Source organism: Phenylobacterium sp., assembly GCF_041919955.1.
In the GTDB taxonomy this organism is placed as follows: domain Bacteria; phylum Pseudomonadota; class Alphaproteobacteria; order Caulobacterales; family Caulobacteraceae; genus Phenylobacterium.
Map to the genome: position 1 here is coordinate 1 of NZ_JAYRSU010000014.1, position 56,177 is coordinate 56,177.

The 56,177-nt window shown below is 67.1% G+C and carries 52 protein-coding genes (1 of these 52 running past the window's edge); 37 read left to right on the forward strand and 15 right to left on the reverse strand.

The window, feature by feature from the left end:
• The first annotated feature begins 222 nt into the window (after positions 1–222).
• The 10 genes from ACE3T2_RS12775 (at position 223) to ACE3T2_RS12820 (ending at position 13,707) form a co-directional block, all read left to right on the forward strand.
• Positions 223–816: a DUF6088 family protein gene (locus ACE3T2_RS12775; RefSeq protein ID WP_064332271.1), complete on the forward strand. Its 594-nt coding sequence runs from the start codon at positions 223–225 to the stop codon at positions 814–816.
• A complete protein-coding gene (locus tag ACE3T2_RS12780; RefSeq protein WP_374657902.1) occupies positions 809–1,825 on the forward strand; it encodes a nucleotidyl transferase AbiEii/AbiGii toxin family protein in 1,017 nt (338 codons plus the stop codon). The genes ACE3T2_RS12775 and ACE3T2_RS12780 overlap by 8 nt, the downstream gene beginning before the upstream one ends.
• Positions 1,826–1,885: 60 nt before the next feature.
• Positions 1,886–4,738 carry a UvrD-helicase domain-containing protein gene (locus ACE3T2_RS12785; protein ID WP_245337338.1) on the forward strand — a complete coding sequence of 951 codons (2,853 nt, stop codon included), beginning with the start codon at positions 1,886–1,888 and terminating at the stop codon, positions 4,736–4,738.
• A gap of 457 nt (positions 4,739–5,195) precedes the next feature.
• Positions 5,196–6,737 carry a M20/M25/M40 family metallo-hydrolase gene (locus ACE3T2_RS12790; RefSeq protein ID WP_374657905.1) on the forward strand — a complete coding sequence of 514 codons (1,542 nt, stop codon included), beginning with the start codon at positions 5,196–5,198 and terminating at the stop codon, positions 6,735–6,737.
• A 155-nt stretch (positions 6,738–6,892) separates the two neighbouring features.
• Positions 6,893–9,184, forward strand: coding sequence for a TonB-dependent receptor (locus ACE3T2_RS12795; RefSeq protein WP_374657907.1), 2,292 nt, complete (start codon positions 6,893–6,895; stop codon positions 9,182–9,184).
• Between the two features lie 117 nt (positions 9,185–9,301).
• Complete coding sequence (locus tag ACE3T2_RS12800; protein ID WP_374657909.1) at positions 9,302–9,886, forward strand: 2'-5' RNA ligase family protein; 585 nt, start codon at positions 9,302–9,304, stop codon at positions 9,884–9,886.
• A gap of 184 nt (positions 9,887–10,070) precedes the next feature.
• Positions 10,071–11,669 (forward strand): hypothetical protein, encoded by a 1,599-nt coding sequence (locus ACE3T2_RS12805; RefSeq protein WP_374657911.1) that lies wholly within the window; start codon positions 10,071–10,073, stop codon positions 11,667–11,669.
• A complete protein-coding gene (locus ACE3T2_RS12810; protein WP_374657913.1) occupies positions 11,666–12,268 on the forward strand; it encodes a hypothetical protein in 603 nt (200 codons plus the stop codon). The genes ACE3T2_RS12805 and ACE3T2_RS12810 overlap by 4 nt, the downstream gene beginning before the upstream one ends.
• Complete coding sequence (locus ACE3T2_RS12815) at positions 12,268–13,341, forward strand: glycosyltransferase family 2 protein (protein WP_374657915.1); 1,074 nt, start codon at positions 12,268–12,270, stop codon at positions 13,339–13,341. The genes ACE3T2_RS12810 and ACE3T2_RS12815 overlap by 1 nt, the downstream gene beginning before the upstream one ends.
• 3 nt (positions 13,342–13,344) lie before the next feature.
• Complete coding sequence (locus tag ACE3T2_RS12820; protein ID WP_374657917.1) at positions 13,345–13,707, forward strand: hypothetical protein; 363 nt, start codon at positions 13,345–13,347, stop codon at positions 13,705–13,707.
• Here ACE3T2_RS12820 and ACE3T2_RS12825 read toward each other — a convergent pair.
• Positions 13,704–14,177: an Lrp/AsnC family transcriptional regulator gene (locus tag ACE3T2_RS12825; protein WP_374657919.1), complete on the reverse strand. Its 474-nt coding sequence runs from the start codon at positions 14,175–14,177 to the stop codon at positions 13,704–13,706. The genes ACE3T2_RS12820 and ACE3T2_RS12825 overlap by 4 nt on opposite strands.
• Before the next feature lie 126 nt (positions 14,178–14,303).
• On the opposite strand from ACE3T2_RS12825, the gene alr (ACE3T2_RS12830) reads away from it, so the two are divergent.
• From alr (ACE3T2_RS12830) to panB, 8 genes are all read left to right on the forward strand, one after another.
• Entirely contained in the window at positions 14,304–15,443 is a 1,140-nt protein-coding gene (gene alr / locus ACE3T2_RS12830; RefSeq protein WP_374657921.1) for an alanine racemase, read from the forward strand.
• Entirely contained in the window at positions 15,440–16,696 is a 1,257-nt protein-coding gene (locus ACE3T2_RS12835) for a D-amino acid dehydrogenase (RefSeq protein ID WP_374657923.1), read from the forward strand. The genes alr (ACE3T2_RS12830) and ACE3T2_RS12835 overlap by 4 nt, the downstream gene beginning before the upstream one ends.
• A gap of 28 nt (positions 16,697–16,724) precedes the next feature.
• On the forward strand, positions 16,725–17,072 hold the full coding sequence (locus tag ACE3T2_RS12840) for a RidA family protein (protein ID WP_374657925.1): 348 nt from the start codon (positions 16,725–16,727) through the stop codon (positions 17,070–17,072).
• Positions 17,073–17,143: 71 nt separating this feature from the next.
• Positions 17,144–17,491 (forward strand): ArsC family reductase, encoded by a 348-nt coding sequence (locus ACE3T2_RS12845; protein WP_374657927.1) that lies wholly within the window; start codon positions 17,144–17,146, stop codon positions 17,489–17,491.
• Positions 17,492–17,638: 147 nt separating this feature from the next.
• Complete coding sequence (locus tag ACE3T2_RS12850; RefSeq protein ID WP_374657929.1) at positions 17,639–18,010, forward strand: DUF6249 domain-containing protein; 372 nt, start codon at positions 17,639–17,641, stop codon at positions 18,008–18,010.
• A gap of 24 nt (positions 18,011–18,034) precedes the next feature.
• A complete protein-coding gene (locus tag ACE3T2_RS12855; protein WP_374657931.1) occupies positions 18,035–18,619 on the forward strand; it encodes an RNA polymerase sigma factor in 585 nt (194 codons plus the stop codon).
• Positions 18,612–18,992 (forward strand): hypothetical protein, encoded by a 381-nt coding sequence (locus ACE3T2_RS12860; protein WP_374657933.1) that lies wholly within the window; start codon positions 18,612–18,614, stop codon positions 18,990–18,992. Before ACE3T2_RS12855 ends, ACE3T2_RS12860 begins: the two co-directional genes overlap by 8 nt.
• 3 nt (positions 18,993–18,995) lie before the next feature.
• Positions 18,996–19,823, forward strand: a complete 828-nt coding sequence (gene panB, locus ACE3T2_RS12865) for a 3-methyl-2-oxobutanoate hydroxymethyltransferase (protein WP_374657935.1) — start codon at positions 18,996–18,998, stop codon at positions 19,821–19,823.
• On the opposite strand, the gene ACE3T2_RS12870 is transcribed toward panB, so the two are convergent.
• Positions 19,820–20,080, reverse strand: coding sequence for a helix-turn-helix domain-containing protein (locus tag ACE3T2_RS12870; protein WP_374657937.1), 261 nt, complete (start codon positions 20,078–20,080; stop codon positions 19,820–19,822). The two genes, panB and ACE3T2_RS12870, sit on opposite strands and share 4 nt — an antisense overlap.
• Before the next feature lie 303 nt (positions 20,081–20,383).
• Between ACE3T2_RS12870 and ACE3T2_RS12875 the strand changes: the two genes are divergently transcribed.
• From ACE3T2_RS12875 to der, 7 genes are all read left to right on the forward strand, one after another.
• Positions 20,384–21,643 (forward strand): dicarboxylate/amino acid:cation symporter, encoded by a 1,260-nt coding sequence (locus tag ACE3T2_RS12875; RefSeq protein ID WP_374657939.1) that lies wholly within the window; start codon positions 20,384–20,386, stop codon positions 21,641–21,643.
• A complete protein-coding gene (locus ACE3T2_RS12880) occupies positions 21,640–22,326 on the forward strand; it encodes a TetR/AcrR family transcriptional regulator (RefSeq protein WP_374657941.1) in 687 nt (228 codons plus the stop codon). Before ACE3T2_RS12875 ends, ACE3T2_RS12880 begins: the two co-directional genes overlap by 4 nt.
• A 169-nt stretch (positions 22,327–22,495) precedes the next feature.
• Positions 22,496–24,724, forward strand: a complete 2,229-nt coding sequence (locus tag ACE3T2_RS12885; protein ID WP_374657943.1) for a TonB-dependent receptor — start codon at positions 22,496–22,498, stop codon at positions 24,722–24,724.
• Between the two features lie 69 nt (positions 24,725–24,793).
• Positions 24,794–26,053: a spinster family MFS transporter gene (locus ACE3T2_RS12890; protein ID WP_374657945.1), complete on the forward strand. Its 1,260-nt coding sequence runs from the start codon at positions 24,794–24,796 to the stop codon at positions 26,051–26,053.
• A gap of 86 nt (positions 26,054–26,139) precedes the next feature.
• Positions 26,140–26,901 (forward strand): tetratricopeptide repeat protein, encoded by a 762-nt coding sequence (locus tag ACE3T2_RS12895; protein WP_374657947.1) that lies wholly within the window; start codon positions 26,140–26,142, stop codon positions 26,899–26,901.
• Entirely contained in the window at positions 26,898–28,289 is a 1,392-nt protein-coding gene (locus ACE3T2_RS12900) for a PQQ-binding-like beta-propeller repeat protein (RefSeq protein ID WP_374657950.1), read from the forward strand. The genes ACE3T2_RS12895 and ACE3T2_RS12900 overlap by 4 nt, the downstream gene beginning before the upstream one ends.
• A gap of 12 nt (positions 28,290–28,301) precedes the next feature.
• The gene (gene der, locus ACE3T2_RS12905; RefSeq protein WP_374657952.1) at positions 28,302–29,939 is read left to right on the forward strand and encodes a ribosome biogenesis GTPase Der; all 1,638 of its coding nucleotides are present in this window, start codon (positions 28,302–28,304) and stop codon (positions 29,937–29,939) included.
• Here der and ACE3T2_RS12910 read toward each other — a convergent pair.
• Genes ACE3T2_RS12910 through radA form a run of 5 tightly spaced genes read right to left on the reverse strand, consistent with a single transcriptional unit; the run spans position 29,887 to position 35,100 of the window.
• Positions 29,887–30,636 (reverse strand): SDR family NAD(P)-dependent oxidoreductase, encoded by a 750-nt coding sequence (locus ACE3T2_RS12910; protein WP_374657954.1) that lies wholly within the window; start codon positions 30,634–30,636, stop codon positions 29,887–29,889. The genes der and ACE3T2_RS12910 overlap by 53 nt on opposite strands.
• On the reverse strand, positions 30,629–31,624 hold the full coding sequence (locus ACE3T2_RS12915) for a bile acid:sodium symporter family protein (protein ID WP_374657956.1): 996 nt from the start codon (positions 31,622–31,624) through the stop codon (positions 30,629–30,631). Before ACE3T2_RS12915 ends, ACE3T2_RS12910 begins: the two co-directional genes overlap by 8 nt.
• Positions 31,621–33,114, reverse strand: a complete 1,494-nt coding sequence (purF, locus tag ACE3T2_RS12920; protein ID WP_374657958.1) for an amidophosphoribosyltransferase — start codon at positions 33,112–33,114, stop codon at positions 31,621–31,623. The genes ACE3T2_RS12915 and purF overlap by 4 nt, the downstream gene beginning before the upstream one ends.
• The gene (locus tag ACE3T2_RS12925; protein ID WP_374657960.1) at positions 33,111–33,731 is read right to left on the reverse strand and encodes a CvpA family protein; all 621 of its coding nucleotides are present in this window, start codon (positions 33,729–33,731) and stop codon (positions 33,111–33,113) included. The genes purF and ACE3T2_RS12925 overlap by 4 nt, the downstream gene beginning before the upstream one ends.
• Before the next feature lie 4 nt (positions 33,732–33,735).
• Positions 33,736–35,100 (reverse strand): DNA repair protein RadA, encoded by a 1,365-nt coding sequence (gene radA, locus ACE3T2_RS12930; protein ID WP_374657962.1) that lies wholly within the window; start codon positions 35,098–35,100, stop codon positions 33,736–33,738.
• A 148-nt stretch (positions 35,101–35,248) separates the two neighbouring features.
• On the opposite strand from radA, the gene ACE3T2_RS12935 reads away from it, so the two are divergent.
• On the forward strand, positions 35,249–36,415 hold the full coding sequence (locus ACE3T2_RS12935; protein ID WP_374657964.1) for a Yip1 family protein: 1,167 nt from the start codon (positions 35,249–35,251) through the stop codon (positions 36,413–36,415).
• Here ACE3T2_RS12935 and alr (ACE3T2_RS12940) read toward each other — a convergent pair.
• The 3 genes from alr (ACE3T2_RS12940) to ACE3T2_RS12950 all read right to left on the reverse strand — a co-directional run bounded on the left by alr (ACE3T2_RS12940) (position 36,412) and on the right by ACE3T2_RS12950 (position 41,584).
• Positions 36,412–37,509: an alanine racemase gene (gene alr / locus ACE3T2_RS12940; protein WP_374657966.1), complete on the reverse strand. Its 1,098-nt coding sequence runs from the start codon at positions 37,507–37,509 to the stop codon at positions 36,412–36,414. The genes ACE3T2_RS12935 and alr (ACE3T2_RS12940) overlap by 4 nt on opposite strands.
• 31 nt (positions 37,510–37,540) lie before the next feature.
• Positions 37,541–39,028: a replicative DNA helicase gene (locus tag ACE3T2_RS12945; RefSeq protein ID WP_374657968.1), complete on the reverse strand. Its 1,488-nt coding sequence runs from the start codon at positions 39,026–39,028 to the stop codon at positions 37,541–37,543.
• A gap of 153 nt (positions 39,029–39,181) precedes the next feature.
• Entirely contained in the window at positions 39,182–41,584 is a 2,403-nt protein-coding gene (locus ACE3T2_RS12950) for a TonB-dependent receptor plug domain-containing protein (RefSeq protein ID WP_374657970.1), read from the reverse strand.
• A gap of 166 nt (positions 41,585–41,750) precedes the next feature.
• Between ACE3T2_RS12950 and ACE3T2_RS12955 the strand changes: the two genes are divergently transcribed.
• Genes ACE3T2_RS12955 through ACE3T2_RS12980 form a run of 6 tightly spaced genes read left to right on the forward strand, consistent with a single transcriptional unit; the run spans position 41,751 to position 47,765 of the window.
• Positions 41,751–42,455 (forward strand): DUF4129 domain-containing protein, encoded by a 705-nt coding sequence (locus ACE3T2_RS12955; RefSeq protein WP_374657972.1) that lies wholly within the window; start codon positions 41,751–41,753, stop codon positions 42,453–42,455.
• Positions 42,443–43,672, forward strand: a complete 1,230-nt coding sequence (locus ACE3T2_RS12960; protein WP_374657974.1) for a hypothetical protein — start codon at positions 42,443–42,445, stop codon at positions 43,670–43,672. Before ACE3T2_RS12955 ends, ACE3T2_RS12960 begins: the two co-directional genes overlap by 13 nt.
• Positions 43,659–44,615: an AAA family ATPase gene (locus ACE3T2_RS12965; protein ID WP_374657976.1), complete on the forward strand. Its 957-nt coding sequence runs from the start codon at positions 43,659–43,661 to the stop codon at positions 44,613–44,615. Before ACE3T2_RS12960 ends, ACE3T2_RS12965 begins: the two co-directional genes overlap by 14 nt.
• The gene (locus ACE3T2_RS12970; protein ID WP_374657978.1) at positions 44,612–45,922 is read left to right on the forward strand and encodes a DUF58 domain-containing protein; all 1,311 of its coding nucleotides are present in this window, start codon (positions 44,612–44,614) and stop codon (positions 45,920–45,922) included. Before ACE3T2_RS12965 ends, ACE3T2_RS12970 begins: the two co-directional genes overlap by 4 nt.
• The gene (locus tag ACE3T2_RS12975; protein ID WP_374657980.1) at positions 45,919–46,923 is read left to right on the forward strand and encodes a stage II sporulation protein M; all 1,005 of its coding nucleotides are present in this window, start codon (positions 45,919–45,921) and stop codon (positions 46,921–46,923) included. The genes ACE3T2_RS12970 and ACE3T2_RS12975 overlap by 4 nt, the downstream gene beginning before the upstream one ends.
• Positions 46,920–47,765: an RDD family protein gene (locus tag ACE3T2_RS12980; RefSeq protein ID WP_374657982.1), complete on the forward strand. Its 846-nt coding sequence runs from the start codon at positions 46,920–46,922 to the stop codon at positions 47,763–47,765. Before ACE3T2_RS12975 ends, ACE3T2_RS12980 begins: the two co-directional genes overlap by 4 nt.
• A gap of 5 nt (positions 47,766–47,770) precedes the next feature.
• Here the strand turns inward: ACE3T2_RS12980 and ACE3T2_RS12985 are convergent, their stop codons facing one another.
• The 5 genes from ACE3T2_RS12985 to ACE3T2_RS13005 all read right to left on the reverse strand — a co-directional run bounded on the left by ACE3T2_RS12985 (position 47,771) and on the right by ACE3T2_RS13005 (position 50,685).
• Positions 47,771–48,553, reverse strand: coding sequence for a YciC family protein (locus ACE3T2_RS12985; RefSeq protein ID WP_374657984.1), 783 nt, complete (start codon positions 48,551–48,553; stop codon positions 47,771–47,773).
• 147 nt (positions 48,554–48,700) lie between these two features.
• Entirely contained in the window at positions 48,701–49,285 is a 585-nt protein-coding gene (rplI, locus tag ACE3T2_RS12990) for a 50S ribosomal protein L9 (RefSeq protein ID WP_374657986.1), read from the reverse strand.
• Positions 49,286–49,298: 13 nt separating this feature from the next.
• Positions 49,299–49,571 (reverse strand): 30S ribosomal protein S18, encoded by a 273-nt coding sequence (gene rpsR, locus ACE3T2_RS12995; RefSeq protein WP_374657988.1) that lies wholly within the window; start codon positions 49,569–49,571, stop codon positions 49,299–49,301.
• 17 nt (positions 49,572–49,588) lie between these two features.
• Positions 49,589–49,951 carry a 30S ribosomal protein S6 gene (rpsF, locus tag ACE3T2_RS13000; protein WP_374657990.1) on the reverse strand — a complete coding sequence of 121 codons (363 nt, stop codon included), beginning with the start codon at positions 49,949–49,951 and terminating at the stop codon, positions 49,589–49,591.
• 185 nt (positions 49,952–50,136) lie between these two features.
• Positions 50,137–50,685, reverse strand: a complete 549-nt coding sequence (locus tag ACE3T2_RS13005; RefSeq protein ID WP_374657992.1) for a peroxiredoxin — start codon at positions 50,683–50,685, stop codon at positions 50,137–50,139.
• Positions 50,686–50,898: 213 nt separating this feature from the next.
• Between ACE3T2_RS13005 and cpaB the strand changes: the two genes are divergently transcribed.
• The 5 genes in view from cpaB to ACE3T2_RS13030 are tightly spaced (at most 19 nt apart) and all read left to right on the forward strand, a layout consistent with a single transcriptional unit that may run on beyond the window.
• Positions 50,899–51,753, forward strand: a complete 855-nt coding sequence (cpaB, locus tag ACE3T2_RS13010) for a Flp pilus assembly protein CpaB (protein WP_374657994.1) — start codon at positions 50,899–50,901, stop codon at positions 51,751–51,753.
• A 7-nt stretch (positions 51,754–51,760) separates the two neighbouring features.
• Entirely contained in the window at positions 51,761–53,089 is a 1,329-nt protein-coding gene (locus ACE3T2_RS13015) for a type II and III secretion system protein family protein (protein WP_374657996.1), read from the forward strand.
• A gap of 19 nt (positions 53,090–53,108) precedes the next feature.
• Positions 53,109–54,293, forward strand: a complete 1,185-nt coding sequence (locus tag ACE3T2_RS13020) for a CpaE family protein (protein ID WP_374657998.1) — start codon at positions 53,109–53,111, stop codon at positions 54,291–54,293.
• Positions 54,293–55,669 carry a CpaF family protein gene (locus ACE3T2_RS13025; RefSeq protein WP_374658000.1) on the forward strand — a complete coding sequence of 459 codons (1,377 nt, stop codon included), beginning with the start codon at positions 54,293–54,295 and terminating at the stop codon, positions 55,667–55,669. Before ACE3T2_RS13020 ends, ACE3T2_RS13025 begins: the two co-directional genes overlap by 1 nt.
• A protein-coding gene (locus tag ACE3T2_RS13030) for a type II secretion system F family protein (protein ID WP_374658002.1) crosses the window boundary here: on the forward strand, positions 55,666–56,177 show its 5' portion. The gene runs 454 nt beyond the window's last position; the window shows 512 of its 966 coding nt (coding positions 1–512); it begins with the start codon at positions 55,666–55,668; the stop codon falls past the right edge of the window. The genes ACE3T2_RS13025 and ACE3T2_RS13030 overlap by 4 nt, the downstream gene beginning before the upstream one ends.

The following is a 56,177-nucleotide window of genomic DNA, read 5'->3' on the forward strand; positions in this document are numbered from 1 at the left end:
TCCGACCCTGCGTATGGACTCCAACGAAAAGCGCCTGGCCCTCCGGCCGGGCGCTTACGGCTGCCTCATCGCTTGACAAATGGACATGAGAGAAGGGGTCGGGCGAGACCCTTTGGCTCGACCGCAGGGGAAGGCTTTCCCCCTTGTCCCAGCTTTCCGTCCCGGATGTGTTTCCTTGAAAACTGTCAGAAAACTGCGTATATTCCTGACAGGAGAAAGACGATGACACGGCTGACCGAACAGATTCTGTCGCATATGACGGGTTTGCCCGAGGGCGCTTCTGTGTCCGCTAAGGGGCTGCTCCATCTCGGTAATCGCGCCGCGGTGGACCAGGCCTTGTCGCGTCTGGCCGAGCGCGAACAACTCATCCGGGCTGGGCGCGGTGTCTATCTCCGCCCCGTCGCCAGTCGGTTCGGGACGCGCGCGCCGTCGGTTGAACAGGCTGTGGAGGCCCTTGCCAGCCAGCGTGGCGAGACCATCGTCTCGAACGGTGCGGCGGCCGCAAACGCCCTTGGCCTGACGACACAGGTGCCGGTTCGCTCGGTCTATCTGACTTCCGGGCGCAGCCGGAAGATGAATCTCGGCAAGCAGGTCGTGGAATTGCGCCATGCCCCGCGCTGGCAACTGGCTCTGGCCAACCGGCCGGCGGGAGAGGCCGTCCGGGCCTTAGCCTGGCTCGGCCCGGAGAAAGCCGAAACCGCGCTCAGGACATTGAAGCGAAAGCTGCCACCCAGCGCCTTTGGCGAATTGGTGGCGGCCGCGCCGCAGCTTCCGACATGGTTGGCGCAGAGCGTCGGGAAGGCAGCCTATGGCTGAAACCTTCCTCCTCCTCTCGGCACTGGAGCGCCGCGACGCCCTGGGCGTCGCGGCGGATCGTTCGGGGCGGCCCGCGCATCTGCTCGAAAAGGATGTCTGGGTGGTGTGGGCGTTGAGCACGCTCTACGCGGCGCCGCTTGGTGAGCATCTGGTGTTCAAGGGCGGCACATCGCTGTCGAAAGCCTATCAGGTCATCCATCGGTTTTCGGAGGATGTGGATCTGACCTACGACATTCGGGCCATCGCGCCCGACCTGGTCGGGGACAATGGCGAGGGCCTGCCGAAAACGCGAAGCGAGGAAAAGCGCTGGTCCAGCGAGGTTCGTCGCCGGCTACCAGAATGGGTTGGCGCTGTCGTGCAGCCGGTGATCGCCGACGCCTTGGCAACGGAAGGTCTGGCTGCGGCGATCCGCGTCGAAGGTGATCGGCTCTTTATCGACTACGAACCGACCGCAACCGGATCGGGCTATGTCGCCCCCAGTGTCATGCTGGAGTTCGGCGCGCGGTCGACGGGCGAGCCGGCCAGTCTTCGCGATGTTGTCTGCGATGCCTCCGGCCTGATCGACGGCCTGATATTCCCGACAGCGCGTCCGCGCGTCATGCACGCCGAGCGGACGTTCTGGGAGAAGGCGACCGCCATCCATGTCTTCTGCCACCAGGACCGGCTGCGTGGGGACCGCTTCGCCCGGCACTGGCACGATGTCGCCCGGCTCGATGAAGCCGGTCTTGCGGATGCTGCCTTCGCGGATCGCGAATTGGCGAACGCGGTCGCTCGCCATAAGTCGATGTTCTTTGCGGAGAAAGCCGCTGATCGCTCGCCGATCGATTACGGGGCAGCCGTCAATGGTGGCTTGCAACTCGTTCCGGCGGGCGATGGCGCAAAGGCGCTGGAGGATGACTATGCCCGCATGGTCGAGGATGGGTTGCTCTTCGACGACGCGGAGCCGTTCGAGGCGCTCATGGCGCGGTGCGCCGATATAGCCGCGCGCGCGAACAGCACGGCCAAATAAGAAACTGGGGGATCGGGGGTAGATGAGCGACGTCGAAGGGGAGGAAAACCCCCGATTTCTGTGGGACGCCGCAGCCACAGGCCGGGCGGCTCGATGAAACCGCCAATATTTGGTCGATCCCGCACATACCGGCCCGGCCTTTGGGCGCGTCTTTTCCTGTCAGAGAAATGGAAACTGGTTCTCAGCTCATCTTCTCAGGACCGGATTAGCCTGAAATCAACACACGAAGACGAAATCCAGTGTCTTGAGATCTCGTCTATTTCGTCAACCAAGGCTCTCCTTTGGCACACGGTCGAGATCCGGTCGAAGGGCCGTATCGATGCTCTGTCCGGCCTGACGGCCAAGGCGGCACAGACTTTACGCGACGACTTGCTAGTTTTCGTGAATCTGCACCTCGCGGACCTTATCGACTCCGACAAGGAACGCCTGCGCGAGGTCGACAGCAAGATTCGTGCGATCACCGACAGCAACAGGCAATATCTTGCTCATGCGGACGTTAGCCGGGCGATCGCGAGCGTCCCGGGAAGTGCGTCACTGGCATTGGCGCACCCGTTGTTTGATGCAGCTCTGATCCCCGGCACCCTAAGAGGCTATCTGCCAACCTCTTTTGCCATGCTCACCGACCCGGGTGTCCGTAGTCGCTACAACGAAAGTTTCGTTGTTCACGAGATGCAGAAGTTCGAGAAGTTCTTCGCCGACCTTGGCGGATTTTCGCTTTCCCAGGAGCAGCGGGAGGCCTGCATCCGTCTGGAAGACAACAACCTGCTCGTCGCATCGGCCGGCTCAGGCAAGTCCGCAACCATGGTCGGGAAAGTCGCCTATGTCCTCGAAAAGGAACTCTACCATCCGAGCGAAATTCTTGTTCTGGCGTTCAACAAGAGCGCAGCTGATGAGCTGAAGGAACGGATCGCCAGGCAACTGAACGTAGATGAGGAGGCGTTGGAATGCCGGGTGACGACATTTCACGCGCTCGGCCGAGGGATCATCGAAGAGACGGAAGGCCGTCCACCGCAACTGGCCAACTGGGTCGAGCATCCCGCCGGCGAAGCCCGTGTGATTGACAAGATCATACGCGAGCTGATGGAGGTTGATGAAGAGTTTCGCCGCCTGTGGATCGACCTTCTCTCCATTTTGCCCAAGGCCGACATTCCGGCGGAGGTCTTTGACTCGGAGGCGGACTACAATCGCTACATCGCCGATCGCAACGACAAGGGCGGTAGCACCATCGGCACACTTGCAGACGTGTATGTGAAATCCCTTCAGGAGCAACGGATCGCGAACTGGTTGTGGGTCCACTCTGTCGAGTTTGAGTATGAAAAGCAGATCTCATTCAAAGAGGAGGATGGGAGCGAGCGCTTTGTTCAACCTGACTTCCATTACCCGCTGACCGACACGTTCCATGAGCATTTCGCGATTAACGCGGATGGTTCGTCGCCTTTTGTGAACTACGCCGAGCACACCAAGGGTAAACGCGCCGGATACAAGCGCGAAGAGTTGGATTTCTTCGAGACGACCTCAGCACAGGCGCGCGATGGGACGCTGTTGCCGCATCTCGAGGCACAGCTGACCAAACGCGAAATTCCGCTGACCGAGAAAAGTGTCGACGAGATTCTCAAGGCGGTCGAGCCGGTGGTGATCACGCACTACCAGAAGCTGATCGGCGTGTGCATCAAGCATATCCGGGCTAGCCAGCTTACGCTGGAGATGCTGCTCGAGCGGGCCAAGTCCCTGCATGACAAACCCCGCGCGCAGCATTTCGCGCGTGCTGTCTGGCTGATCACAGAAACCTATTCCCGCAAGCTCGACGAGGCGAAGCGTATCGACTTCGATTCGATGATCGGCGACGCAGTGCGCTTGGTCGAGACGGGTCGCTATCAGAGCCCGTATTCACTGGTCCTGGTGGATGAGTTTCAGGATATTTCGGACCCGAGGGCCAATCTGATCAAGGCGCTCAAACACCAGAAGCCCTTCACCAAGGTTTTTGCTGTCGGAGACGATTGGCAGTCGATCTACCGCTTCGCCGGGTCGGACATTACGATCTTCACCCAGTTCGAGGCGAACTTTGGCGCCTGCTGGCAAGGTCGGCTCGAACAGACCTACCGCTGCAACCAGCTGCTCGCCGACACTGCTGCGGGCTTCGTTCAGCGCAATCCAGACCAGATCAGGAAGACAGTGCGGTCGACGCGCGCCGCCATACCGCGATCAATCCGGGTCATTCCGGTCAGCGTGGAGTGGCGAAAGCCAAGCTTCCCGAAAGCCTGCTTCCAACTGCTCGATCGCCTGAACACCTTTCTTGATGGCATTTCGAGCCAGTGGCGGCGTGAGACCGGGCAAAAGCTGAAGGTACTGGTCTTGTGGCGTTACAACCTGTTGGATCCATTTCACGGTCAGCCCCCCGAATTTTCGGCGATCGAGGTTGCCGGCATGTCGTTTCATCGCTCCAAGGGCCTTGAGGCAGATTACACGATCCTGCTTGATGTCAGCGAGGGCGACTATGGCGTTCCCAGCCGCATCGAAGATGACGAGCTGCTCAATCTCGTTATCCCGCGCCCGGAGACGTTCGCCTACGCGGAGGAGCGCCGACTCTTCTATGTCGCGCTTACCCGCGCCAGCAGAGGGACGTTCATCCTCTGCAATAGGCGCAAGCCCTCACGCTACATTCGCGAGCTTTGCGAAATCGCCGGCAATGAGGTCCGGTTTGAAACCATCGAGGGGAAGGAACTCGACCAGTGTCCCAGTTGCCTGGTCGGGGAACTGGTTGAGCGCAAAGGTCGCAACGACACCACCTTTTACGGCTGCAATCAATTTCCTGAGTGCCGTCACACTCAGCAGTCACCTCCGGCGGCACCTCATCGACAACAAGCGGGCGAGGCCGGTTTTGTCGAGACGGTAAATCGGGCAAGAGCCTTCTAACGCTGCTTGCTTTGATCGTAGCCACGTTCTCACTTCCGACCTACGCGCGACGGTCCAGTGACAATCGACGGCTTTGATGATAGGACTACGTCGTGAAATCGGCGGAATGCACGGATCGAGTCGGATTGTTTCCTGCGTTCCTCGCTTGACGATAGATCCCGAAAGTACGGTTTTTCGGGGTATCCCGGAAAAATCCAATAATTTCAAAAGCCAGCGGTTTTGCCGGGGCGGCTGACGGTATATCGCCGCGAAAAATATTTTTAATGACGATATTTCAAGGTGTTATGCGGCCAATCAATAATCGAGTGGGAGTAGGGCGTACTCGATACTAGATTTCGCCTCCCGGCGAGTCGGGTTCTTCTTCTGACTGCGTGGCGGTGAGGCCTTCGGCGCAGCGTGCGTCTTGGCCTTTGCCACACAGGGACAACGAGAAGAGCTTGGCTCGCAGGGAGAAGAAATGTCCGATCAGCACGACCGCCTTTCCACCGATCGCCGCACACTGATGACCGGCGTGGCCGCCGCTGCGGCCGCGGGATCCTTTCTGACGCCCGGCGTCGCAGGCGCCTCCGCAGCCGATCTGGCGGCGATCCGCAAGGCTGTCGAGGCCGACAAGGCCGACGCCATCAAGCGCCTGCAGGAATGGATCGCGCTGCCGACCGTGGCGGCCGAGGGCCTGAACGTGAACGAAGGCCCGGCCTATATGGCGAAGATCGCCAAGGAAGCCGGCTTCCAGACCGCCGAGATCATCCCCACCGACGGCGTCGACGGCGTGTTCGCCACCCTGGACGTCGGCGCCAAGCGCTGGATCGGCGTCTACTTCATGTACGACGTGAAGCAATACGACCCGAAGGAATGGTCGAGCCCGCCGCTGGAAGGCAAACTGGTCGAGAAGGCGCCGTTCGGTACGGTGATGGTCGGGCGAGGCGCCACCAACTCCAAGGGCGGACAGATCACCCTGCTGAACGCGCTGCGCGCCATGCGGGCGGTCGGCAAGAAGCCTCCGGTCAACATCGCCCTGATCTGCGAGGGCGAGGAGGAAATCGCCTCACCGCACTTCCGCCAGATCGCCACCCATCCGAAGGTGCTCCCGGTTCTGCAGAAGTGCGAAGGCATCTATGTGCCGGGCCCCGCTCAGGATCGAACCACCGGCGAGGTTTCCTTCACCCTGGGCGCCAAGGGGCCGGTGGAGCTGCAACTCACCGTCGATGGCTCCAAGACCGGCATCGGTCCGAAGGCCGACATCCACTCGTCTGAAAAGGGGCGCATCGACAGTCCGATCTGGCGCCTGGTCCAGGCGCTGGCCACCCTGACCACGCCGGATGGAAATACCCCGACCCTCGACGGCTTCATGGACAAGGTCCGTCCTCTGACGCCGCGCGAGAAGGAGCTGATCGCCCAACTCGCCAAGAAGACCAACGAGGAAGCGATCAAGCAGGCCTATGGCAACAAGGCCTGGATCAACAACATGACCTACGAGCAGTCCATCGAGCGCCTGCTGTCCCAGCCGACCATCAACATCCAGGGTCTGATCGGCGGTTACACTGGACCCGGCGGCAAGACCGTCCTGCCGAGCAAGGCGGAGGCCAAGCTCGAGATCCGCATGGTCCCGAACCAGACCTACGCGGAGACGGTGAAGCAGGTGCGCGCCCACCTCGACAAGCGTGGCTTCCAGGACGTGGCGGTCAACATCTCCGGCGGCTACGACCCCACGGAGACGGCCGAGGACGCCAGCGTCGTTCAAGCCGCCCTGGCGGCGTATAAGAAGATGGGCATTCCGGTGACGCTGTCGCCGCGTAGCGCCGGCTCTTGGCCGGGCTCGCTGTTCACGCAGCCGCCGGTGTCCAAGCCGGCGATCCACTACGGCGTCGGCTTCGGCTCGGGCGCGCATGCGCCGGACGAGTTCATCGTCATCGATTCCGCGAACCCGAAGGTGGCGGGCTACGTCGACGCCACCATGGCTCAGGCGCAGTTTCTCTACGCGCTGGCGGAAATGAAGTAGGCGGACAACCGGGCCGCCCCCCGTCGCGGGGCGGCCTTCGTCTGCACGTTTCAGGGACGACACGCGCAGGAGGTCGCATGTCGTGGCAAAAAATTGTCGACCGGCGCGCTTTCAGCCGCTAGTCGAGCAAAAAAGGGGTGGGGATTCCAAAGATCATGAAAACATATCGCTCTGTCAGTGCGCTTCGTCGTTCGTTCCGTACGGCTCTGCTCGGCGCCTCGGCCCTGGCGGTCGCCGGCCCGGCCATGGCGCAGTCGGCCGAAGCGCCGGCCGTCGAGGAAGTCATCGTCACCGCGCTCAAGCGCGCGACAAACCTTCAGGACACCCCGATCGCCATCTCGGCGGTGACTTCGGAGACGATCGCCAATTCGGGCGTGCAGTCGATCGCGGACCTCAACGCCACGGTTCCGGGCCTGACCTTCGTCAACAGCGGTCCATCGTTCAGCCGCGTGGTGATCCGCGGCATTAACGCCGCAGGCGAGCCGACTGTCGGCGTCTATTACGACGAAACCCCGGTCACCGGTTCGATCGGCGCGGGCAACAACGCCGGCGGCTCCACCCCGGAACTGCGTCTGTTCGACGTCGACCGCATCGAGGTCCTGCGCGGCCCTCAGGGCACGCTCTACGGCTCCGGATCGATGGGCGGCACTCTGCGCACCATCTACAAGAAGCCGACCTACACGTTCGAAAGCGCGCTCGACGGCTCGCTCTCGAAGACCGAAGGGGCGGGCGATTGGAACTATGAAGCCCAGGGGATGGTCAATATCCCGCTGCTGCAGGATAAGGTGGCGCTGCGCGTCGTCGGCTTCTATCGCGACACCGCTGGCTACATCGACAACACCTATCTGAAGCTCAACGACTTCAACTCGGCCGAGACCTACGGCGGCCGGGCGCTGCTGCGCGTCCAGCCGACCGAGAACTTCACCCTCGACTTCGCCGCCTATATCAACCGCACCGAGACGGACCTTCCGACCTGGTTCCCGGCGGTGGGCGAGTTCAAGTCCGACGCCCGGACCCAACAGCCGTTGAGCGATGACCTCGATCTCTACAGCGTCACCGCCAATCTCGACTTTGGCCCGATCACCGCGGTCGGCTCGGCCTCTTACATGCGTCGTGAGCTGTCCAGCACTCAGGATGTGACCCAGTTCATCCAGGGCTTCCGGACGCCCGCCCGCTGCCAGGCCCTGTTCAACCGCGGCCCCGCGTGCGACGCGGCTCAGCTGGCCTCGTACTACGCCTACGTCGATACACAGTATCCGGCTGCGCTGAACCCGCAGCAGAAGATGGACACCTACACGGCCGAGCTGCGCTTCACCTCGAACTACGAGGGGCCGCTGCAATGGACGCTGGGCGGCTTCTTCTCCGATCGTAAGACCGTGGTGTGGAACCCGCAGGTCGGCGCCAGCGCGACCACCGGCGCGATCCTGAGCCCGGAAGTCGTGATGACCGGCCGGATCATCGACGACACGCTGAAGCAGTACGCAGGCTTCGGTGAAATCTCGTTCGACGTCACCGAGAATTTCAACCTGACGGCAGGCGCACGCTACTTCAAGTACAGCAAGGACATCATCGGCCAGACCCTGGTTCCGTCGATCCTGGTCGGCGCGGTCATCACACCGCCGACCCATGTGCAGTCGGAAGAGAAGGGCTGGGTCTACCGGTTCAACGGATCGTACAAGATCACCTCGGACATCATGCTCTACGCCGAGGCCTCGCAGGGTTATCGGCCCGGCGGCGCGAACCAGGTGCTGGGCCTGCCGGGGAACCTGACGCCCTATGCCTCCGACCAGCTCTGGAACTACGAAGCCGGCGTGAAGACCGCGTTCTGGAACCGGCGTGCGACCCTGAACGCCGACGTCTTCCAGATTGACTGGAGCGACATGCAGGTGCGGGTGCTGACCCCGAACGGCGCCTTCAGCTACATCGGCAACGCCGGCAAGGCGCGCATTCGCGGCCTGGAAGCCGAGGGCGCGGTGCACCCGATCCCGGGGCTGTCCATCTCCGGCAACTTCTCGATCATGCAGGCCGAACTGACCGAGAACCAACCGGGCGCCGGGACCACGATCCCCAACGCCGGCCTGAAGGGCGACCGTATCCCGTACGTGCCGAAGTTCCAGGGCGGGCTTGCGGTCCAATATGTCTGGCCGCTCGCCGACGGTCTCAGCGGCTTTGCGCGGGCCGACGTGAGCCACGTGGGCAGTTCGTACAACGAACTGCGGACCAGCTATGTCTATGCCCGCAAGATCGACGCCTATCAGTTGGTCAACGGCCGGGTGGGGATCGAGTCCGATGACGGCGGCTGGGGCGCGTACCTCTTCGTGACCAATCTGCTCAACGAGGAGGCGATCCTCTCCAAGAGTGTCGGCGCGACCTCCGCGGGCCGCATGTCGGTCTTTTCGGCTCCGCCGCGGACCATCGGCGTGAACCTGCGGAAAGCCTTCCAATAGGCTCATAATCGGGTGGAGTTCGGCAGGTTTTCACCGCCGAACTCCACGAACCTGCCGCCCGTTGACCCGGCAGAGTTGCGCGTTCTAGTTTTGTTCTCACCTTCAAGGGTGAGACTAATGCAACTCGAGTTGTTCGACGGCCCGCCCCCGCGCGATGTGGCCTTCTTTGCAATCACGCCGCCTGCGGAAGTCGCCGCACGCCTGAAATGGCTCGGCGGCGGCTTCAGTCGCCGTCACGGCTTGACCGGCCCGCGGCATCGAGCCGAGCGCCTGCATATCTCACTCTGGGGAACCTGGCTCGATCCGCGACGCCGCGACGCCTTGGCGGCGTCGATGGGGGCGATCGGAGCGCAAATGTCCTGGCCGGAGTTCGAGATCGCGCTGACTCGCGTGCGAAGCTTCGGGCAGCGGGGGAGGCGTCCGCTGGTGCTGATGTGTGGCGAGGGGGCCGCCAACGGACTGGAGGGACTGCATGACCGGCTGTTGGATGCGGCCGCAGCGCAGGGCCTCCAGCTCAAACGGCGGGCCTATGTTCCACATCTGACGCTCGGGTACGACGATACGGCCGCGCCCGAGACCCTGCTCGATCCGCCGGTCGTGTGGACCGCGCGTGAGCTGGTTCTGATCCACAGCGAGCGGGGGCGAGGGCGCTACGCCACGCTTGGAAGTTGGCCTTTCGCCAACGCGTCGCGTGTCGCGTGAAATCTTCAACAATACATGGTGCATCCACAGAGGCGCGCTACTATAGCTGGTGCGACCTATCCTGATCGCGGCTCGCGCGTGAGGGCGGGCTGCGGCGGCGTTTGGAGTGTGCGACGTGTGGGGCGCGAGGTTTTCGAGGCTGTCCCGTTCGGCGGCTTGTGTCGTCGGCGCGGCTGGCGTCGGCGTGCTGCTGTTTTATGTGAACCGCCTGTTCGCGGAGCTGCCGCTCTATGCGGGCGACGAGGGCGCCTACCTCATCCGTGCGCTCTACGCGCGTCCACTCGCGCTCGATCCCGAGCGGTATCGGGCGCTGCAGGCCGTCGGGAACACGGCCTATTTCGATCTGATACGGCTGGTGGACCTGCTATCGCTCAACGTCGTCCAATGGATGCGGCTGTTGGGGGCGGCCTGCTATTTCGGCGGCCTGGCGATGCTTTATCCGCTGGCGGTCCGTGAGGCGGGAAGGACCGCCGCTCTGGGCGCCTTGCTGGCCGCCGCGGCGTTTCCCTATTACCGTTTCATCTTCGCGGCCATGCCGGAAGGGCCCTATGTGGGCCTGCTCTGCCTGATCGTCGTGACGATCCATCAGACCTATTTGACGCGGCCTCTAACCGGCGCTGTCGCGGTCGGCGCTTTGTCGGCGGTGCTGGTGCTGATCAAGCCCCATGGCGTGGCCGCCGCGCTCGCCTTCCTGGCGCTTTCGGTGGGGATAGGCACGTGGCGAGGCGAGCAGCCTTGGCGCGTCGCAGTGCGACTGGCGATGTTCCTCGGGGCCTTTCTTCTGGTCGGCGGCGCGATCCAGTTGGCGGCCGGCGAGCCGCCTGAGCGCGCGGCGCTCTTCTTCACGGGCTCGTCTTTCTACGCGGCTCAGATGAGCCGTGCGCTCGGTCCCGCCGCCCTGCCGATGGCTGCGCTCGCCGCGGCCGGCATGAGCGCGCTTTGCGCGATGTTCGTCGCGGCGCCTTTGACGGCCTGGGCCGCCAGCGTCTTGCGGGACGGACGGCTGCGCGCGCGTAACCCCACCGCCGGGGACATAGCGGTGCTCTTTGTGGTTCTCGCCCTGGCGGCCTCGGTCGCCATGGTGACGGTGTTCGCGTTCAAGGTTTCGGTCTCGCCCGGAGAGACCAGGCGCATCTGGGGGCGCTACTTCGAGTTCTTTGTGCCGATGCTCTGGCTGTTGAGCGCACGTCCGATGGAGCAATGGGCGAGTTCGGCGCGCAGGGTCGCTGCGGTGATCGTCGCCGGGGGGCTCGGCGCGCTGATGCTGGTCATGAGCCTGGGCGGGGTGAAACTCTATCCGTGGGACGGAACGGCGATGAACGCCTTCGCCGTCGACGCGCTGCCGCCGCTCGCGATTCTGGCGACCCTGGCGGTTTCGGTGGTGACTGCGACCAGGTTTTCGACCGCCCGAGCCTGGACGGCGTATTTCGTCGTCCTGGGATTGTTGTCGACACGCGCCGACGATCGGTGGGTCGGTGAGATCGCAGCACGCAACGCCCGGATCGAACATGAACTCCACATGGCGCGCTCGCTGACGGATGATCGACATGGCGAGGTGCTTGTCGTCGTCGACAGCCTGAACGACGGGCATGTGGCGTTCCTACGGCTTCGCGGTCGTCCGCGTGTCGAGGTCGTCGGACCCGGTGTGGTCGAACCTAAGCTGATCGGGCACGCGACCAGCCTTGTCGCTTTCGGCGCCCACGCGCCAGGACCGGGATGGAGCAAGGCGTTCTCGGGCGAAACGCTGGCCGTCTACGTACCGCAGGGCGGAGCGGGCCAATGAGCGGCGTGAAGGTCCTGGCCGTTGCGGTCGGCGTTCTGACGCTGGCGGGGTGCGACAAGCCGAACCTGCCCGAGCCGGCGCGCGATTGGGCGAAGGCGGTGACGTGGGACGAACCTGGGCGGCGTTTCCTGTTCGACGGCCGGCCTGCACCCATTGTCCGGGTCTGGGACTTCGAAAGGGTGGGCGACGCCGAAGGGTTCACGCCGCTCAACGCCCAGATGACACCTGCGCGGGGGCAGGGGCTGGTCCTGATCAACGGCCCGGATCCAGGCCTGCGCAGTCCCGACGATCTGGAGATCGACGGACGTGAGAGCGCGCTGCTGCTGGTGCGGCTGACCCGGCGCCAGGCCACCGCGAGCTGGGACGGCACGGTGTTCCATCAGACCCGCTGGCACGGGGAGAGCGAGAAATTCGCCCACCGCCTGCCCCAAGCCCCGGCGGTCGGGGGGGCGACGGTGCTGGTCTATCTCATGGGTTCGTCGCCAGCGGGCGGCGGGGATTGGACCGCCTCGCGCATCAAGAGGCTGCGTATCGACCTGGAGGGCGACGGCGGCGAGACGGTCATTCACCAGATCGCACTCGCGCAGGCGCCGTTCTGATGGGCGGCGCCGACCCCACAAACCTGCTCGACCGGCGCGCAAGGAGCGTGCTTTCGCTGGGCGTCCGAGCGGGCGACGACCTTGATCACCTGCTGCTGGACGCCCGGGTCTGGATCATCGCGCCCTGCTACAAGGTGCGCGAGCACATTGGGCGGGTGATCGCCCGGACGCCGGCGTGGGTCGAGGGGATCGTTTGCGTCGATGATGCATGCCCGCAGGGCTCGGCCGACTACATCGAGGCCGAGATCAGCGACCCGCGGGTGGTGGTGGTGAGGCTGCCCGAGAACCAGGGCGTCGGCGGGGCGGTCATGGCCGGATACGCCGAGGCCGCGCGTCGCGGCGCGCGGATCCTGGTCAAGGTCGATGGCGACGACCAGATGGACTTGGCCTATCTCTCCCAACTGGTCGTCCCCATTCTCCTGGGCGAGGCCGACTACACCAAGGGCAACCGCTTCTCGTCGGCCGGACACCTGAGCGGCATGCCTGGAATCCGGGTGTTCGGCAACGCTGTGCTGTCGTTCGCGGCCAAGGCGTCGACCGGCTACTGGAACATCTTCGATCCGACCAACGGCTTCACGGCCATGGAGTCGAGCGTCGCCAGGCTGGTGGCCAAGAAGCCGGTGGCGCGCCGCTTCTTCTTCGAGACGGACCTGCTCTATCACCTGGGCACGCTGCGGGCCGTGGTGCGAGATGTGCCGATCCCGGCGCGCTATGCCGACGAGGTGTCGAACCTGAAGATCGGTGCGGTGGCCGGGTCCTTCGCATTCCGCCATCTGCGCAACTTCGTCCGGCGCGTCTTCGGGCAGTATTTCGTCCGCGACTTCAATGTGGCGACGCTGGAGATGCTGTTCGGCGCGGCGCTGGTGGCTTTCGGCGGAGCCTATGGGCTGCACTGGCTGGCCGTACGCGAGCCGGGGCAGGTCGCGTCAGCCGGGATCGTCATGGCCGCGGCGTTGCCGGTGATCGTCGGCGTGCAATTGCTGCTACAGTCGATCAACTTCGACGCCATGAACGTTCCGACTCGTCCTATTCACCCCTATCTGCGCACCCTGGAGCGCATTGGCGGAGAATAGGGCATGTCCCTTCGCGACACGCTGCTGTGCTCGGTCTTCGCCCTAGCCCTGCCCATGGGCCAGGTGATGTTCAAGTGGGCGACGATCTACAATGCGCGGCTCGAGGGCTCCTTTCTGGCGCGCGCGATCCAGAACTGGCCGCTGATCGGCGCTTTCGCCTGGTACGCGGCGACGGCGCTGTTCTGGTTCTATGTCCTGACGCGGGTGCCGCTGTCCCAGGCCTACGCGTTTTCGTTGGTCGGCTCGGCGTTGGTGCCGATCGCGGCCTGGGCGCTCTTCAAGGAGCCGTTCTCGGCGACGATGGGTGCGGGCTACGCCCTGATCCTGATCGGGTTCCTGGTCGTGCTGAGCCAGGTGCGCGCCTAGGCCTTGCCCCGCCTGGCCGGACGCTGCTGAAGCACGTTGCGCATGGCGAAGCTGGAATGGATCCGCGCGACGCCCGGCAACCGCGAGAGAATGTCGGTGTGAACCGCCTCATAGGCGGCCGCGCTGGCGCCTGAGACACGGAGGATGTAGTCGGCGTCACCCGTCATCAGGAAACACTCCTCGATCTCGGGATGCTCCCGGACGGCCGCCTCGAAGCGGCGCAGGTATTCCTCGGTCTGCTTCTCCAGTGTCAGGCGGACGATGGCGATGATGCGGTCGTCCTCGTCGGGCGCGGCGACAATGGCCGTGTAGCCGCGGATGACGCCGCGCTCCTCCAGCATCCGAATGCGGCGCAGGCAGGCCGAGGCGGACAGGCCGACCTCTTGCGCCAACTCGCTGTTGGGCCGGCGGCCGTTCAAGCGAAGCAACCGGATCAGGCTGCGGTCGACACTGTCGAGGGGTGCGGTCATGTATTGCGCCGATTTGATCGATGTTGTCGTCAATGCCTCACGTTCGCAGATATATGCGAAAGATGGGCAAATAATTCGAATTATCTTCGAGTAGCATCGGTTTCGCGGCAGGATGCGGAGGAAGCCATGCAGCACGACGCGTTGGACGCTTTCGCAAGCGCGCGCCTCATCGTCGACCTCGACGCCATCCTCGCCAATTACGCCATGATCGTCGAACGCGTGGCGCCAGCCCGCGCCGCCGCCGTCGTCAAGGCCGACGCCTACGGACTGGGCGCGGCGGTCGTCGCTCCGGCGTTGGCGAGGGCCGGCTGCCGCGATTTCTTCGTAGCGCTCCTCAGCGAGGCGCTCGAGCTAAAGCCGCTGCTGCCCGCCGACGCCCGCATTTACGTGCTGAACGGCCTCGCTCCCGGCGCCGAGCACGCCTGCGCGGCCGCGGGCGTGCGCCCGGTGATCAACACCCTGGATCAGGCCCGCCGCTGGGCGGACCAGGCGCGCCGAAGCGGACGACGGTGCCCGGCCGCGGTCCAGGTGGACAGCGGCATGTCGCGGCTGGGGCTCGAGGCCGGCGATGTCGAACAACTCGCCGCCGACCCGGCGTTCTCAGACGCGGTCGAGGTGGTCCTGGTGATGAGCCACCTGGCCTGCGCCGATAATCCCGCCGACGCGGCGAATGAAGCGCAGCGGCGCCGCTTCGCCGAGTTGGCCGAGCGCCTGGCCCCGGACGCGCCGCGCTCGCTCGCCAACTCGGGCGGCAGCCTGGCGGAAGCGGCCTTCCACTGCGACCTAGTGCGGCCGGGGATCGCGCTCTATGGCGGCGAGCCGATCGACGGCGGAGCCAGTGGGCTGAAGCCGGTCGTCACGCTGGAGGCGCGGGTGGCCCAGGTGCGCACGATCCCGGCCGGCGCCGGCGTGGGCTACGGCCTTACCTATATCGCGCCCGACCAGCGGCGGATCGCCACCATCGGGCTGGGCTACGCCGACGGCTGGCCCCGGAGGCTGGGGGACAGGGCGGCTGCGTTCTGGCGAGGTCAACGCCTGCCGATCATCGGGCGCGTCTCGATGGACAGCATGGGGATCGACATCTCGGCCCTGCCGCTCGGCGCAATCGCCGAGGGCGACTTCGTTGAACTGATCGGTCCCGAGCAGACGCTGCAGGCGGTCGCCGATCTGGCCGGGACAGTCACCTACGAAATCCTGACGAGCCTGGGGCGGCGCTTCGCGCGCATCTACCGCTCGCAGACCGCTTCCGAGGAGAAGGGCCAATGAAGGTCGTCGTTCTGGGCGGAGGCGTAATCGGCGTCGCCAGCGCCTACTATCTCGCCCGCGCGGGCCACGAGGTGACGGTCCTTGAACGCCAGCCCGGACCGGCGCTGGAGACAAGCTTCGCCAACGCCGGTGAGATATCGCCGGGTTACGCTTCGCCTTGGGCCGGGCCGGGGATTCCGGCCAAGGCCCTGCGCTGGCTGACGATGGAGCATGCGCCGCTGATCCTGAAGCCCCAGTTCGACCTGGCGACGCTGGGCTGGCTGGCCGCGACCCTGCGCAACTGCACGCAGGGGCGCTACGCCCTGAACAAGAGCCGCATGGTGCGGCTGGCGGAATACAGTCGCGACCTGCTGATCGAGCTGCGGCGCGATACGGGCATCGCCTATGACGAGCGTTCGCGTGGGACGCTGCAGCTGTTCCGCAAGCAATCGGACCTGGACGCCGTTGGCAAGGACGTCGAGGTGCTGAAGAGCTATGGCGTGCCCTACGAGGTGCTGGACCATGCCGGCTGCGTGCGCGTCGAACCGGGCCTGGCTCTCGCCAACGAGCCGTTCGTGGGTGGGCTGCGCCTGCCCAACGACGAGACCGGCGACTGCTTCAAGTTCAGCGGCGCCTTGGCGGACATGGCCAAGGGCCTGGGCGTGGACTTCCGCTTTGGCGTCTCCATCCAGGGCCTGCGCGCCGAGAGCGGAGCGGTGGCGGCGGTGCGCACCTCGGCCGGCGAGGTGACGGGCGACGCCTATCTGGTTGCGCTGGGCAGCTATTCACCGGGCCTGCTGGCCCCGCTGGGGCTTCGCGCGCCGGTCTATCCGGTAAAGGGCTATTCGATCACTGTGCCGATCGCACAGGCCGACCGTGCGCCGGTCTCCACCCTGCTGGATGAAAGCTACAAGGTGGCGATCACCCGCCTTGGCGACCGCATCCGGGTGGGCGGCATGGCCGAGATCTCCGGTTACAACAACCGACTGGAACCGCGACGGCGGCGCACCCTGGAATATTCGCTGCAGAGCCTGTTTCCGGACGCCGGCGAACTGGCGCAGGGAAGCTTCTGGTCGGGCCTGCGTCCGATGACGCCGGACGGTACGCCGATCGTCGGCGCTACGCCGGCGCGCAACCTCTACACCAATACCGGCCACGGCACGCTGGGCTGGACCATGGCCTGCGGCTCGGGGCAGTTGATCGCCGACGTGATCGGCGGCAAACCCCCGGCCATAGACCACGGCGACCTGGCGATCGGCCGGTACGCCCGCTGACCTCCAAACCCGAAGAAGGAACCGCCCCATGGCGATCGAACGCATCGAATCCGGCCCGCGCATGAGCCAGGCGGTGATTCACGGAAATACCGTCTACCTGGCCGGCCAGGTCGGCGCCCCCGGCAAGAGCGTGACCGAACAGACCAAGGCGGTGCTGGCCTCGATCGAGCGCCTGCTGGCCGCCGCAGGCAGCGACAAGTCGAAGATCCTCAGCGCCACCATCTGGCTGGCCGACATGGCCGACTTCGGTGAGATGAACGCCGTATGGGATGTCTGGGTCGGCGGCAAGGACGCCCCGGCGCGCGCCACCGGCGAGGCCAAGCTGGCCACGCCGGACTACAAGGTCGAGATCATCGTCGTCGCCGCGCGCGACTGATCGAAGCCCGCTCGGAAAACGCCGCGTCCCGCGCTAAGCCGGGGCGCGGCTCACGAGATCGGATTCGACCCATGACCATCACCCTCTACGGCATCAAGGCCTGCGACACGATGAAGAAGGCTCGCGCCTGGCTGGACGGGCGCGGGGTCGACTACGCGTTTCACGACTACAAGGCGGTCGGGATCGACCGCGAACGCCTCCAGACCTGGGCCGGGCAGGTGGGGTGGGAGACCCTGCTGAACCGCGCCGGGACCACCTTCCGCAAGCTGCCCGACGCCGACAAGGCGGGGATCGACCAGGCTAAGGCGATCGAGCTGATGCTGGCCCAGCCCTCGATGATCAAGCGCCCGGTGCTGGACGTCGGCGGTCAACTGTTGGTCGGGTTCAAGCCGGACGCCTACGCAGCTGTGTTCGGCTGAGCCGTATTTGACAGCGCCTCTTCCAGGGGCCTGAAAATCATGACGAACATTTCATCCGTGCAGTTGCATCCATAGACTGCCGCCGAAGCCTCTTTCCTTTCAGAACGGGGCCACCAGGCCCTGCGCATCGAGAAGAGGAGAGTCGTCGTGGAAGGAATTCTAGTCCCCCTGGCGTTCATGGCCATGATTGCGGCCATCGTGATCGTGCCGCGCTACCTGAAGAGCCAGGAGCGCCAGAAGCTGCAGGAAACCTTGCGGGCTTCCATCGAAAAGGGCGCCGAGCTTCCGCCGGAAGTGGTCCAGGCCCTGACCAGCGACGTGAAGCCGCCGCCGTCGCCCTATCGGGACCTGCGGGCCGGCATCATCTGGCTGGGCGTCGCCGTCGGCTTCGCGGCGCTGGGGCTGGCCGTGCAGTTCGAGGAGCCTGACGCGCTTTATCCGATGCTGGGCGTAGCGGCGTTCCCGGGCTTCATCGGCCTGGCGCTGATCGCCCTGTCCTTCATTTCGCGCGGCAAGTAGTCGGCTCCGGGGAGGGGCAGGCCCATGTCGGGCTCACATCAATCAAGGCTGACGGCGTCCCACGACGTGGAGCTGGCCGCACTGGCGACGGCTGGAGACCGCGCCGCGTTCGGCGAACTCGTGCGCAGGCACGGATCGGCGGTCCGGGGGCTGCTGCGCCGAATGGGCGCGACGCCGTCGGAAGCCGACGACGTGGCCCAGGACGCCTTCCTGACCGCGTTCGAGCGGATCGGGGAGTTTCGCGGCCAGGGCGCCTTCGCCGCCTGGGTCAAGAAGATCGGCGCGCGCCACTATCTGCGCCGCCTGCAGAAGGAGCGCCGGATCGCCAGCCTGGCGGGCGAGGTCGAGGAGGGCGGCGACGCCGCCCCGGCCGCAGACGCCGCCGGCAAGATCGATCTCGACGAGGCGCTGCGGGCGCTCGGCCCAGCCGAGCGGATCTGCGTATCCATGTGCTACGGCGCCGGCCTTTCGCACGCAGAGGCGGCCGACGCCTTGAATCTGCCGCTTGGAACGGTCAAGTCCCATGTCAAACGTGGTCTGGAGAAGCTCAGAGCGCGACTGGCGCCTGGCGACGCCGCTCAGGAGGATAGGAGGCGCGAGAATGGCTGAGCTCGATTTCGAGCGGCGTCTGGAACGCCTCTTCGCCGAACCGCCGGCCTTCTCGGACGAGAAGGCTTTCGCCATGACCGTCGAGCGCAAGCTCAACCGTGGCTGGAACATGCGTCGCTGGATCATCGGGGCGGCTGGCCTGGCCGGCGGCGTCGTCGGCGCCAGCCAGCTGATCATGTCGAACTTCGTGCAGCATCTGGAAGGGGCCTCCAGCGGCTCGTCACGGCTGCTGCAGGCCGGGATGCAGCAATTGGCCCCACGCGCCGAGCTACTCTCCTCGCTGCCTGCGGGCTCGACCGTGGTATGGATCGCCAGCGGTATGGCGGTGCTCGCCATCGGCTTCGTGGTCAGTCGGGTGCTTGAGGAGTTCTAGTCAATGTCGGCCCAGCGTCAGGAAACCGTCCGGCGGATCGCCGCCCCCGATATCGCCGCGCGCAAGGGCGGCGTGCCGATCGTCTGCCTCACGGCGTACACCGCGCCGGTGGCCGAGATCCTGGACGAGCACTGCGACCTGCTGCTGGTCGGCGACTCCGTGGGCATGGTGGTGCACGGCCTGCCGAACACGGTCGGCGTCACGCTGGAGATGATGATCCTGCACGGCCAGGCCGTGATGCGGACCGCCAAGCGGGCGATGGTCGTGGTCGACATGCCGTTCGGCTCGTACGAAGGCTCTCCCGAGACCGCCTACGCCAACGCCGCGCGGGTGATGAAGGAGACCGGCGCCCAGGCGGTGAAGGTCGAGAGCGGTCCGACCGTAGTCGAGACCATCGAATACCTCGTCAAGCGCGGGATCCCGGTCATGGGCCACGTCGGCCTGCGCCCCCAGGCGGTCAATGTGGACGGCGGCTTCAAGGCCAAGGGCAAGGCCGGCGAGGAACGTGCGCGGATTCTGGAAGAGGCCAAGGCTACGGCGGCGGCGGGCGCCTTCGCGGTGGTCGTCGAGGGCGTCGCCGAGGGCCTGGCCCGCGAGATCACCGAGGCGATCGACGTGCCGACCATCGGCATCGGCGCCTCGGCCGGCTGCGACGGCCAAATCCTGGTCACCGACGACATGCTGGGCCTGTTCGACTGGACGCCCAAGTTCGTGCGCCGCTACGGGGACTTGAAGAACGAGATCGGCAAGGCGGTCGCGGGCTACGCCGAAGACGTGCGCGCACGCCGGTTTCCTGGACCTGCCGAAATCTACTTCGCCAAGGCCGGCTAGATCCGCCTCAGGCCTGAGACGTCCAGCCCTGGCTCGAAAAGAATCCGGGGCGAGACGTGCAGCGCATCGATGACGGCGTGTAGCTGGGCTGAGTCCAGTCGGGCTCGTCCAGTCTCGGCCAGCGAGAGCTCTGCGGCGGGCAGGTGGGCGCGCTGGGCGAGGTCGTCCAACTCCAGCCCGCGAGCCTGTCGCACCGCCCGAAGCCGCTGGCCGACGACGGCCAGGTCCGGGCGGACCTGCGGAAGCGAGATGATCATCGCGTTCCTCCCATTTTCCAGCAGCTTAGGCGAAGTCCAGCCAACGGCAAGTCCGTCAGCCGGGCCTGCCGATCCGCCCGGGCGGCAGCGGCCGAAATCTATAAAGCGGGGCGGCTGAAGAGCTCCAAGTGGTGTCAATTTTATGCAGTATTAAAAGTGAGTTATAGGCGGATTTTAAGGTGATTTTTGCCGGGCGGTCGGCGGACCGACGGTCCGCTGGGCCGTGCTCGGGCCATGGGCGCTGGCCGCCGAACGCCGAAAACCAGTTCCATCCGCGCCCGAACGCGCTTTAGGCTTCAGAGGATGGCCAAGCTTCTTCAGACGATCCGAGCCGCGGTCGGGCAGAACACCGTGCGCATCCTGCTGAGCCTGGTCCTTGGTCTGATCGCCGGCGGGGCGCTGGCCGGAGCGCCGTTCCTCGACCGCGTCCTGGCCGTGGCCGACCCGGTCGGCGGTCTTTGGCTGGACGCGCTGCGCATGACCATCGTGCCGCTGGTGTTCTCGCTGCTGGTGGTTGGCGTTTCGTCCGCGGCTGGAACCGCCGCTGCGGGCGGGGTCGCGGCGCGGGCGCTGGGGCTGTTCGCCCTGTTCCTGTTCGCCAGCGCGGTCTTCTCTGCCCTGGCTGTCTCCGGCGTACTGGCGCTCTGGCCGGCGCCTCAGGCCGCGGTGGCCGGCCTGCGTGAGGCTGCCGGCCATGCGACGCAGAGGGCTCCGGACTTTCCCAGCATGGGCGCTTGGCTGCGCGCCTTCATTCCTACCAACCCGATCCAGGCGGCGGCGGAAACCAGCATGGCGCCGCTGGTGGTCTTCGCCCTGGCGTTCGGTCTGGCTGCGACCCGGATCCGGCCGGAGTTGCGCGCCGGTATCGTCAGCCTGTTCGAGGGCGTGATGGAGGCCATGCTGGTGCTGGTCCAGTGGGTGCTGTTCGCGGCCCCCGTGGGGGTGTTCGCGCTGGCCCTGGCCGTCGGGGCCAAGGCGGGCTTTGGCGCAGCAGGCGCGCTCGGACACTACGTCCTGATCCTCTCGGGCGTGTGCATTTCGGTCGCGCTGCTCTCGTATCTGATCGCCTTGCTCGCCGGCGTCCCGCTCTTTGCTTTCGCCAAGGCCGTCGCGCCGGCCCAGGCGGTGGCCTTCTCGACCCAGTCGTCGATCGCCTCCCTGCCGGCGATGGTCGCGGGGACCCGCCGCCTGGGCGCGCCCGAGCCAATCATCGGCGTAGTGTTGCCGCTGGCGGTGTCGCTGTTCCGGATCACCAGCCCGGCGGCCAATCTAGGCGTGGCGATCTACTGCGCGCACATCTACGGAGTTCCGCTGAACGCGGCTCTGCTGACGGCGGGCGTAGCGGTCGCCTCGGTGATCAGTCTGGCGTCCGTCGGATTGCCAGGGCAGATCACCTTCTTTACGACCACTGGGCCGATCTGCCTGATCATGGGTGCGCCGCTGGAGCTGCTGCCGATCTTGCTCGCCGTCGAGACCATTCCAGACATCTTCCGGACGGTCGGCAACGTGACCGCGGATATGGCGGTGACCTGCCTGGCGCGCGGCGTGGAAGGCAAGGCGTGAGCCGGGAGACGGCGCCGGCCCCGGCGCGCGGCCGTCGGCGCAAGGGCGAGGGCCCGGACCTGCGCCGGGTCATCCTGGATTCAGCCGAGCAACTGTTCGCTGGCCACGGGTTCTATGGGGTGACCACACGTCAGGTGGCCGCGGAGGCCGGAGTCGATACGGCCCTGATCCACTACTACTTCGGCTCCAAGCGGGACCTGTTCGACGCGGTGTTTTCGCGCCGGGCCGAGATCCTCAACACCGAGCGCAGCCAGGCGATGGCGGCCTATGCGGAGGCGCACGGCGACGCAGCGACCGCCCGAGGCGTCATCGCCGCCTTCATCGGACCGCTGATCGAACGCTCGCTGACCGGGGAGGCGGGCTGGAAGAACTACTTCCGCCTGGTGGCCCTGGTGAACAACACGCCGGCTTGGGGCGGCGAGACTATGCACCGCTTCTTCGACCCCGTGGTGCACCAGTTCATCGCGGCGCTGAAGCGGGCCATGCCGCAAGCCGACCTGAAGGACCTCTATTGGGGCTACCAGTTCCTGACCGGCTCGATGATGCTGGCCCTGTCGGAGACCGGGCGGATCGATCAGCTGTCGGAGGGCCTCTGCAGGTCGACGGACCTGGAAGCCGTTCGCGCCCGGCTTTTCGACTATTGTGCCGCCGGATTCGAGGCGATCGTCTCGCGGGCGCGTTAGCGCCGCGGCGTCACTGTGGCGCCATTTCATCAGGTGATTAAAAACTAGCCACCCAGGGTCGCGGGGGCTGGCGTCTTGCTCGCGAATATCGTCAACTCCTCAAAATTCTCATTTCGATGAATTTCTAACAATCGACGCGGACGTCATCGACCGCGCGGGAGGGACACTGATGAAGACCATGTTCAAGGCTGCGCTTCTGGCTGGAGCCGCCTGGTCGGCCGCGACGTCGGTCGGCTATGCCCAGACCACGAATTCCGACGGCCCGGCGGTTGAGGAACTGGTCGTAACCGCCCGTCGCCGTGAAGAATCCCTGAAGGACGTTCCGGTGGCCGTGACCGCGGTGAGCGAGGAGCGGCTGGCCAACACCGGCGCCCAGGACATCACGGTGATGCAGCAGCAGACCCCGAACCTGACGGTGCAGGTGGCGCGTGGGTCGAACTCCACCCTGATCTCGTTCATCCGCGGCGTCGGTCAGCAGGATCCGCTGTGGGGCTTCGAGCCCGGCGTCGGCCTTTATGTCGACGACGTCTATATCGCCCGCCCGCAGGCCGCCGTGCTGGACGTCTTCGATATCGAGCGGATCGAGGTGCTGCGCGGTCCGCAAGGCACGCTCTACGGCCGCAACACCATCGGCGGCGCCGTGAAGTACGTGACGGCCAAGATCGAGGCCGAGCCCGAGATGAAGTTCAAGGGCGCGTTCGGCAGCTACAACCAGCGCGACCTGGTGGCCTCGGCCAAGGGCATGGTGACCGATACGCTGGGGCTGGGCCTGACCATCGCGAAGTTCGATCGCGACGGTTACGGCAAGAACCTGACCACCGGGGCCGAGCACTATGACAAGGACGTCGGCGCGGCGCGCGCGACGGTCGAATGGACTCCGACCGAGAACCTGTTCTTCCGGCTGGCCGGCGACATCGTCCAGGACAAGTCGGCCCCCCGTCACGGCCACCGCGAGGTGCAGGCGCTGGACTTCCTCGGCCGACCGATCGCCGGGGGCGCGCCGCCGGCGGACGTCTATGACACCTATGCCGGGGCCGGCGACTTCAACCGCGTGGAGACCCGCGGCGTCTCGTTCCTGGGCGAGTGGAAGCTGTCGGACACCATCACCCTGAAGTCGATCAGCGCCTATCGGGCCGGTGAGACCAAGACGATCATCGACTTCGACAACCTTCCGGCGGCCATCCTGGACATCCCCGGCCGCTATAGCGATCACCAGTTCAGCCAGGAACTGCAACTGCTCTACACGGGCGACCGCATGCAGGCCGTCGCGGGCCTGTATTATCTCAACGCTACGGCGGCCGGCGCTTTCGATACCGTGCTTAGCCAGGCCAACCTGACCATCGCCACCGCCGGTTTCGTGGACACCGAAAGCTGGTCTGCGTTCGCCGACGTCAGCTATGACATCACCGACGCCCTGACGATCTCGGTCGGCGGGCGTTGGACCCAGGACGAGAAGACCGGCCAAGTCTACCGCCAGAACTTCACCGGTCTGCGCAGCCCGCTGTTCGGCAACGCCCAGGCGGTTCCTGGCCTGGTCCGCTCGAACTTCACCAACACCAAGAAGTTCGACAAGTTCACCCCGCGCGTCAGCCTGCGCTACGAGTTCACGCCGGATCTGACCGGCTATGTCTCCTACAGCCAGGGCTTCAAGTCGGGCGGCTTCGACATGCGGGCCGACGCGATCCTGACCCCGACCTCGGCGAACGGTTACGAGCCGGAGACGGTCGACAGCTACGAGGCGGGCCTGAAGGGCTATTTCTTCGACCGTCGCCTGTCGCTGAACACGGCCGCCTTCTACGCCAAGTACAAGGACCAGCAGGTGACGCTGCAGACCCCGGTCGGCGCCTCGATCGCCAGTCAGGTGCTGAACGTCGGCCAGTCGCACATGTCGGGCTTCGAGCTGGAAGGCGTCGCCTCGCTGGCCTCAAGCCTGACCGCCAACTTCTCGCTGGGCTACATCAAGGCCGAGTTCGACGAGTACAAGGCGCTGGACCTGACCAAGACCCCGCCGGTGATCACCGACTTCGCCAACTCGCGCGTGTTCCAGAACACGCCGGAATGGACCGGCAATGTCAGCCTGACCTACACCCACGACCTGGGCGATCATGGTCGACTGACCTTCACGCCGATGGCCTCCTACCGCGACGAGTTCTCGATGTTCGAGGTCCCATCGAGCCTCGACCAGAAGGCCTACTGGCTCTACGACGCCAGCTTGGTCTGGACCTCGCCGAGCGAGACCTTCCGGGTCGGCCTGCACGGCCGCAACCTGGGCGACGAGCGCTATCGCGTCGGCGGCTACAACTTCCCGCAGTCGGCCGGCGTGCTGTTCGGCAACTCGGTGACCGCCTATTACGGCCCGCCGCGGACCGTGACGCTGTCTCTGGAAGCCAAGTTCTAAGAGAGCGCGAGCTCTTGCGGCGCGGCGTCCCTCTCGGACGCCGCGCTGTCTTATTTCTTCGGGGGCGACATGGCGCAGGCGCAAGAGCCGGGGCAGGGCCGATACCGTTACGCGGTGCTGGCGCTGCTGATCCTGGCCTACACCTTCAACTTCCTGGACCGGCAGATCCTCGGCATCCTGGCCGGGGCGATCAAGAAGGACCTGGGGCTCACCGACAGCCAGCTCGGCCTGATGGGCGGGCTGGCATTCGCCCTGTTCTATACTGCGTTGGGCATCCCGATCGCCTGGCTGGCGGACCGCTGGAGCCGCACCTGGATCATGACCGGCGCCCTGGCCATCTGGAGCGGCTTCACCGCGCTCTGCGGCTTGGCGGGCGGCTTCTGGCAGCTCTTTCTCTGCCGCATGGGGGTAGGGGTGGGGGAAGCCGGCGGCGTCGCTCCTGCCTATTCGCTGATCTCGGACTATTTCCCCAAGGCGCAGCGGGCCCGGGCCCTGGCGGCCTATTCGTTCGGCATTCCGGTCGGCAGCGCCCTGGGCATCCTGTTCGGCGGCCTGATCGCCGCCTCGATCAACTGGAGAGCGGCCTTTGTGATCGTCGGCCTCGCCGGCGTGCTGCTGGCCCCGATCTTTCGCCTAGTGGTCAAGGAGCCGGTGCGCGGGGCGATGGACGGGACACCGCCCGCCGCCGCCGCGAGCGGGGGACTCGCGCTCCTGTTGCGCAAGCCGAGCTTTTGGCTGATCGCGCTGGGCGCCTCCGCCTCGTCGGTCTGCGGCTACGGCGTGGCGTTCTGGCTGCCGTCGTTCTTCGAGCGGAGCCTGGGCATGGGCCTGGTCGAACGCTCGCTGTTCCTCGGCTCGATCACGCTGTTCGGCGGCGTACTCGGCGTCTGGGGCGGCGGCTGGCTGGGCGATCGTCTCGGCGGGCGAGGGAAGGGTTTCTACCTGCTGGTCCCGGCCGGGGCGTTCCTCTTGGCGTTGCCGTGCTTCTTCTTTGCGGTCGGAGCGACCTCGCTTCCCGTGGCCTTCGTTCTCTTCCTCATCCCCACCGGGCTGAACCTGGCCTGGCTCGGGCCGGTGATCAACGCGGTCCAGCACCTCGTTCCGGCGGCGATGCGCTCGACGGCCAGCGCCTGCTTCCTGTTCGTCAACAACCTGATCGGACTGGGTCTCGGCACCTATTATTTCGGGGCGGTGTCGGACGCCCTGACACCGCGCTTCGGGGCCGAGGCGCTGCGCTACGCGATCTATTCGGGGCTGGGCTTCTACGTCGTGAGCGCCTTGCTGTTCGTGGCGGCGGCCGCGGTCATCAAGCGCGACTGGGTCGACTGATCGGCTCCAGCGTTGCAGCCGCGCGCGGTGCGCTATAGGTTCCGCCGCTCTGAACCGTAACGCCTATTCGCGCGGAGTCCACCGACGTGGTCGATGTCTTTGATGAAGTCGAGGAGCAGCTTCGCTCCGAGCGCTACAAGTCGCTCGCCTTCAAAGTGCTGCCCTGGATCGGCGGTCTTCTGGTCATCGCGCTCGTCGCGGCGCTCGCCGTGTGGGGGTATCAGCACTTCCGCGCCCAGGCGGCGGCGGAGGCGTCCGAGAAGTACGCCCAGGCGATCGAGGCCTTCAACGGCGGCAAGCGCGATGACGCCATCCGCCTGTGGGGCGAGGTCGCCCAGGGCAAGTCCAAGGCCTACAAGTCGCTGGCCCTGCAGCACCTGGGCGGGCTGAAGCTCGCCGACAACAAGACCGCCGACGCTGTGAAGCTGTTCGACGAGGCGGCAGAAGCTGCGCCGAACGACATCCTGGGCGACGTCGCCCGCCTCAAATCCGCCTTCGCCTTGCTGGACACGGCTCCCTACAAGGACCTGGAGGCTCGCCTGACCCCGCTCACCAAAGAAGGGCGCCCGTATCGCGCCGAGGCGCGGGAAGCCCTGGCCTTCGCCAAGCTGATGGCCGGCGACACCGCCGGCGCGCGCAGCGACTTCGCGGTGATCGGTCTGATGGCCGACGCCGGCCAGGACGCGCGCCAGCGCGCCGAAGCCGCCAAGCAACTGATTGACTCGGGCGCGGCCAAGGCCGTGCCGGCTACGGTGAAGGCCGCCCTGGCGCTGCCGCCGCCGATCCAGCTTCCGCCAGGCGCCGCCGTTCCGGCCGCCCCGCAACAGCCTGCTACCGGAGCCCAATGACCTCCATGCGCCGTACCCGCCTCCTAGCGCTCTTCCTGGTGGCCAGCGTGGCCGTGAGCGGCTGCTCGACGGTCAGCCGGCTCAACCCCTTCAACAAGAGCGACGACGGCCCGCAGGAGACCGCCTCCGAGGGCGAGCGTATTGCGATCGTCGCTGCCGACCAGACCCTGGAAGTCGCCGAGGCGCTGAAGGGCGCGGACTTCTTCCTGCCGACCCCCGAGGCCGTGACCGCCTGGCCGCTGCCGGGTGGGACGCCCGAGCAGGCCGTCGGCCATCCGGAGGCCGGCGGCTCGCTGTCGATCGCCTGGAAGCGCGGCTTCGGCGAGGGGTCCGGCCGCGGCGCGCATGTTACCGCTCCGCCGGTCGCCGCCAACGGCAAGATCTACGTCATGGACGGCGAAGCGACGGTCACCGCTTTCGACGCCCAGTCCGGCTCGCCGGTCTGGAAGACCGACCTGCGCCCGCAGTCGAAGCGGGACAAGGAAGCCTTCGGCGGCGGCCTGGCCGTGGTCGACGGCAAGCTCTACGTCACCTCCGGCTACCGCTTCGCCGCCCAGGTCAACGCCGACACCGGCGCAGTGCTGTGGCGCACGGCCACGGAACAGCCGATCCACGCCGCCCCGACGGTATCCGGCGGGCGAGTGTTCGCCGTGTCCGTCGACAACACGCTGCTGACCTTCGACGCGGCCTCCGGCGCGGCGGGCTGGACCTATCAGGCGCTGTCGGAATCCGCGCGCATCCTGGCCGCCTCCAGCCCGGCGGTGTCGGGCGACACCGTGGTCGCCTCGTTCGGCTCCGGCGAACTGGTGGCGCTGCGGGCGACGAACGGCAACGACCTGTGGAGCGAGGCCCTGAGCCGCGCCAACCGCAACAACGCCCTGTCGGAAATCCGCGATATCCCCGGCCGCCCGGTCATCTACCAGGGCGACGTCTTCGCGGTGAGCCATTCGGGCGTGTTCTCGGCCACCGACCTGCGGACTGGCCAGGCCCGCTGGAGCCTGCCGGTGACAGGCATCACCTCGCCGTGGCCGGCGGGGGACGTGGTCTACGTGGTCTCAAAATCCGGGGAAGTCATCTGCGCTGCGCGTGAAAGCGGCCAGATCTACTGGATCACCGATCTCGGCAAGGGACGCGAGAAGCAGGGCGGCGGCCTTTGGGGCCTGGGCAAGAAGCACTTCAGCACCCGGCCGATCTGGTCGAGCCCGCTCCTGGCCTCCAACCGGGTGATCGTCGCCGGTTCGACCGGCGAGCTGGTCGCGCTGAACGCCAAGACCGGCGCGGTCGAGAAGACGATCAATCTGGGTTCCTCGACCCTCATCGGCCCCATCGCCGTGAACGGCACGGTGTATGTCGCCACCGATGAGGCGCAACTCATCGCGCTGCGCTAGGCGGATCCGAACATGCCTATGCGTCTTGCCATCGTCGGTCGGCCTAATGTCGGGAAGTCGACATTGTTCAACCGGCTGGCGGGCAAGAAGCTCGCCATCGTCGACGACCAGCCCGGCGTCACCCGCGACCGCAAGTTCGCGACCGGCCGGATCGGCGACATCGACCTCGAGCTGATCGACACCGCCGGCTTCGAGAACGTCACCGACGACAGTCTCGAGTCGCGGATGCGCCAGCAGACCGAGACGGCGATCGAGGAGGCGGATGTCGCCCTGTTCGTGGTGGATGCCCGTGAAGGCGTCACTCCGATGGACAAGGTGTTCGCCGAACTGCTGCGCAAGCACGACAAGCCGGTGATCCTTGCGGCCAACAAGGCCGAGAGCAAGGCGTCGGAAGCCGGCGTCAACGAGGCGTTCGGCCTCGGCCTTGGCGAGCCTATCGCCATCTCGGCCGAGCACGGCGAGGGCATGGCCGACCTCTATCAGGCGCTGCTGGCGGTTTGGCCCGAGATCGACGACGAGCACGACGAGGAACTGGGCGACAAGCCTATCCGCATCGCCATTGTCGGACGACCCAACGCCGGCAAATCGACCCTGGTCAACAAGATGATCGGCGAAGACCGGCTGCTGACCGGTCCCGAAGCCGGCATCACCCGCGACGCCATTCCGGTCGACTGGACCTGGGAAGGTCGCCCGGTCCGGCTGGTTGACACGGCCGGCCTGCGCCGCAAGGCCAAGGTCCAGGAAAAGCTGGAGAAGCTGTCCACCGGCGACACCATCCGCGCGATCACGTTCGCCGAGGTCGTGATCCTGGTGATGGACGCCACCCATCCCTTCGAAATCCAGGATCTGCAGATCGCCGACCTGGTGGAGCGCGAAGGCCGCGGCTTGGTCTTCTGCCTCACCAAGTGGGATCTGATCGAAAATCAGGGCGCGACCCTGAAGGAACTCACCGAAGAGGCTGGCCGCCTTCTGCCGCAGCTGCGCGGCTCGCCCGTCGTGGCGCTGTCGGCCGAGACCGGGCGCCATCTCGACCGGCTGATGCCGGCGGTATTCAAGGTGCATGGCGACTGGTCGACCAAGGTCAAGACCCGCGACCTGAACGACTGGCTGCAGATGGCGATGGAGCGGCATCCGCCGCCGGCCGTGAACGGCCGGCGCGTGAAGCCGAAGTACATGGCCCAGACCAAGGCCAGGCCGCCGACCTTCGTGCTGTTCGCGACCCGCGCCGACCAGCTCCCCGACCACTATCGGCGCTACTTGATCAACTCTCTGCGCGAGAGCTTCGACATGCCGGGCGTGCCGATGCGGCTGACGGTGAAGTCGAACAAGAACCCCTACGCCGAGGGCGAGGAGAAAGGCGGCCCGGCGCCGAAGTCTTCGGTTCCGACCTTCGCCCCCAAGCTCGGCAAGAAGGTGGTCACGCCGAAGGGCGTGGCCGCGGTGCGGGCCAAGGCGTCGGGCGGCGCCGTCGAGGCCGCCGAAAAGACCGGTAAGCCCAAGGCCAAGCCGAAGACCAAGCAGGTCGCACCGGGCAAGCCTAAGGTGGGGGCGGGCCCGACGCCGAAGGGCCGGGCCGCCAAGCTCAATCGTCCAGGCGTCAAGCCGAAACGAGCTTCGCGCCCGACTTCCACGCGTCGAACAGGACGTTAGTCTTCGGCAGGCCGAGCTCGGCCTGCGCCAGTTCAACGATCAGCGGACCGATCTCCGACGGATGCGGCAGGCTCATCGGGTCTTCGCCCGGCATGGCTTCGGCGCGCATCTTGGTGCGCATGACGCCCGGATCGATCAGGGCGGCGCGGACGGTCGTGTTCTCCAACTCGTCGGCCCAGGTGCGAACCAGATGCTCCATGGCGGCCTTGGACGCGCCATAGGCCCCCCAGAAGGCCTTGGGACGTTCGACGCGGCCTGTGGTGAAGAACAGGCCGCGACCGGACTGCGAAGCGCGCAGCAGACGCTCGGTCGAGCGGATCAGGCGATAGGTCGAGGTGGTGTTGGCGGCGAACACCTTCTCCCAGGTCGGCGGATCGATGTGCGAGACCGGCGTCAGGCCGCCCAAGATGGCGGCGGCGTGAACCAGGACGTCCAGCTTGCCGAAGCGCTGATGGATGGCCAGGCCGAGCGCGTCGATGCCCTCGCCGTTGGCGAGGTCGAGCGGGACCAGCGTAGCCGACTTGCCGGAGGCGGCCTTGATCTCGTCGTCCAGCTCCTCAAGCGCGCCCTGATTGCGGGCTGTGGCGACGACGTGGGCGCCGGCCTTGGCGAGGGCCAGGGCGCATTCGCGGCCGATGCCGCGGCTGGCGCCGGTGACCAGGGCGATGCGGCCGTCGAGGGGGAGGGTGTCAGTCATGCACGGGCTCTTGAAGCGGGCGATGGGCGTAGCGCTGCGCCAGGGCGGCGCAGACCATGAGTTGGAACTGGTGATAGAGCATCACCGGCAGAAGCACGAACCCTACCGTTGCGGCAGGGAACAGCACGCCGGCCATCGGCACGCCAGCGGCCAGGCTCTTGTTGCAACCAGCGAAGGCGATGGCGATCTCGTCCTCCTTTGAAAAGCCGCGGGTGCGGGCGATCCAGATCATCAGGCCGAGGGTGAGCGCGAGCAGCAGCAGACAGACCACTACGATGCGGGCGAGGTCGAAGGCCGACACCTTCGACCAGATGCCGGCGACAACGGCGCCGGAGAAGGCGTTGTAGACCACCAGCAGGATGGAGCCGCGATCGACCAGGCCGAGCGGCTTGGCGTTCTTCTGGACCCAGCCGCCGATCCAGCGGCGCAGGATCTGGCCGGCCAGGAACGGCGCCAGCAGCTGCAAGAGAATTGCCTGGAAGGACGAGAATGACAGGGCGCCTTGCGCGCCCAGCAGCCCGCCGACCAGCAGGGGCGTGGCGATCATGCCCAGCAGGTTCGAGACCGAGGCGCCGCAGACCGCGGCCGCGACATTGCCGCGGCCGATGGCGGTGAAGCCGATCGCCGACTGGATCGTCGACGGCAGGCAGGCGAGATAGATCAGGCCCGGCGCGAGGGCGGCGGGGACGATCCAGCCGGGAAGCGACGCCGCGCCGAGGCCCAGCAGCGGCCAGAAGACGAAGGTGGTGACCAGCACCAACCCGTGAAGCCGCCAGTGCAGCAGGCCCTTGAGCACGGCCTCCTGGCTCAGCTTGGCGCCGTGGATGAAGAAGACGAGCGCAATGCCGACCTTGGTCAGGCCGCCGACGACCGGGGCCGCCTCGCCGCGGGCGGGAAGCGCCGAGGCCAGCACGACCATGCCGACGATGGCGGCGATGTACCAGTCGAGCCCCAGCGCCTTCAGCCAGGCCCGCGGGCCCGAACTCACGCGTCGACCAGGAACGACAGCTGGCGGTCGGCGCCGTCGTTGCGGCCTTCGGCGATTTCCCGGTCCAGCAGGCGGGTCGGATAATCGCCGGTGAAGTAGTGGTCGGTGAACTGCGGATTGGCTGGATCGCGGGGCGCGGCCTGCATGGCTTCGTAGAGCCCATCAACCGACAGATAGCCCATGGTGTCGACCTCGAGGATCTTGGCGATCTCCTCGACCGACTTGTTGGCCGCCAGCAGATGCTCGCGGTCGGGCATGTCGATGCCATAGTAGTCGGGCCACATGATCGGCGGCGAAGCCGAGCGGAGATGAACCTCCTTGGCGCCGGCCTCGCGGACCATGCGGACGATCTTCAGCGAGGTGGTGCCGCGGACGATAGAGTCGTCGATCAGCACCACACGCTTGCCGGCGAGCACCGCGCGGTTGGGGCTGTGCTTCATGCGCACGCCCAGTTCGCGGACCCCCTGCGTCGGCTGGATGAAGGTACGGCCGACATAATGGTTGCGGATGATGCCCATTTCGAAGGGCAGACCGCTTTCCTGCGAATAGCCGATAGCGGCAGGCACGCCGGAGTCGGGCACCGGCACGACCACATCGGCCTCGACGCCGCTCTCCTGGGCCAGGCGACGGCCCATGCGTTTACGCACCTCGTAGACCGAGCGGCCGTTCACGACGCTGTCGGGGCGAGCAAAGTAGACGTATTCGAACACGCAGGGGCGCGCCTGGGCGGCGGGGAACGGCTTCAGGCTGCGGATGCCCTTGTGGTCGATGACGACCATTTCGCCGTGCTCGATGTCGCGCACGAACTTGGCGCCGATCATGTCGAGGGCGCAGGTCTCGGAGGCGAGCACGGCCTTGCCATCGAGATCGCCCAGCACCAGCGGGCGGATGCCAAGCGGGTCACGGACGCCGATCAGCTTCTTGTTGGTGAGGGCGACCAGGGCGTAGCCACCTTCGATCTTGCTCAGCGCGTCGATGAAGCGCTCGACGAACTTGGCCTTCCGCGAGCGGGCGAGGAGGTGAAGGATCACCTCGCTGTCCGAGGTCGACTGGAAGATCGCGCCCTCGGCGACCAGCTGCTCGCGCAGGGTCAGGAAGTTGGTGAGGTTGCCGTTGTGGGCCAGGGCCACGCCCCCGGCCTCGAGATCGGCGAACATCGGCTGGACGTTGCGGATGAAGCTGCCGCCGGCGGTGGAATAGCGCGTGTGGCCGATGGCCGAATGACCGGGCAGACGATCGACCAGGTCGGGGCCGGCGAACGCGTCGCCGACATGGCCCATATGGCGTTCGGTATGGAAGCGCTGCCCGTCGAAGACGGCGATGCCGCAGGCCTCCTGTCCGCGGTGCTGGAGGGCGTGCAGGCCCAGGGCGGCGATGGCGGCGGCGGCGGGCGTATCATAGACGCCGAAGACGCCGCATTCGAGACGCGGCGCGTCGTCGTCAGGGTCGCGGTAGGTCGGCTGAAGCCGTCGATCTTGGTTCAGATTCATCGGGATTTCTCCACCAGATCGTCGAGGCCGTGTCGTTCGCGCGGGTCATAGCCTTGGGCGTCACCGGAGTCACCCCGGTCCGTCGCCGAACCTTCACGAACAGCTTCGCCAATCGACGGCGTCAGCTTGCCAGCCATGTCTAACCCCTTGGGCGCGAAGGCCTTTAGTATATGGGCCGCGGTATTGGTCAGCGGGTAAAACGCCGCACCCGTCATCCATCTCGGCACCCGGTCCGCCGGTGTCGCGGCCTGGAAGGCCAGCATGAGCCCGCCGAGGACAACCAAGGCGCGCAGGAGGCCGAATCCAAGCCCTACCGAGCGGTCGAGCACGCCCAGCACATGGGTGCTGTGCACCCCGCGCACCATGGCCCCGCCGGTGACGCGTAATGTCGCATAGACCAGGACGAAGACGACCACGCCTGCCGCCACCGTGCCGGCCCAGTCCGGATCGAGCAGCGAGCGGCCGATGGGGCCGGTCCAGCGCAGGCCGTAGATCGCCAGCACGGCGGCGAGGATGAACGACAGCGCGCGCACCATCTCGCGCGTCGCTCCGCTGAAGAAGCCGAACGCGGCCGAGGTCAGCAGGACCGCCAGGACGATTATGTCGAACCAGGGCAACCCCTTACTCCCACTGGCCATCGCCGATGCGCCGGATGGCGTCGGCGAGTCGGGTGGCCCCTGTCACCTTCAGAACCGAGCCTTCCAAGCCTTGCGGCCCCAGCGCGCGCTTGAAGCCGAGCTTGGCGGCCTCCTTCATGCGGGATTCCATGCGGCTCACCGGCCGAATGTCGCCCGACAGACTGATCTCGCCGAAGACGACGCAGTCTTGCGGCAGGGCGACGTCAAGCGCCGACGAGGCCAGCGCCGCCGCCGCTGCGAGGTCCGCGGCCGGTTCGGTCACCCGCAGGCCGCCAGCCACGTTCAGATAGACGTCGCGGTCGCCGAGCGCGAGGCCGCAGCGCGCCTCCAGCACGGCCAGGACCATGGCGAGGCGTCCGGAATCCCAGCCAACGACCGCGCGCCGCGGCGTACCGTAAGCCGATGGCGCGACCAGCGCCTGGAACTCGACCAACACCGGCCGCGAGCCCTCGATGCCGGCGAAGACGGCCGCGCCGGCCGCGCGCTCGCCCGAGGTGTCGAGGAACAGGGCCGAGGGATTGCGCACCTCGGCCAGACCGGCGTCGCCCATCTCGAAGACGCCGATCTCGTCGGTAGCGCCGAAGCGGTTCTTGGTTCCGCGCAGGATGCGGAAGGGATAGCCGCGCTCGCCCTCGAAGGTCAGGACGGCGTCGACCATGTGCTCGACCACGCGCGGGCCAGCGATGGCCCCGTCCTTGGTGACGTGGCCGACGAGGATCATGGCGACCGATTGCTTCTTGGCCAGCCGCACCAGTTCGCCGGCTGCGGCGCGGACCTGGGTGACCGAGCCCGGCGCGGCCTCGTGGGCGTCGCTCCACATGGTCTGGATGGAGTCGATGACGACAAGGTCGAATTTCTCGCGCTTCAGGCTCTCGAGGATGTCACGCAGCGAGGTCTCGGCCGCCAGCCTCACGGGCGCGTCGTGCAGGCCCATGCGCTGGGCGCGGCCGCGGACCTGCTCGATCGCCTCTTCGCCGGAGATATAGGCGCAGCGGACGCCGCGACGGGCAGCGTTGGCGGCGACTTGCAGCAGCAATGTCGATTTCCCGACGCCTGGGTCGCCGCCCAGCAGGATGGCCGAGCCTGGCACGACGCCCCCGCCGCAGACGCGGTCGAATTCGTCGACGCCGGTCGAAAGGCGCGGCGGGGCGGGGGTCTCGTCCTCCAGGCCTTGGAAGTTCAGGCCGCGGCCACGCGAGGCGCGGCTGGGCGCCAGCGCCCCGGGCGGACGGCTCTGGACCTCCTCGACCAAGGTGTTCCAGGCGCTGCAGGCAGGACATTGGCCGGCCCATTTGCTCTGCACCGCCCCGCAGGACTGGCAGACATAGACGGCGCCGTCGCGGGCCATGCGTGCTCCTGATTCGCTGAAAGCCATAGTCTAGCGCCGCGCGCGGGCGGCGTCCGTCGCACCGAAGTTGGCGTGTGTCGATCTACGTGGGATAGACTCGCACAGCGGGGGTATGGCGGTGAAATTTCTCGAAGGGCTGGAGAGATAGATGAGCGCAGTAGAACCGGGGTCGGCGACAAGCGGCCTGGTCGATCGGGTCAAGTCGATCCTGATGAAGCCGTCGGCGACCTGGGAGGTCATTGAAGCCGAGCCGGCGACGGTGGCCGGCCTGTTCAAGGGATATGTCGTCCCGCTATCGCTGATCCCGGCGGTCGCGGGCCTGATCGGCGGACTGGTCTTCGGGTACGGCGGCTTCGGCTTGACCTTCAAGCCGTCGATCCTTGGCGCGCTTATCTCGGCCGCGGTCAGTTTCGGCGGCGGGTTGCTCGCCGTCTATCTGATGAGCCTGATCATCGACGGCCTCGCGCCCACCTTCGAGGGCGAGAGGAACAGGATTCAGGCCATGAAGGTCGCGGCCTATTCGGGAACGGCCGGCTGGCTGGCCGGAATTTTCGCGATCTACCCGCCGATCTCCGTTCTCTCCCTTCTGGGGCTCTACAGCTTTTATCTGCTCTACAAAGGGCTGCCGCGACTGATGAAGGCGCCGGAGACCAAGGCGACGGCCTACACCGCGTCGGTCGTGATCATCGCCATCGTCCTGGGCGTCATCATCGCCGCCCTAACCTCGCCCCTGCAAAGACTCGGGGGGATCGATCGCAGCGTGGCGGCCGGTACGGTCAACGTCGGCGGCAAGTCGGTCGATCTGGCCGAACTCGAAGCTCAGTCCAAGCGGCTCGAAGCCGCCGCCAAGCAGATCGAGAGCGGCAAGGCGCCTGAAGCGGTCGCTCCAGATGTGCTCAAGGCGTATCTGCCTGACGGCGTCGCCGGCTACGCGCGCACCGAGGTCACGACGGGGTCGGGCGGGGCGGCCGGCATGAACGGCTCGCAGGCCGAGGGCGTCTATACCAAGGGCGATGCGAAGATCCGCCTCAGCGTCACTGATCTCGGCGCGGCCGGCGCCCTGGCGGGCTTGGCCAACGCCTTCAACGTGCAGTCGTCCAGCGAGAAGGACGGGAAGTACGAGAAGGTCGGCAAGGTCGACGGACGAATGACCCAGGAGTCTTACGACAGCGCCAGCAAGCACGGGCAGTACAGCGTTCTGGTCGGCGACCGCTTCATGGTCGCCGCAGAGGGCGAGGGTGCGAGCATCGACGAACTGAAGGCGGCGACCGCGGCGGTGGGCCCGGCCAAGCTGGAGGCGCTGTCGAAGGGCTAGACTTCGCCCAGATAGACGCGCTCGGCGCGGCCCCCGCCGAGGCGAACGAGGCATTCGTGCGCCACGGTGCCGGCGGCCGCCGCAGCGTCGTCTATCGGCACGTTTGGGCCGAGCAGTTCCACATACTCGCCGATCGTCGCCGGCGCGTCGCCGATATCGATGGCGGTGAGGTCCATGTTGACGATGACCAATGGCCGTCGCGCGCCGCCGAACCAGGCGTAGCCGCCATGGCGCGAGGCGCGGATCAGCCCGTCGGCATAGCCGGCCGCGACGACGGCGATCCGCATCGGCCGCCGGGCGATCAGCGAGGCGCCGTAGCCCACCATCTCCCCAGGCGCGACGGCGCGGATATAGAGGATCGGGGCCTCCAGCGTGGCGACCGCCTCCAGGCGCGGGTCGGGGCGCTCCTCGGGCCCGCCGCCAAACAGGCTGATGCCGGGCCGCACGATGTCGTTGCGATAGTCCGTGCCAAGCATGATCCCCGCCGAGGCGGCGAAACTCGCTCGTACGCCTGGAAACAGGCGACGGACCTGTTCGAAGCGTCCACGCTGCAGCTCGTTGCGCGGATCGTCCGGCGACGTCGCCGAGCCGAGATGGCTCATGATCAGGCGCAGGTCGAGACCGCGAAGGCGATCGGTCGAGCCCGCGACGACGGCGGCTTCTTCCAGCGACAGGCCCTGGCGGTTCATGCCGGTGTCGGCCTGGATGGCGACCTGCGGCGGAGCCGCCGACGCGCGGCCGAAGGCGCTGGCCGCTTCGATCTGGGGCAGGCTGGAGAGCACCGGCGTCAGACCTGCGGCGACGAGGCGTGGCCCCGAACCGGGCAGAAAGCCGTCGAGTACGTAGATGGTGGCCGGCCGTTCGGCTCCGAGCGCGGTTCGCAGCGCCTCGCCCTCGGCCAGGCGGGCGACGAAGAAGGCGCGGGCGCCCTCCGCCCACAGCCGGCGCGCGATCCGGCCGGCGTCGAGCCCATAGCCGTCGGCCTTGACGACGGGGGCGGCTTCCGCTCCCGGAGCTTCCGCGCACAGCACGGCGTAGTTTCGGGCCAGGGCGTTCAGATCGATTGTCAGGCGGGCGGCGGTCGGCGAAGACATGCGTCCTCTTAGCCGAGCCTCAGCTAAGGCTCTAGTGAGGGTCGTAGTAGCCGTCGCGGGCCAGGTTGCCGAACTTGGTGATGTCTTCGTTGAAGGACAGCTTCACGGTGCCGATGGGGCCGTGGCGCTGCTTGGCGATGATGACGTCGGCGGTGCCCCGCACCTTGTCCATCTCTTCCTGCCAGGTCAGGTGCTCGGGCGTCCCCTCTCGCGGCTCTGAGCGACCGAGGTAGTAGCTCTCGCGGTAGATGAACATCACCATGTCGGCGTCCTGCTCAATGGAGCCGGATTCCCGCAGGTCGGAGAGCTGGGGCCGCTTGTCCTCGCGGTTTTCCACCTGGCGGGAGAGCTGCGAAAGCGCGATGACCGGCACCGCCAGTTCCTTGGCGAGAGCCTTCATCGACTGGGTGATCATCGAGACTTCCTGCACCCGGTTGTCGCTCTTGCCATCGCCTCCTGTGACGAGCTGGAGGTAGTCGATGACGATGAGATCGAGGCCGTGGGTCCGCTTCAAGCGGCGGGCGCGGGCCGCGAGCTTGGCGATGGTGATGCCGCCGGTGGCGTCGATGAACAGCGGCGCATCCTGGATCTCGAGCGCCGCGTCGCGGATGCGGCCGAACTCCAGGGCGTCGATCTCACCCTTGCGGAGCTTGTCGCCAGAGACCCCGGACACCTCGGCGAGAAGACGCATGGCCAGCTGGTCCGCCGACATTTCCAGCGAGAAGAAGGCCACGACGCCGCCGCGGACGGTCTTCTTGGTGCCGTCGGGCTGAGGCTCCCACGCATAGTTGCGCGCGACGTCGAAGGCGACGTTACAGGCCAGCGAAGTCTTTCCCATCGAGGGGCGAGCCGCGAGGATCACGAGGTCGGACGGGTGCAGGCCGCCGATCTTGCGGTCGAGGTCCAGCAGGCCGGTCGAGGTCCCGGCGAGGCCGCCGTCGCGGGCGTGGGCCTCGGCCGCCAGGGTGACGGCGCCGTGCACGGCTTCCGAGAAGGGCACGAAGCCCTGGTTGTTGCCGCCGCTCTCGGCCAGGGCGAACAGCTGGGCCTCGGCCGACTCGATCTGGTCGCGGGCCGAGCGGTCGGCGTCGCCCTGCTGGGCGGTCAGCGCGATCTCGCCGCCAATGCGGATCAGATCGCGGCGCAGCGCCAGGTCGTAGACTGCACGGGTGTAATCGGCGGCGTTGGCGGCCGGCGGGGCGCGGTCGACCAGGTCGGCGAGGTAGCGGATGCCGCCGAGTTCCTCGAAGGCGGGATCGCGGTTGAACTGCTCCGCCAGCAGGATCGGCTCGGCCAGCTGCCCTTTGCGGACCGCGGTCTCGATGGCCGTGAACAGGCGCTGATGGAAGGGTTCGTAGAAGTGGCGAGCCTGGAGGAAGTCGCCGATCCGCTCGAAGGCGGCGTTGTCATAGAGCAGGGCGCCCAGCAGCGCCTGCTCGGCCTCGATATTGGCCGGGGCATGCGGGATCGCTGCGTCGTTCTGCGGGGGGCGAAGGTCGAGAGCCGGGACTATGGACATCGGTTTACAGATAGCTAACCCGACGGGGGGCGGTCTGCGCCGATCTCGGCGGAACCCACAGTTTAAATGTCGCCTGTGGACAGCTTAACGACAACGGCGCGGGACCTTGATGGTCCCGCGCCGCGTCAGTTTCGGTCGTAAGTCGAGGTCAGGCTACCACTTCATCGCCAGGCGGCCGTAGACGAACCGGCCGCCGAATCCGAACGGCGAGAACGACGAGAACGGCGCCGCCGAGGTCGTGTTCTGCGACGGGATGATCTGGCGCGGATAGACGTCGAAGACGTTGTCGGCGCCGATCGAGGCCGTCAGGCCGACGGGGAAGGTGTAGCGGGCTTCCAGATCCACCAGGCCGCGCGTGCCGGTGTGGTTGTCGGCGCTGCCGTCAGCCAGGGTTCCGGGCGAAAGGACGTCCCCGTAGAAGGTGGTGCGGACGGTCGCGCCCCAGGCTTCGCGGCTCCAGTCGCCTTGCAAGGTCAGCTTGTGCTTCGGCGTGCCGTCCTCGAAGCGCAGCGTCGCCTGGCGGGCGAAGAGCGAGGTCGGGGTCGGCAGGATCGAGGTCTTGGTGACCGGAGTCTTGGTCACTTCGACATCGTTGTAGTTGCCCGCGGCGGTCAGGTCGAACGTGCCGGCCTGGTCATCGACGATGCGGTAGCGCGCGACCACGTCCACGCCGACGGTCTCGGTGTCGACGCCGTTGATGAAGAAGCGGGCCGCCGACGCGCCGTATGGCGCCAGCAGGTCGTAGATCACGCGGCCGTTGGTGCCCGGCGCGGCGGTCGGGCTGCCGGTCAGGGTCTCGGAGAGGACGATGCGGTCCTTCACGTCGATCTTGTAGCCGTCGACCGTCAGTTCGAACGCGCCGCGGCGGAAGACGAAGCCCAGGGCGTAGTTGTCGGAGGTTTCAGCCTTCAGCGGTTCGGCGCCCAGAGCGCGGGCGACCTGGCTGGTGGCCGGATAGGTGCCGGTCTCGAAGGGGACGTTGTTGATGTAAAGGATCGAGGTCGAGGTGTAGTACTGCTGCTGCAGCGCCGGGGCGCGGAAGCCGCTGGAGATGGCGCCGCGGATGGCGAACTCCGGAGTGACTTCGTAGCGACCGGCGACCTTGTAGGTCGTGGTGTCGCCGAAGTCGGAATAGTCCTCGTAGCGCAGCGCGGCCGACAAGGTCAGGTTTTCAGTGACCTTGCCTTCCAGGTCGACATAGACGCCCACCGCATCGCGATCGACGTCCACTTCGTTGGACGGGGTGAAGCCGGTGAAGCCGCGCGAGCCGAAGGCGACGTTGGTGATCGGGCCGCGGGCGTAGGAGGCGACCTCGCCCTGGTTGATCTTGTAGCCTTCCTTGCGGGCCTCGAGACCGAAGGCGACGTTCAGCGGGCCGGCGAGGCCCACGTCGAACTCACGGCTGAAGTCCGCGCCGAAGACCAGTTGGTCATAGGTCAGGCCGCCGGCCTGGAACGAGGTCGGCGAGGTCGCGCCATATGACGGGTTGATCGTGTTCTGGACGCCGAAATCGATGTCGTTCTTGCCGTAGACGAGGTTGATGTCGGCCTTGAAGCCGGCGATCTCGCCACGGATGCCGACGCCGGCGCTGACGTCTTCGGTGTCGGTCGTCAGATAGGGCAGGTAGCCGTTCGGATAGACCGACAGAATGTTCTGCTGGGTGTCGGTCGGCAGGCGATAGGTGGCGGCGCTGGAGGCGTCGCGGTGCTGGTAGCCGTACCAGCCGTAGAGGTCCCAGTCGCCCAGCGGCTTGCCCGCGTTGGCGTAGAACGAGATGTCGTCCACGTCGGCGTCACCGAAGCGCGAGGTGATGCGGTTCGGGGTGACGCGCTTGTCGATGTCGCTGCGGTTGGTGTGCTCGCGCGAGCGGTATTCGGCCGACAGCGTCAGGAAGCCGTCGCCGAGGATGCTCAGGCCCTGCCAGCCCGAGACGGTCGTGGTGGCGCCGTCGCGGATGTCGTCCTTGCGGCCGTAATAGCCGTCGAAGCTCGTGACGTACGATCCGTAGGTCACCGACAGCCCGCCGCCGCTGGAGGCTTCGCGCAGGCGGATGTTGATGACGCCGGCGATCGCGTCCGAGCCGTATTGAGCCGAAGCGCCGTCGCGCAGGACTTCGATGCGGTCGATGGCCGTCGACGGAATGGCGTTCAGGTCGACAGCGGCCGAACCGCGGCCCACCGAGCCGTTGGTGTTGACCAGGGCGGTGGCGTGGCGGCGCGTGCCGTTGACCAGCACCAGGGTCTGGTCCGGACCCTGGCCGCGCAGGGTGGCCGGGCGCAGGGCGTCGGTGCCGTCGGTGTTCGACGGACGCGGGAAGGTGATGGACGGAACGCTGGTCGCCAGGGCGGTGGCCAGCTCGGTCGTGCCGCGCTGTTGCAGCGCCTGGGCGCTGACCACGTCCACGGGGGCGAGGGTTTCGAGGCGCGAGCGGCCCTCGGTGCGGGTGCCGGTGACGACCAGCTCTTCGACTTCGCCGGCGCCGGATTGGGCGTAGGCCGAGCCGGCGATGAGACTCGCCGCAGACGAGGCTGCGAGCAGAAGCACGCTATATTTCATTGATAATCCCCAACTTTTCCCGTGAGAGGCGGGATTTGATTTATGGCCCTAGCGATAGACTAGGAATTGGGGCGCTTCGTTGAAATGACATAATTGCCACGCTGCAGACGAAAATGAGCCACACCGGCGGCGGTGATCCAGGAAGCCGACGGCTCACGGCGCTGCTTTGCTGTCGACGGAAGGCGCGCGCGACGGGCATAATGGATTCGGTTGTTCCGGGGCGGCGATGCAACGAGACGTCGAGTCTGCAGCGGCGGCGCGAAACGCAGGTGAGACGCTGCGTGCAGCGCACGCGGAACTGTTGCGGGACAAGGCGTTTCAGTTCGACCGCGTGTCTTTTCAGCCGCCCAAGCCGCCTCACTGGTTGGATTGGATCGGCGACCTGCTGAAGACCGCCGGTCCTTTGCTTCAGTGGGTGTTCTGGATCGGCGTCGCCGTCCTGGTGCTGCTGATCGTCTATGGCCTGGGACGCGAGCTGCTGCGCCTCGGCGGACCCAGGCCGAAGGCGAGCCCCGCGCCGGTTGAAGCCGAACCCGAATGGCGGCCCGATGCAGAAGCGGCCCGAGACCTGCTGGCGGCTGCAGACGCCCTGGCCGTTGAGGGCCGGTTCGCCGAGGCCGCGCACCTGATCCTTCTGCGCAGCGTTGAGGACATCGAGGCGCGCCGGCCGCGATCGGTCCGGCCCGCGCTGACAGCCCGCGAGATCGCATCGCTGGCGGCGCTGCCGGCCGCCGCGCGTCCGGCCTTCGGCAAGATAGCCCGGCTGGTCGAACGCAGCCTGTTCGGCGGGAGCCCGGTGGATGCCGCCGACTTCGCAGACTGCCGCCGCGACTATGAAGCCTTCGCCCTGCCGAACGGATGGACGACGTGAGGGAGGGCCGCGACAGCGCCGGCTTCTCGCCGACCGTGATGGTCGTTCTGGTGCTGGTCGGCGTCGTCTCGCTGGCGGGTCTGGGCCTCTTGTCGGCCTATACGCCCGAGTTGCGGTCCGGCGACGACGGGCGCGAGCATGCGCTCTCGCGATCCTCGGTCGGGTTCGCGGCGGTCGCGCGGCTGCTGCAGAAAAGCGGCGAGCCGACGGTCCTGAGCCGCGGGCCGCTGTCACCAGCCGCAGAGGACGGCTTGCTGATCCTCACCCTGTCGGCGCAGACGCGGCCGGCGGACATCGAGGACTTCGAGCACGCCGGGCCGATGCTGATCGTGCTGCCCAAGTGGCGCACGACGCCTGATCCCCTGCATCGCGGCTGGGTAAAGACCGACGGGCTGCAGTCGAACAAGGTCATACTGAACGTCCTTCCGAAGGACATCGCGCAGGGGCTGCAGTTCGTTCAGCGGCAGAAAGGCGCGCAACCGGTGGCGCTGCATCGGCCGGACGGCTCCGCTTTTCCGTCTCCCGAGCGCATCTCGAACCTTCAGGGCCTGATCAGCCCGACCTGGCGGCCGGTGCTGCTGGACCAGGACGGCGTCGCGGTCATGATCCATGACGGGCGCGGGCGCTACATTCTCGCCGATCCGGACTTCCTGAACACCGCAGGAGTGAAGAGCCTGGCGGGTGCGCGAACGGCGGTGGCCATGCTGGACCTGATCCGGGCCGAGGACACGCCGGTTGTCTTCGACCTGACGCTGCACGGCTTCCAGAGATCGCTCAACCCGTTGCGACTGGCCCTGGAGCCGCCGCTGCTGGGGGCGACGCTGTGCCTGGCCCTGGCGCTGTTGCTCGCGGGCTTGCAGGCGGGGGTGAGGTTCGGCCCCGCCCGCTCGGCAGGCCGCGCTTTGGCGCTGGGTAAGCGCGCCCTGGCCGACAACACCGCGGCCCTGGTGCGTCTGGCGCGCCGCGAACATCGCATGGCCGAGCCCTATGCCGAGCTTGTCAAAGCCGAGGTGATCAAAGCAGCGAGCCTGCCGCGCGGCCTAGACGAGGCCGAGGCCGAGATCGTGCTGGACCGAATGGGGCAGGCCGCGGGCGTATCGCAGAGATTCAAGGTCCTGGTCGAGCAGGCCCGCGCCGCCCAGACCCCGGGCGACCTGCTGAAGGCCGCGCGAGACCTTTACCAATGGAGACAGGAGATGGCCCGTGGACGTCGCTGAGGTGAACGTGATCGCCGCGCAGATTCGGCGTGAGATCGCCAAGGCGGTGATCGGCCAGGACGAGGCGGTGGACTTGCTGCTGACAGCGTTGTTCGCCGGCGGCCACGTGTTGCTGGAAGGTCCGCCGGGAACGGCCAAGACGTTGCTGGCCCAGGCCTTCGCCACGAGCCTGGGCCTGGACTATGGGAGGATCCAGTTCACCCCCGACCTGATGCCGGGCGACATCATCGGCGCCAACCTGTTCAACTTCCAGACCAGCACCTTCACCCTGACCCGCGGGCCGGTGTTCTGCGAACTGCTGCTGGCCGACGAGATCAACCGGACGCCGCCCAAGACCCAGGCCGCGCTGCTGGAGGCGATGCAGGAGCGGCGGATCACGATCGACGGCAAGCCGCACCCGTTGAGCGAACGTTTCACCGTGGTGGCGACGCAGAACCCGATCGAGCAGCAGGGCACCTATCCGCTGCCCGAAGCGCAGCTCGACCGCTTCCTGTTCAAGCACGTGCTGGCCTATCCCGCACGGGAGGCCGAGATGGCGATCGTCGCTCAGCATGGCGCACGGAGCGGGTCGCCCAATCCGTCGGATTTGGGCGTCGCGAAGGTGGCGGAGGGCGATGCCGTGCGCGACGCGGTCGCCACCGTGGCGAAGGTCAGGCTCACCGACGACGTGGCGGGCTACATCGTCGATCTGGTGCGGGCGACGCGCGAGACGCCGGAGACCGAAACCGGCGCTTCGCCGCGGGCTGGCGCCATGCTCGCCCTGGCCGCGCGGGCGCGGGCGACGCTGGAAGGGCGCGACTACGTCATTCCCGACGACGTGAAGACGCTGGCCCTGCCGGTGCTGCGTCATCGGCTGGTGCTGTCGCCGGCGGCCGAGATCGAGGGGCGTCAGGTCGATCAGGTGATTGCGACGCTGCTCGACCAGGTGGCGGCGCCGCGGTGATCTATCCGACGCGACGAGCTGTGCTGATTGGCGCGGCCGGCGCGCCGCTGGCCCTGCTTGCAGGGGTAGCGGGAGAAGGTCTGTGGCTGGCCGGCCTGGCGTGGGTCCTCGTCCTGCTTCTGGCGTTGGCGCTCGACGCCATGCTGGGCGGGGCGCGGGACGGTCTGAGCCTGATCGCGCCGCGCGCGCCGCTCGCCGCGGTCTCGCGGGACGGATCGGCCAATTTCGAGCTTCGCTTCTCGGCGCGGGCGCCCGCGACGCTGGAAGCGGCGCTAGGCGGTTCCGAGCGGCTAGGTCTGCTTCAGGACGTACTGCGCGCGCCGGTCGAGCACGGCCTCGCTGAGCTTTGCTTTCCGCTTCGGCCGCAGCGCCGGGGGCCGGCGCGGCTGGAGACGTTGTGGGTGAGATGGACAGGGCCCCTGGGTTTGGCCTGGAAACAGAAGATCTTCGCGCTCGATCTCGACGTGCCGGTGACGACCGACCTGCGCCGGGTTCGGGACGAGGCGGTGCGCCTGTTTGCGCGCGACGCCCAGTTCGGGGCAAAGATCCAGCGCGAGGTCGGGGAGGGGGCCGAATTCCACGCCCTGCGCGACTTCCAGCTGGGAATGGACCGGCGGGCGGTCGACTGGAAGCAGTCGGCCCGGCACGCTGTGCTGCTGGCCAAGGAGTTCCGAACCGAGCGCAACCACCATGTCATCCTGGCGCTGGACTGCGGGCGGGCCATGAGCGAGCCGCTGGGCGAGGCGCCGCGTATCGACCATGCGATCAACGGCGGGCTGTTGCTGGCCTATGCCTGCCTTCGCTCCGGCGACCGGGCCGGCCTGTTCTCGTTCGATTCCGCCCCGCGCCTGTCGACCGGCGCCCTGGGCGGACCGGACGCGTTCCGCACGCTGCAGCTCATGGCCGGTCGTATCGACTACTCCACCGAGGAGGCGAACTACACGCTCGGGCTGACGGCCCTTGCAGGTGAACTTCAGCGCCGGTCGCTGATCGTGATCTTCACCGACTTCACCGACTCGACCTCGGCCGAGCTGATGATCGAAGCGGTGGGGCGGCTTGCCGAGCGCCACCTGATCATCTTCGTCGTCATGCGCGACGACGAACTGGACGAGATGATCTCCGCCGAACCGTCGACCCCTGAGGACGTCTCGCGCGCGGTTTTCGCCGGCAGCCTGAGGCGTGAGCGCGACCTGGTGGTCTCGCGGCTGCGCCGGCTGGGCGTTCATATCGTCGAGGCGGCCGCCGACCGGCTCGGGGCGGCGGCGATCAACGCCTATCTGGACCTGAAGCGGAGGGACATGCTGTGAGCAAGGCTCCGGACCTGCGCCTCAAGAGCCAGCGCTTCCGCCAGGAGCGGGAAGCTGACTGGACACGGCTGGAACGCCTGATGGACAAGGTCGAGGCGCGCTCGGCGAGCGCGCTGACGGACGAGGAACTGCTGGCCATTCCGGCGCTCTACCGCTCCACCCTGTCGGCATTGTCGGTGGCGCGCGAGACCTCCCTCGATCGCGGGCTGATCGACTATCTCGAGCTGCTGTCGGCCCGCGCCTACTTCTTCGTCTACGGCGCGCGCTCGACCCTCGCCGAGCAGCTGTCGGCCTTCTTCCGCGAGACGTGGCCGGCGGCGGTGCGGACGCTGTGGCGAGAGACCCTGGCGGCGGTCGTCCTCACCGTGGTGGCCGCGGTCGCCGCCGCGGTGCTGATTTCGCAGGACGGCCAGTGGTTCCAGGTGTTCGTGCCGGTGGATATGGTCCAGGGACGCGATCCCGCCGCCTCGACGGAAAGCCTGCGCCAGGCGCTTTATCATGACGGCGATCACAACGGCCTGTCGGTGTTCGCCACCTTCCTGTTCACGCACAACGCCCAGGTCGCGCTGGCCGCATTCGCGCTGGGCTTTGCGTTTTGTGCGCCGACCATCATGCTGCTGCTCTACAACGGCGCGACGCTGGGCGCCTTTCTGTCTCTCTACGTCAGCCGTGGATTGGGCTTCGAGCTGGGCGGCTGGTTGCTGATCCATGGGGTCACGGAGCTCTTCGCGATCATTCTGGCGGGGGCGGCGGGCCTGCGCATCGGCTGGGCGGCGGCGTTTCCCGGCCGCGCGTCGCGACTGGCGTCGATCTCCCAGGCCGGCCGCACCGCCGGCGCGGTGATGGGCGGGGTGGTCGTCATGCTGTTCCTGGCGGGCCTGCTCGAGGGCTTTGGACGGCAACTGGTGACCAACGATCTGGCGCGCTACGCCGTCGCCGCCACGAGCGGCCTGGTCTGGCTGGCCTATTTCTACGCCCCGCGGCGGGGAAGAGCGTCGTGAATGACACCACGCGCAGCTTTGTGACGCCGGAAGGCGTCGACCTGCGGCTGCAGATCGGCGACGCGGGCCAGCGCGCCGGAGCGTTCCTGCTGGATGGGGCGATCATCCTGGCGGTGCTGATCGGTCTGACGATCCTGGCGTTCGCGGCGGGCGTGCTGGGTGGACCCAATCGGATCGAGGCGGCGGCGATCATCTGGCTGCTGATCGCTTTCCTGCTTCGGAACTTCTACTTCGCCGCCTTCGAGCTGACGGCCTCCGCGGCGACGCCAGGGAAACGGATCCTTGGCCTGCGGGTGGCTGCGCGCGACGGCGGACGGCTGCGGGCGGAGGCGGTTCTGGTGCGCAACGCCCTGCGCGAGCTGGAGTTCTTCATGCCCCTGGCGATCGTCGTCGCGCGCGCAGACGAGGGCGGGGCTTCGGCGTGGATGTATCTGCTGGCGATCTGCTGGGCGGGAATCTTCTCGCTGTTTCCACTGTTCAACCGCGATCGCCTGCGCCTGGGCGACCTGGTCGGCGGCACCTGGGTCGTGCGCATGCCCCGCCAGCGGCTGATGCGCGACATGGCCGACGAGGGCGCTGAGAGATTGGTGCGATACCCGTTTACGGCCAAGCAGCTCGACGCTTATGGCGAGAAGGAGTTGCACGTGCTGGAAGACGTCATACGCCGTCGCGACCGCAAGACCATGCGAGCAGTGGCCGAACGCATTGAAAGCAAGATCGGCTGGGCCGAGCGCGACTACGACGACTACGATTTCCTCGCCGCCTACTACGCCGCGCTGCGCGGCAGGCTGGAAGGACGAATGCTGATGGGGCGGCGGCGGCGCGACAAGCACGCCGCCTGAGAGCGTCAGTCGAACACCGAAGCCAGCTGGTTGACGCCGACGCCTTCCTTGATCGCGCGAAGCTCGTAGTAGATCGCCGCAGCGCCAGCCGAACTGATAACGCCGCCAATGACGCTGGCGAGAGCGTCGCCGACGACGCTGGCGATCGCCGAGGCGCCGGCCCCGCCTGCGAAACTGAACGCCACGGCCACGCCGCCAAGCACAAGAGCAGCGGCGAAGTAGACCGCGAGATAGGCCACGAACAGGCCGAAGATTCGCCAGCGATGGCCGCGGGTGAGGTTCCGGCTGCGAGACAGGGAGTCGAAGACGCCGATCCGCTCCACGACGAAGGCGGGCGCAGCCACGCTCCACATGATCATGAGGATCACGCCGGGAACAATCAGGAGCATCGTGCCGAGCATGACGCCGAGGCCGACCAGCAGGCCGAGACCGAGGAGAGGGGCGATGAACGGGATCGACTTGCGCATCTCAGCGAAGGCGGAGGCCGACTGGCCGTTCAGGGTGCTGACCGCGACGCGGACGATGGTGGCTTGGAGCAAGGCCGAGCCGATGACCGCGACGACGAAGCCCACGGCGCCCAGGCCGAAAGTGGCCAGTCCCGTCGCCGCAGACGGGGCCTCGCCGCCGGCGTAGGCGACCTGGGCCCAGCCCAGAGCCAGGGCCGGGAGCCCAGACAGCGGGGCCGACAGAACCAGCAGTTCCTTCAGATTGCTGCCGATGACCTGAAAGGTGTTCTTGACGACCCGGCCGAAATCAAACTGACCGACGACGCCTTCCGCAACGGCCATTCCGCCCTCCATTGAGACCCGGCCCAATGAAACCTGTGGTCGCGCTTCGATCAAGCTGCAATCGCAAAGCTTGCGGGCAAAGAAAAACGGCGCGGACCGGTGGGGCCGCGCCGTTCTCAAAGCTCAGGCCTGGCGGCCGACTGGCGATCAATGCTCGCCGAAGTCGCCTTCCTGTTGGCCGGCGCCGCCTTCCAGCATGTCCTGGGCGGCTTGCTCGTCGGCGAGACGATCTTCCTCGAACTGCGAGGCGATCACGTTCTCACCGCGCGCCTGGCGCTCGGCCTCGTCCGCGCTGCGGGCGATGTTGATGTTGACGCTGATGGTCACTTCCGCGTGCAGGCGAACCTTCACGGGATGGACGCCCAGGGTCTTGATCGGCTTGTCGAGAACGACCATCGAGCGGTCGATCTTGCCGCCTTCGGCGTTGACCATGTCGGCCACGTCGCGGCCGGTCACCGAACCGTAGAGCTGGCCGGTTTCGCCAGCCTGACGGATCAGGATGTACGACGAACCGTCGAGCGCCTCGCCGGCCTTGCCGGCGGCGTCCTTGGCCTTCTGGTTGCGGGCTTCGATTTCGGCGCGCTGGGCGTCGAAGATCTTCAGGTTGGCGGCGGTGGCGCGCAGGGCCTTCTGACGGGGCAGGAGGTAGTTGCGGGCGAAGCCGTCCTTGACGGTGACCACATCACCCAGGCCGCCACGGCCTTCGACGCGTTCGAGCAGAACAACTTTCATCTGGCTGTCCTCCTTACTTCACGACGTAGGGCAGGAGGGCGAGGAAGCGGGCGCGCTTGATGGCCTTGGCCAGTTCGCGTTGCTTCTTGGCCGACACGGCGGTGATGCGCGAGGGCACGATCTTGCCGCGCTCGGAGACGTAGCGCTGCAGCAGCTTCACGTCCTTGTAGTCGATCTTCGGCGCGTTGGCGCCGGAGAACGGGCACACCTTGCGGCGGCGGAAGAACGGACGGCGGGCGCCGCCAGCGGCGGAGGCCGACGGAGCGGCGGAGGTTTCGTCAGTCATGGTGATCCCTCCCTTTCTTAGCTTTGGAATTCTTCACGGCGCGGTTCGCGTTCGCGATCGCGGCGAGCCAGAACCGGGGAGAGCTCGAGGTCGAGTTCCTCGACACGGACGGTCAGGGTGCGCAGAACGTCTTCGTTCAGCGACAGCTGACGCTCCATCTCCTTCACCGCCGCCGGGGGGGCGTCGATGGCGAGCAGGGAGTAGTGTCCCTTGCGGTTCTTCTTGATGCGGTAGGTGAGGTTGCGAAGACCCCAGTACTCGATCTTGGCGACGGCGCCGCCGCCTTCTTCGATCAGAGCCTTGATTTGGTCGTTGAGGGCTTCAGCCTGTTGCGGCGAGATGTCCTGCCGCGAGATAACAACGTGCTCGTAGAGCGCCATGGTTCCTTTTCCCGTTTGGAGGGCGGCGCGTCCGACGCCGGGTAGCGTCGGAAACGATGGCTCTTGAGGCGCGGCGACCGGGAGTTTCCCGATCCTTTCGCGTTCCGGCCCAAGACCGCCTTCCGTGAAGAGGCGCGCTAGTACGGGAAAAGCGCTTGCGGGGCAAGGCTTTTCCCGGAAACGGCCTATTTCTTCGGATGCTTGGCGCGCCAGGCGGTCACGGCGGTGAGCGTCTCGTTGACGTGCTCGTTGGCCTTCATGTCCGAATAGGCGTGGATAACCTCGCCCGACGGCGCGATCACGTACGAGGTGCGGTTCGACCAACCCGGCTTCACCGCCAGGCTGGCGTCGTAGGTCGCGGCGATCTTGGCGCTGGGGTCTGCGGCGACCGGGAACTTGCCCGAGCACTTCTCGGTGTCCGCCGAGAAAGAGGCCAGCTTATCGAGATTGCCGGCCGTGACGCCGATCACGGTGGCGCCCTGAGCCTTGAACTTGTCGATCGACTCGGCGAACAGCCGCGCCTCGAGGTTGCAGCCAGCGGTTTCGGCAGCCGGGAAGAAGTAGAGCACCACCGGCCCCTTCTTGCGCGCCTCGGTCATCGAAAAGGTTATCGGTTTACCAGCCTGGAAGCCCGGGGCGTTGAAGTCCGGGGCTTTGGAGCCTTCCTTCAGGGCCGCCATGGCGGGGGTTGCGGCGAGCGCCGCGAGGGCGGCGGCGAGGGCGAGACGGCGCATGCGTGTTCCTCCAGGATTCCAAGGACTATAGGCGCCGGAGGCGGGTTTGTCTTGGCCGCGCGGCGAGGGGCAGGGGCGCACGACCTGCCTGCCGATGTTCCGCGCATGGTTGACGCCGGTTGACCTCGTTTGTTGCGGTTATCGCAAGGCCGATCCTGCTAACCCTCTGAAACAGCATGGCATCTGGGGGTGGCGATGCGGGTTGGTACAATCGTGAGTTTGGGGGCGTCGGCCGCGCTGGGTCTGGGCGCGCTGTTCGTCGCCAAGGTCGCGTTGCCGGCCCGCGGGAACGTCGCGGCGGCGGCCGCACCCGCGCCGTTCGCCGAGGGCGTCCCGGTCGTCGTCGCATCCCGGGACATCAAGTACGGCGAGCGGTTGAGTGCAGGCGAACTGCGGGTGATCCGCATGCCGAAGGACGCCGCCCCGGCCGGCGCCTTCGCCACGATCGATCTGGTCCTGGCCCAGGACCATGGCGGCGCGCCTGTTGCCCTGACGCCGATACTGGCGCGCGAGGCGCTGCTGCCGACCAAGCTCAGCGGGCCTGGGGCGCGGCCCTCGGTGGCGGCCGCGATCGCGCCCGGCATGCGGGCCTACACGATCGGCGTGAGCGACATTTCCGGCGTCGGCGGCCACGCGCTGCCGGGCGACCGCGTTGATGTGGTGCTGATGCGCAACCTTTCGGAAGACGCCAGCCGCAAGGTGCTGCAGGCCGAGGTCGTATTGCAGAACGCGCGTCTGCTGGGTGTCGACCTGAACGCCGATCCTACCTCGAACAAGCCCGAGGCGCCGACCACTGCGACCCTGGAGGTCAGCGTGCGCGACGCCCAGAAACTGGCGGTGGCCGCGGGGCTGGGCTCGCTCTCGCTGGCGCTGCGGGCGACTGGCGGGGCCGAGGTCGAGGCGGCGTCGGCTCTCGACGTCCGGGACGTCGTCGGCGCCCGACAGGCGGTCGGAACGCCCGAACCAGCCCGCCGCTGGCGTGCGCCCGCCGCGTCCACGCCCGCCCGCGGGCCATTGATCAGGATCGTCGAAGGAGAGGGCGGGCCGGCCAAGCCCCCCGGCGCGTGAGATCGCCATGAAAAGATCATTCCCCAGCCGTTGGCGCCTGGCGCTGGCCGCCCTGGCGACGCTGGCGATCGCCGCGCCGTCGTTCGCGGAGACCTTCGTCAGCGAGGCCGCCCGTAGCCGGACGATCAACGTGCCGCGCAACAAGTCCCTGTCCTTCCGGCTGGATTCCCCGGCCTCCAAGATCGTGGTCGCCCAGCCCGAAACCGCGCAGATCGTCGCCACCACGGACCGCAGCTTCTATGTGCGCGGCAAGGCGCTGGGCGCCACGAACCTCCTGATCTACGGCCAGAGCGGGGCGCTGCAGGAGGTGGTCGACGTTCGGGTCGGCTACGACGCCGAGGCGTTGCAGGCCGACCTCGCCGCCGCGCTGCCGGGCGAGGGGATCACTGTCCGCAATCTGGGCGAGGGCCTGCTGCTGGCTGGCGAGGTGTCGACGACGGCGGTCGCGGCGAAGGCCAAGACCCTGGCCGACAAGTTCGCGCCCGAGGGGGTGACCAGCGCCCTGACCGTGCGTGCGTCCCAGCAAGTGATCCTCGAGGTGCGGGTGCTCGAGGCTGCGCGTTCGGACCTCAAGGACGTGGGCTTCAACATCTCGGCCACGGACGGAGTGAACTTCGCCCTGTCGACGGGCTCAGGTCTGATCGGTCCGTCGCAGCCGCAGGGCGTGCTTCAGATCCGCGGCTCTATCGGCTCGACCGACATCGACCTCGTCCTACGCGCCCTGGAAGAAAAGGGCGTGATCCGCACGCTGGCCCGGCCGAACCTGGTGGCGCTGTCCGGCCAGAAGGCCAGCTTCCTGGCCGGAGGCGAGTTTCCGTTCCCGGTGCCGAACGGCCGCGACACCATCGCCATCGAGTTCCGCCCGTTCGGGGTGAAACTCGACTTCGAGCCGGCGGTCCAGGACAACGGCATGATCCGGCTGCTGGTCGCGCCCGAGGTCAGCCAGCTCGACACGCGCACCAGCCTCCGGCTGAACAACATGGACATCCCGGCGCTCACCGTCCGCCGCGCGGCCACCACCGTCGAACTGAAGTCGGGAGAGAGCTTTGCGGTCGCGGGGCTGTTCCAGCAGGACTACGCCAATGCGGTGCGCCAGCTGCCAGGCGTCGGCTCCGTTCCGGTGATAGGCGCGCTGTTCCGCTCCTCGCGCTGGAAGCGCCAGGAAACCGAGCTGGTCATCATCGTCACGCCACGGCTCGCCACGGCGGCGGACCTCGCCGCCGACCCGCAGATCATGGCCGGGCGTGAAACCAATCCGATCGACCTGATCCTCAGCGGCCTGTCGCTGGACAAGCCGCTGTCGGCCCCGGTCGGAACCGGGCCCGCGGTGCAGTAAGAGTTCGGAGGTCGCTGTCATGACCCATTGGAGTCTTCTGGGTCGTCGTGTGCTGGCGGTCGGGCCGGGCCTGGCGCCGCTTGCCCGCGGGCCGCTGTTCGGCGCGGCCTTGGAGATGGCTGGGCTGGAACGCCTGGCGGATGCTCGGGCAGGGGCTCAGGATCTCGTCGTCATCGACATCGACGCCTTCGATCAGGCCGCGCTGGGGGCGTCGCTCGGCGCGCTGGCCGCCAGCGGCGCGGCGCCGCCGGTGCTGGTGGTCGGCGAGCGGCTGCCGGCCGGGCTGGCGCGCACCGTCATGCGCCTGGCCTATTCGGACGTGTTGGAAGCGCCTTACAGCGATGAGCAATTCCAGGCGGCGGTCTACGGCCTGCTCGATGCGGCCGGAAGCCAGGCTGCAGGGGCGGGAGCCAGCGAGTCGCGGTGCTGGACCGTCGTGGGAGCTGTCGGCGGGGCCGGCGCCACCACGCTGGCCATCGAGATGGCCAGCGCCCTGGCGACGCGGGCCAACCGCGAGCGCGCGGTCTGCCTGATCGACCTGAATCTCGCCGACGGCGCGATGGCGGCCTATCTGGGCGCGCCGGCTGCGATGGGCCTGGCCCAGTTCGGACCAGCCGCCGAGCGGATGGACGCCGCGCTGCTGGCCGCATTCACGACCCCGATCGCCAAAGGGTTCGACCTGCTGGCCTGTCCGCGCGACCCCCTGGCCTTCGAGCAGATTTCGAAGGAAGCGGTGCTGCGCATCCTGGAAATCGCCTGCGAGGCCTATGACTTCGTGATCGTCGACCTGCCCCGGCATCGCCGCCCGTGGTCGCTGGAGGTCTTGGCTGGCTCCGATGAGGTGTTCATCGTCTCGGAGTTGACCGTGCCGGCCCTGCTGGCCGCCCGGGCCCTGGCCGGCGAGGTCGAGGCCGCCCTGCCGCTGGGCGCGCGGGCGCGCATCGTGCTCAACCGCCTGGCCAGCCGGATGTTCGGGCCCGCGCCCTCGGTCTCGGAAGCAGAGCGGGCGCTGGAGCGGCGCGCCGAGGCCGCGATCAGCTCGGACTGGGAAGCCGCCGCGGCCTCGGTGAATCTGGGCGGACCGATCAGCCAGCACCGGCCGAAGTCCAAGATCGTCAAGGATGTCAACGCCTTGGTCGATCGCTTGGTGGGCGGCAAGCGCCCGTCTGACCGTCGTAGCGCCTGGTCGAGAAAGGCCGCCTAATGGCTCGTTTCACCCTCGCGCCGCGGCGACCGGTCCCCGAGGATGAGCCCTCAGCTCCGGTCCAGTTGGAGCCGGCCGTCCCGCCGCCTCCGCCATCCGCCAGCGACCTGATGCTCGACATCAAGCTGAAGCTGCATGCGCGTCTGATCGAAGAGCTTGATCTCTCCAAGCTGGAAGCGCTCGACGAAGGAGAGCTGCGCCGCCAGATCATGGGGCTGGTGAGCGACTTCGCCCGAGCCGAGCGGCTGGTGCTCAATACCACCGAACTGGAAGACCTGGGCGCCTCCGTGCACGACGAGATGGTCGGGCTGGGGCCGATCGAACCGCTGCTCAAGGACGACAGCGTCAACGACATCCTGATCAACGGGCCGTTCCAGGTCTATGTCGAGCGGCGAGGGGAACTTGAGCCGACCCCCATCCGCTTCCGCGACAACGACCACCTGCTGCGCATCGTGAACCGGATCGTGGCTGGCGTCGGGCGGCGGATCGACGAGAGCCAGCCCATGGTCGATGCGCGCCTGCCCGACGGCAGCCGCGTCAACGCCGCCATCGCGCCGATCGCCATCGACGGGGCCTGTGTCTCGATCCGGAAGTTCTCCAAGAAGCCCTACACGCTGGAGAAGCTGGTCGAGGTCGGAGCCATGCCGACTTGCGTCGCCGAATTCCTGCACGGTGCGATCAAGGCGCGGGTCTCCACCGTGATCTCGGGCGGCACAGGCTCGGGCAAGACCACGCTGCTGAACGCCCTGTCGGCGGCGATCAGCCACAAGGAACGCCTGATCACCATCGAAGATGCGGCCGAGCTGCAGATGCAGCAGCCGCATGTGGTGCGGATGGAGACCCGACCACCGAACATCGAGGGCAAGGGCGAGATCCGTCAGCGGGAGCTGGTCAAGAACGCCCTGCGGATGCGTCCGGACCGCGTGATCCTGGGCGAGGTGCGGGGCGAGGAGGCCTTCGACATGCTTCAGGCCATGAACACCGGCCACGAGGGGTCGATGGCCACCATCCACGCCAACAACCCGCGCGACGCCATCACCCGCCTGGAGCAGATGGTGGCGATGTCGGGGATGAAGCTCTCGCCCGAGGCGGTGCGCGGCCAGATCGCCTCCGCCGTCGGGATGATCATCCAGATCATGCGTCTCTCGGACGGCAAACGGAAGATGATGAGCGTGTCCGAGATCGTCGGCATGGAAGGTCAAGTGGTTCAGATGCAGGAGATTTTCGCCTTCCATCGGACGCACACCACCGCCGACGGCGTGGTCCACGGCGAATTCCGCGCCAGCGGTCTGCGGCCCCGCTGCCTGGATGAAATGATGCGGCGCGGCATCGCCTATGACGCCACGAACTTCGATCCCAGCCGGGTTCTGGGATGATGAAGGTCGACGCCTCCTACGTTTTTCTGATCCTCGTCTTTGCCGCGGTGTTTTCGGCCGCCCAGGCGACCATCGGCCTTCTGCGGACCGCGCGGGTCAGGCGGAAAGTCAACCAGCGCCTGCTGGTCGCCGAGCGGACGGGCGGCGGCATCGCCGAGCTGGTGATCGAGCTGCGCAAGCAGCGCGGTCTAAACGCGGCCGGATATGCAAAAGGCGGCTGGGCATGGCTGAGCCAGTTGATCGTCCGTTCGGGAGTGCCGTACGACCCGCAGCGCTGGACCCTGGCGGTGGTCGGTGCGGCGCTGATCGGCGCGACGGCGGGCTTCGCGGTGACGCGGCAGTGGATCGCCGCGCCGATCGGCGCGGTGGTGCTGGGCGCGAGCGGGCCGATCGTGTTCCTGAAGGTCATGGCGGGACGGCGCGCCAAGGGACTGGGCATGCAACTGCCCCAGGCGCTGGAGATCATTGTCCGCAGTCTGGAGGCCGGCCATCCGGTGCCCACCGCCGT

What these genes read in the sequence shown, in the direction of transcription:
- ACE3T2_RS12775 (WP_064332271.1), top strand. Translation starts at nt 223, where the DNA reads ATGACACGGCTGACCGAACAGATTCTGTCGCATATGACGGGTTTGCCC.
- ACE3T2_RS12780 (WP_374657902.1), top strand. Translation starts at nt 809, where the DNA reads ATGGCTGAAACCTTCCTCCTCCTCTCGGCACTGGAGCGCCGCGACGCC.
- ACE3T2_RS12790 (WP_374657905.1), top strand. Translation starts at nt 5,196, where the DNA reads ATGTCCGATCAGCACGACCGCCTTTCCACCGATCGCCGCACACTGATG.
- ACE3T2_RS12795 (WP_374657907.1), top strand. Translation starts at nt 6,893, where the DNA reads ATGAAAACATATCGCTCTGTCAGTGCGCTTCGTCGTTCGTTCCGTACG.
- ACE3T2_RS12800 (WP_374657909.1), top strand. Translation starts at nt 9,302, where the DNA reads ATGCAACTCGAGTTGTTCGACGGCCCGCCCCCGCGCGATGTGGCCTTC.
- ACE3T2_RS12810 (WP_374657913.1), top strand. Translation starts at nt 11,666, where the DNA reads ATGAGCGGCGTGAAGGTCCTGGCCGTTGCGGTCGGCGTTCTGACGCTG.
- ACE3T2_RS12815 (WP_374657915.1), top strand. Translation starts at nt 12,268, where the DNA reads ATGGGCGGCGCCGACCCCACAAACCTGCTCGACCGGCGCGCAAGGAGC.
- ACE3T2_RS12820 (WP_374657917.1), top strand. Translation starts at nt 13,345, where the DNA reads ATGTCCCTTCGCGACACGCTGCTGTGCTCGGTCTTCGCCCTAGCCCTG.
- ACE3T2_RS12825 (WP_374657919.1), bottom strand. Translation starts at nt 14,177, where the DNA reads ATGACCGCACCCCTCGACAGTGTCGACCGCAGCCTGATCCGGTTGCTT.
- alr (WP_374657921.1), top strand. Translation starts at nt 14,304, where the DNA reads ATGCAGCACGACGCGTTGGACGCTTTCGCAAGCGCGCGCCTCATCGTC.
- ACE3T2_RS12835 (WP_374657923.1), top strand. Translation starts at nt 15,440, where the DNA reads ATGAAGGTCGTCGTTCTGGGCGGAGGCGTAATCGGCGTCGCCAGCGCC.
- ACE3T2_RS12840 (WP_374657925.1), top strand. Translation starts at nt 16,725, where the DNA reads ATGGCGATCGAACGCATCGAATCCGGCCCGCGCATGAGCCAGGCGGTG.
- ACE3T2_RS12845 (WP_374657927.1), top strand. Translation starts at nt 17,144, where the DNA reads ATGACCATCACCCTCTACGGCATCAAGGCCTGCGACACGATGAAGAAG.
- ACE3T2_RS12855 (WP_374657931.1), top strand. Translation starts at nt 18,035, where the DNA reads ATGTCGGGCTCACATCAATCAAGGCTGACGGCGTCCCACGACGTGGAG.
- ACE3T2_RS12860 (WP_374657933.1), top strand. Translation starts at nt 18,612, where the DNA reads ATGGCTGAGCTCGATTTCGAGCGGCGTCTGGAACGCCTCTTCGCCGAA.
- panB (WP_374657935.1), top strand. Translation starts at nt 18,996, where the DNA reads ATGTCGGCCCAGCGTCAGGAAACCGTCCGGCGGATCGCCGCCCCCGAT.
- ACE3T2_RS12870 (WP_374657937.1), bottom strand. Translation starts at nt 20,080, where the DNA reads ATGATCATCTCGCTTCCGCAGGTCCGCCCGGACCTGGCCGTCGTCGGC.
- ACE3T2_RS12875 (WP_374657939.1), top strand. Translation starts at nt 20,384, where the DNA reads ATGGCCAAGCTTCTTCAGACGATCCGAGCCGCGGTCGGGCAGAACACC.
- ACE3T2_RS12885 (WP_374657943.1), top strand. Translation starts at nt 22,496, where the DNA reads ATGAAGACCATGTTCAAGGCTGCGCTTCTGGCTGGAGCCGCCTGGTCG.
- ACE3T2_RS12890 (WP_374657945.1), top strand. Translation starts at nt 24,794, where the DNA reads ATGGCGCAGGCGCAAGAGCCGGGGCAGGGCCGATACCGTTACGCGGTG.
- ACE3T2_RS12900 (WP_374657950.1), top strand. Translation starts at nt 26,898, where the DNA reads ATGACCTCCATGCGCCGTACCCGCCTCCTAGCGCTCTTCCTGGTGGCC.
- der (WP_374657952.1), top strand. Translation starts at nt 28,302, where the DNA reads ATGCCTATGCGTCTTGCCATCGTCGGTCGGCCTAATGTCGGGAAGTCG.
- ACE3T2_RS12910 (WP_374657954.1), bottom strand. Translation starts at nt 30,636, where the DNA reads ATGACTGACACCCTCCCCCTCGACGGCCGCATCGCCCTGGTCACCGGC.
- purF (WP_374657958.1), bottom strand. Translation starts at nt 33,114, where the DNA reads ATGAATCTGAACCAAGATCGACGGCTTCAGCCGACCTACCGCGACCCT.
- radA (WP_374657962.1), bottom strand. Translation starts at nt 35,100, where the DNA reads ATGGCCCGCGACGGCGCCGTCTATGTCTGCCAGTCCTGCGGGGCGGTG.
- ACE3T2_RS12935 (WP_374657964.1), top strand. Translation starts at nt 35,249, where the DNA reads ATGAGCGCAGTAGAACCGGGGTCGGCGACAAGCGGCCTGGTCGATCGG.
- alr (WP_374657966.1), bottom strand. Translation starts at nt 37,509, where the DNA reads ATGTCTTCGCCGACCGCCGCCCGCCTGACAATCGATCTGAACGCCCTG.
- ACE3T2_RS12945 (WP_374657968.1), bottom strand. Translation starts at nt 39,028, where the DNA reads ATGTCCATAGTCCCGGCTCTCGACCTTCGCCCCCCGCAGAACGACGCA.
- ACE3T2_RS12950 (WP_374657970.1), bottom strand. Translation starts at nt 41,584, where the DNA reads ATGAAATATAGCGTGCTTCTGCTCGCAGCCTCGTCTGCGGCGAGTCTC.
- ACE3T2_RS12960 (WP_374657974.1), top strand. Translation starts at nt 42,443, where the DNA reads ATGGACGACGTGAGGGAGGGCCGCGACAGCGCCGGCTTCTCGCCGACC.
- ACE3T2_RS12985 (WP_374657984.1), bottom strand. Translation starts at nt 48,553, where the DNA reads ATGGCCGTTGCGGAAGGCGTCGTCGGTCAGTTTGATTTCGGCCGGGTC.
- rplI (WP_374657986.1), bottom strand. Translation starts at nt 49,285, where the DNA reads ATGAAAGTTGTTCTGCTCGAACGCGTCGAAGGCCGTGGCGGCCTGGGT.
- rpsR (WP_374657988.1), bottom strand. Translation starts at nt 49,571, where the DNA reads ATGACTGACGAAACCTCCGCCGCTCCGTCGGCCTCCGCCGCTGGCGGC.
- rpsF (WP_374657990.1), bottom strand. Translation starts at nt 49,951, where the DNA reads ATGGCGCTCTACGAGCACGTTGTTATCTCGCGGCAGGACATCTCGCCG.
- ACE3T2_RS13005 (WP_374657992.1), bottom strand. Translation starts at nt 50,685, where the DNA reads ATGCGCCGTCTCGCCCTCGCCGCCGCCCTCGCGGCGCTCGCCGCAACC.
- ACE3T2_RS13015 (WP_374657996.1), top strand. Translation starts at nt 51,761, where the DNA reads ATGAAAAGATCATTCCCCAGCCGTTGGCGCCTGGCGCTGGCCGCCCTG.
- ACE3T2_RS13020 (WP_374657998.1), top strand. Translation starts at nt 53,109, where the DNA reads ATGACCCATTGGAGTCTTCTGGGTCGTCGTGTGCTGGCGGTCGGGCCG.
- ACE3T2_RS13025 (WP_374658000.1), top strand. Translation starts at nt 54,293, where the DNA reads ATGGCTCGTTTCACCCTCGCGCCGCGGCGACCGGTCCCCGAGGATGAG.